The organism is Cognatiluteimonas sedimenti (assembly GCF_022808325.1).
GTDB classification, from domain to species: domain Bacteria; phylum Pseudomonadota; class Gammaproteobacteria; order Xanthomonadales; family Xanthomonadaceae; genus Cognatiluteimonas; species Cognatiluteimonas sedimenti.
The window spans coordinates 1001816-1058680 of the sequence record NZ_JALGCL010000001.1 but is presented as its reverse complement, the minus strand read 5'-3'; the positions used below and the strand labels follow the sequence as shown (position 1 = coordinate 1058680).

The following is a 56865-nucleotide window of genomic DNA, read 5'->3' as shown; positions in this document are numbered from 1 at the left end:
CGCCGCGCTGCGCGCCGCGAAGCTGGTGCCGTCGACCGCGAAGCAGGCCAAGGTCGTCAAGAAGGGCGAGATCAGCAAGAAGTTCGTGCTCAAGGGCCTGATGGCCACGGCCGGCGCCAAGGCCGCGATCGAGGCCGCCGGCGGCCAGGTCGGGGAGTAACGACGGCATGGCGCGAAGCGCTAACGCACTGTCCGGGATCGCCGGCGCCGGCAAGTTCACCGAGCTGCGCCAGCGCCTGCTGTTCGTGCTCGGCGCGCTGCTGGTGTATCGCATCGGCTGCTACATCCCGGTGCCCGGGGTCAACCCGGAGGCGATGCTGCAGCTGATGGAGTCGCAGGAAGGCACCATCGTCGACATGTTCAACATGTTCTCCGGTGGCGCCCTGGCGCGTTTCAGCCTGTTCGCGCTGAACGTGATCCCGTACATCTCCGCGTCGATCGTGATGCAGTTGATGGTGCAGATCCTGCCCAGCCTGAAGGCGCTGCAGAAGGAAGGCGAATCCGGGCGCCGCAAGATCACCCAGTGGTCGCGCCTGGGCGCGATCCCGCTGGCGATCTTCCAGTCGGCCGGAATCGCGATCGCATTGCAGAGCTCGGGCGCCAGCAACGGCATCCCGGTGGTCTATGCCCCGGGCATGGGCTTCGTGCTGACGGCGGTGGTGGCGCTGACCGCGGGCACCATGTTCCTGATGTGGGTCGGCGAGCAGGTGACCGAACGCGGCGTCGGCAACGGCGTCTCGCTGATCATCTTCGCGGGCATCGTCGCCGGCCTGCCCGGCGCGGTGGTGGGCACGCTGGAACAGGCCCGCAACGGCGATATCAGCGCGCTGGCGGTGATCGCGATCGCGATCCTGGTGCTGGGTTTCACCTGGTTCGTGGTGTTCGTCGAAAGCGGGCAGCGCCGGATCACGGTCAACTACGCGCGTCGCCAGGGCGGACGCAGCGCGTACATGAACCAGTCCTCGTTCCTGCCGCTGAAGCTCAACATGTCGGGCGTGATCCCGCCGATCTTCGCCTCGTCGATCATCATGTTCCCGGCCACCGCCTCGACCTGGTTCGGCCAGGCCGGCTCGGCGACATGGCTGCAGAAGGCCAGCCAGGCGCTGTCGCCGGGCGAGCCGCTGCACATCATCCTGTACGGCGCGCTGATCGCGGGTTTCACCTTCTTCTATACGGCGCTGGTGTTCAACTCGCAGGAAACCGCCGACAACCTGAAGAAGTCGGGCGCGCTGATCCCGGGCATCCGCCCCGGCAAGGCGACCGCCGACTACGTCGATGGCGTGCTGACGCGGCTGACCGCGGTCGGCGCGGCCTACCTGGTCGCGGTCTGCCTGTTGCCCGACTTCATGCGCATGAAGCTCGGTACCTCGTTCTATTTCGGCGGCACCTCGCTGCTGATTGTCGTGGTGGTGGTGATGGACTTCATCGCGCAGATCCAGGCGCACCTGATGTCGCACCAGTACGAGAGCCTGCTGAAGAAGGCCAACCTCAAGGGACGGGGCGGCGCGCGCTAGCGCGGCCTTGCCCGAAGCCCGGCCAGGATCGCCGGGAAGGCTTCCCAGGAAGCCTGCCAGGGTCGCCCGGGATGGCGGCCGGAGAACAAACCGCCGGAACCGACGAACAGCGCGGATCCGGCAAATGGGCGACCCGTGCGGCGGTCTCGAGCATGGGTGGTCCGGGGCCGTTCCGCGCGCCAGAGTAGCGCGCGGGGCCGGGCAGGGCGGTTCGCCGCCTCGACCAGCCAGCCCCGGGCCGTCGCCGGAGCATGGGCACACTCCCCATGCCGGGTCGCGGAAGCCTCGGCTTCCGAGGCTTCCTGTAGACCCGAGACCCTGTTAGAATTTCCGATTCACTCCGCCGGGTGGACCCCATCCGGCCGCCAACAGTTTGGAGATCGCGTCATGGCGCGTATTGCCGGCGTCAACCTGCCTGCCCAGAAGCACGTCTGGGTCGGGCTGCAAAGCATCTACGGCATCGGCCGTACCCGTTCAAAGAAAGTCTGCGAATCCGCCGGCGTCACGCCGTCGACCAAGATCCGCGACCTCTCCGAGCCCGAAGTCGAGCGCCTGCGCGCCGAGATCGGCAAGTTCGCCGTCGAAGGCGACCTGCGCCGCGAGGTCGGCGTCGCGATCAAGCGGCTGATGGACCTGGCCTGCTATCGCGGCCTGCGCCACCGCCGCGGCCTGCCGTTGCGCGGCCAGCGCACCCGGACCAACGCACGTACCCGCAAGGGTCCGCGCAAGGCCATCAAGAAGTAAGGAACCCACATGGCCAAGCCTGCTGCTGCGAAAGTCAAGAAGAAGATCAAGCGCGTCGTCACCGACGGCATCGCCCACGTCCACGCTTCGTTCAACAACACGATCATCACGATCACCGACCGCCAGGGCAACGCGCTGTCGTGGGCGACCTCGGGCGGCGCGGGTTTCCGCGGTTCCCGCAAGTCGACCCCGTTCGCGGCGCAGGTTGCCGCCGAGAAGGCCGGCAAGGTCGCGCTCGACTACGGCGTGAAGTCGCTGGAAGTGCGGATCAAGGGCCCCGGCCCGGGTCGCGAATCGGCCGTGCGTTCGCTCAACAACGTCGGCTACAAGATCACCAACATCATCGACGTGACGCCGATCCCGCACAACGGGTGCCGTCCGCCGAAGAAGCGTCGCGTCTAAGGGGGCGATAGAAAATGGCTCGTTACATCGGTCCCACCTGCAAGCTCGCCCGTCGCGAAGGCGCCGACCTCGGCCTGAAGTCGCCGGCGCGCGCGCTCGATTCCAAGTGCAAGCTGGAGCAGAAGCCCGGCCAGCACGGCGCCGGCACCGGCGCCCGCCGCAGCAAGCTGTCCGACTACGCCACCCAGCTGCGCGAGAAGCAGAAGGTCAAGCGCATTTACGGCCTGCTCGAGCGCCAGTTCCGCAATTACTACAAGAAGGCCTCGACCAAGAAGGGCAACACCGGCGAGAACCTGCTGCAGTTGCTGGAAACCCGCCTGGACAACGTCGTCTACCGCATGGGCTTCGCGATCACCCGCCCGGCCGCGCGCCAGCTGGTCAGCCACCGCGGCGTCACCGTCAACGGCAAGCCGGTCAACCTTCCTTCCTACGCGGTCAAGGCCGGCGACGCGATCGCCCTGTCCGAGAAGGCGCAGAAGCAGCTCCGCGTGCAGGAGTCGCTGACCGTGTCCGGCCAGATGGACCTGTCGCCGTCCTGGATCGAAGTCGACGCCAAGGCATTCGCCGGCGTGTTCAAGGCGGTGCCCGATCGCGCCGACCTGCCGGCCGACATCAACGAAGCGCTGATCGTCGAGTTGTATTCCAAGTAACTGATGTCGGCGAACCGGGGCCATGGCTCCCGGCTCGCCTCGAAACCTGGCCGGCCCGCGTCGCGTGCCGGCCGCTCCCCCGATCCGGGGGGGCTCCAAAAGCTGCAAGCCGGTGCCCACCCCAAGCCCCGGAATATTTGGAGACGCTGCAAACATGACGGTTACCGCCAACCAAGTCCTGCGTCCGCGCGGCCCCCAGATCGAACGCCTCGCCGGCAACCGCGCGAAGGTCGTGATCGAACCGCTGGAGCGCGGCTACGGCCATACCCTGGGCAACGCGCTGCGCCGCGTGTTGCTGTCCTCGATCCCCGGTTTCGCGATCACCGAAGTCGAGATCGACGGCGTGCTGCACGAGTACACCACGGTCGAGGGCCTGCAGGAAGACGTGCTCGAGGTGCTGCTGAACCTCAAGGACATCGCCATCCGCATGGGCACCGGCGACAGTTCCACCCTGAGCCTGAGCAAGCAGGGGCCGGGCGTGGTCATCGCGGGCGACATCAAGACCGACCACAACGTCGAGATCCTCAACCCCGAGCACGTGGTCGCGCACCTGACCAAGGACACGGCGCTGAACATGCGGCTCAAGATCGAGCGCGGCTTCGGCTACCAGCCGGCCGCCGCCCGCCGCAAGCCGGACGAGGAAACCCGCACGATCGGCCGGCTGATGCTGGACGCGTCGTTCTCGCCGGTGCGCCGCGTCGCCTACGCGGTGGAAGCCGCGCGCGTCGAGCAGCGCACCGACCTCGACAAGCTGGTGCTCGACATCGAGACCAACGGCACGATCGACGCCGAGGAAGCCGTGCGCACCGCCGCCGACATCCTCAGCGACCAGCTCAGCGTGTTCGGCGACTTCACCCACCGCGACCGCGGCGCGGCGAAGCCGGCCACGACCGGCGTCGACCCGGTGCTGCTGCGCCCGATCGACGACCTGGAACTGACGGTGCGTTCGGCCAACTGCCTCAAGGCCGAGAGCATCTACTACATCGGCGACCTGATCCAGAAGACCGAAGTCGAGCTGCTCAAGACCCCGAACCTGGGCAAGAAGTCGCTCACCGAGATCAAGGAAGTGCTGGCGCAGCGCGGCCTGTCGCTGGGCATGAAGCTCGAGAACTGGCCGCCGGCCGGGATCGCCTCGCACGGCATGATGGGGTAAGCAAGGGGCGCTGGCGCGGCACTGACGCGCGCCCCTTGCGAACGCCCGGCGCGCTGCGCCGGGCCGGGGCACCAAGCTTCGACTACGACGCAGTAGCCGAAGCGACGGATCCCAGGCTGTTGCCAATGATCCGGATGTAGTCGAGCAACACCAGGCCGACGTACTGAAAGTACGCGGCGCGCCGCCCACGGAGGGTCGGCAAGGACCAGCGCAGTCCGAAGCTCCAACGCCACGATGGCGACAGTGAAGTCCAGCATCTTCAACATTCACCAGGAAACCAAGCCATGCGCCACCAGAAATCCGGACGCAAGTTCAACCGCACCAGCGCCCATCGCCAGGCTATGTTCGAGAACATGGCCGCGTCGCTGATCAAGCATGAACTGATCAAGACCACGCTGCCCAAGGCCAAGGAACTGCGCCGCGTCGCCGAGCCGCTGATCACGCTGGCCAAGACCGACAGCGTCGCCAACCGCCGCCTCGCGTTCTCGCGCCTGCGTGACAAGGAAGCCGTCGGCACCCTGTTCACCGTGCACGGCCCGCGCTACGCCAGCCGCCCGGGCGGCTACCTGCGCATCCTCAAGTGCGGCTTCCGTGCCGGCGACAATGCGCCGATGGCGTACGTCGAGCTGGTCGACCGCCCGCAGGCGGCGGCCGAGTAAGCCGAGCCACCTGCGTGACCACCAACCCCGGCCGCGGCCGGGGTTTTCGTTTCCAGGGACGGTACCCACGCTCGGTCCGGTGCCCCGGGGAGCCGATTTCCGGACGAGGCGGCGCCTCGCCGGCTCTCCCGCGCCTGGGGCGCGGCGCGACTTCCCAAGCCGCGTTGCTGCCACTATCGTGCGCAACATGACGATGAATCCGCTCCGCTGGTCCTTCCGCGGCCAATGCCTGGCCGGTTTTGCCGCGTGCGCGGCGCTGGTCGGCTTCGCCATGTACGCGCAGTTGCACGACGGGCTGCAGCCTTGCCCGTTGTGCATCTTCCAGCGCGTCGCGTTCGCCTCGCTCGGGCTGGTCTTGCTGGTTGCCGGCTTGCATGCGCCTCGCGGCACGCGGGGACGGCGCGGCTATGGCGTGCTGGCGTTGCTCGCCGCGATCACCGGTGCCGCGATCGCCGGCCGCCATGTCTGGTTGCAGCACCTGCCGGCCGACCAGGTGCCGATGTGTGGCCCGGGCCTGAACTACCTGCTGGACGCGATGCCGGTCGCCGGCGTGATCCGCACGGTGCTGACCGGGTCGGGCGAATGCGCCAAGGTGGACTGGACCCTGCTGGGCCTGTCGATGCCGGAGTGGAGCCTGCTGTGGTTCGTGCTGTTGGCGGTGTGGGTCGTACTGACGATGTTCCGCGCGCAGCGCTGAGGTTCGCATCGCGGGTGCCGCCCGCGGTTGCGGCATCCCGGCGCCGGGGCGATGATGCCGCAGCGCAGCAACACGATGGAAGCCCGATGTCCGGCAGCGACCGCAACCTGCAATCCGTGAACGCCGATCCCGACTGGTCGCCGGCGTCGTGGCGCCTGCGGCCATCCCGGCAATTGCCGACCTATCCCGATGCACAGGCATTGCAGGATGCGTTGTCGGAACTGCATGCGTTGCCTCCGCTGGTGACATCCTGGGAGATCCTCGCGCTCAAGCAACGCCTGGCCGAAGCCCAGGACGGCAGGCGCTTCCTGCTGCAGGGCGGCGACTGCGCCGAGAACTTCGGCGAATGCAGCTCGGCGGTGATCTCCAACCGGCTCAAGGTCATGCTGCAGATGAGCCTGGTGCTGGTGCACGGGCTGCGCCTGCCTGTGGTGCGCGTGGGTCGTTTCGCCGGGCAGTACGCCAAGCCGCGATCGGCCGACACCGAAACCATCGATGGCATCACCTTGCCAAGTTACCGAGGCGACATCGTCAATGCGCCGGAGTTCACCGCGCAGGCGCGTGCCCCCGACCCGCGCCGCATGATCAAGGCGCATGCGCGGTCGGCGATGACGATGAACTTCGTGCGCGCGTTGATCGACGGCGGTTTCGCCGACCTCCACCACCCCGAGTACTGGGACCTGGGCTGGGTCGGGCATTCGCCGCTTGCCGACGAATACCGGCGCATGGTCGCCGGTATCGGCGATGCGGTGCGGTTCATGGAGACGCTGTCGGGCAGCGAGGTGCACAACCTCAACCGGGTCGATTTCTACACGTCGCATGAAGCGCTGCTGCTGCCCTACGAGCAGGCGCAGACGCGGCAGGTGCCGCGGCAGTGGGGCTGGTTCAACCTCAGCACGCACTTCCCGTGGGTCGGGATGCGCACCGCTGCGCCCGATGGCGCCCACGTCGAATATTTCCGCGGCATCCGCAATCCGATCGCGGTCAAGGTCGGGCCGTCGGTGACGCCGGAGCAGCTGCTGCGCCTGGTCGACGTGCTCAATCCCGCGGACGAGCCCGGGCGACTGACCCTGGTGCACCGCATGGGCGTGACCCAGGTCGCGGCCAGGCTGCCGCCGCTGCTCGATGCACTGCGGCGCGACGGGCGCCGGGTGCTCTGGATCTGCGATCCCATGCACGGCAACACCGAAACCACCGCCAACGGCTACAAGACCCGGCGCTTCGGCAACATCCGCAGCGAACTGGAGCAGGCGTTCGAGCTGCATGCCGCCGCCGGCACGCGCCTGGGCGGCGTGCACCTGGAACTGACCGGCGAGGACGTCACCGAGTGCACCGGCGGCGCCCGCGACCTGACCGACGCCGACCTTGCCCGCGCCTATCGGTCCACTGTCGACCCGCGCCTGAACTACGAACAGGCGCTGGAAGTGGCGATGCTGGTGGTGCGCAAGCAGGCGCAACTGGCGGCGCCGCGGCGATGAGGCGCGCGATCGCGTTGTTCGCCGCGTTGCTGGCGGCCGGCTGCGCCGGCGGCGGGCCGCCGCATGCGGCAACGGCCGCGACGGCCGCTACGCCGCCGGTGGCCGCGGAAGCGATGGCGCCTGCCACGATCACCGTGCAGGACTCCGGCGTCGCCGTGCGGCTGCGCGGCATCTCCGCCGTCGACGCACGCGTCGCCTGGGCCAGCGGTCGCGAGGGCACGGTGCTGCGCACGCTGGATGGCGGCGCGCACTGGCAGGCGTTGCATGTTCCGGGAGCGGAGGCGCTGGACTTCCGCGATATCGAGGGTTTCTCCGCGGATCGGGCCGTGGTGCTGTCCATCGGCCCCGGCGCGGACTCGCGCATCTACCGCACCGAAGACGGCGGGCGCAGCTGGCAACTCGCGCTCCAGAACGCCGATCCGCGCGCGTTCTTCGATTGCATGGCTTTCCGGGGCGAGCGCGGCTGGATGCTGGGCGATCCGGTTGATGGCGCGTTCCAGCTCCACGCGACCAACGACGGCGGCCGCACGTGGGTGCTGCAACCGGGCGCGATGCCGACCGCGCGGAAGGACGAGGCGGCCTTCGCCGCGAGCGGCACCTGCATCGCGACCACGCCGTGGGGCGGGCGGATGATCGTGGGCGGGGGTGGTGCCGCACGCGCCTATGTCGATGCCGCCGACGCCGCGGAGCCGGGCACGGCCGGCGATGCCAACCTCGACGCGTCGTGGTCGGCGTACGCGACGCCGATGCCGGCACGGGTGCCCGCCGCCGGCATCTTCTCCGCCGCCCCCGCGGGCGGGGACATGCTGCTGGTCGGCGGCGACTTCGAGCATGAGGCCGCCCCGGGCAGCGCGGCGCTCGCGCAACGGCGGGAGGACGGCAGCCTGGTGGTTTCGGGATTGCCCGATCCACGCGGTTACCGCTCCGGCGTGGCCTGCGCCGGCGACGTCCAGCCGCGCTGCATTGCGGTCGGTCCGAGCGGCGTCGACGTGCTCATCGACGGCCGCTGGCAGGCGCTGTCGGACACCGGTTACGACGCGATCGACGTCGCCGGCAATGTCGGCTGGGCGAGCGGCGACAAGGGCCGCGTCGCCCGCATCGAAATCGGGGCTAAGGCCCCAGCGTCGGAATGAACGTGGGTGGGCGGCGCGCCCGTGCGGCCTGCTCGAAACCGTAGGCGATTTCGATCAGGCGCGGTTCGCTCCACGCCGCGCCCATGAACACGATCCCGACCGGCAACTCGTGCGCGAAGCCCGCCGGCACCGTGATCGACGGATAACCCGCAACCGAGGTGACCTGCGAGACCCCACCCACGGTCGGGTCGCCGCTGACGACGTGGTCGCCGAGCACCAGATCGGTCGGGAACGCCGGACCCCAGGATGGCGCCAGCAGCGCGTCGAGGCTGTTCGCCTGCAATGCCGCGTCGATGCCTTCCGGGCCGGCGCGGCGCTTCGCGCGTGCCAGCGCGTCGCGGTAGCTGCGCTCGGTCAGCGGCCCCTTCGCCTGCGCCTGCTCGAACAGTTCCTGCCCGAACCACGGCATCTCCTGCGCCGCATGCGCGGTGTTGAAGGCGATCAGGTCGGCCAGCGTCTTCGGCGCGACGCCGGCACCGGCGAGGTAGGCGGCGATGTCGTGCTTGAACTCGTACAGCAGGATCGTGAACTCGTCGTCACCGAGCGTGTCGATGTTGGGCACGTCCACGGGGTCGACGATGGTCGCTCCCTGCGCGCGCAACAGGGCGATCGCCTGCTCGAGCACGCGGTCGGCGTTGGGTTCCATGCCGGCCAGCTTGCGCACGACGCCGATGCGCTTGCCGGCGAGGCCGTCGCGCTTGAGGAAGGCCGAGTAGTCGGTGGCGTGCCGTGCGGATGGCGCCGTCGCGTCGTCGCTCGCATCGCTGCCTGCCATGGCGGTGAGCAGCAGCGCCGCGTCGGCGACGCTGCGCGTCATCGGACCCGCGGTGTCCTGCGAATGCGCCAGCGGGATGATGCCGGCGCGGCTGACCAGCCCGAGCGTCGGCTTGATGCCGACGAGACCGGTCATCGCCGCCGGGCAGATCACGCTGCCATCGGTTTCGGTGCCGACGCCGACCGCGGCGAGGTTGGCCGCGATCGCGCTGCCGGTGCCCGCACTGGAACCGCAGGGATTGCGGTCCAGCACGTAGGGGTTGCGCGTCTGGCCGCCGCGGCCACTCCAGCCGGAACTGGCGTGGCTGGAGCGGAAGTTGGCCCACTCGCTGAGGTTGGTTTTGCCCAGGATCACGGCCCCGGCGTCGCGCAGGCGCTGCACCAGGAACGCGTCGGTCCTGGGCCTGTGCCCAGCCAGCGCCAGTGAGCCGGCGGAGTTGACCATCGGCTTGGCGTCGATGTTGTCCTTGAGCAGCACCGGGATGCCGTGCAGCGGGCCGCGCAGCTTGCCGGCCTTGCGTTCGGCATCGCGTGCGTCGGCTTCGGCGAGTGCTTCGGGATTGAGCTCGATCACCGCGTTGAGCATCGGCCCGGCATCGTCGATGGCCGCGATGCGGTCGAGGTAGGCCTGGACGAGGGCATGGCTGTCGAGCGTGCCTGCGCGCATCTGTTGGTGCAGGTCGCTGATGTCCGCTTCGGCGTAGCGGAAAGCCGCGGCGTCCTGCGGCGCAGGGATCGCCCCGGAACCGGCCTGCGATTGCGCGCGCAGCGGAAGCGGATGTGCGGCGACGGCGATCGTCGCCAACAGCAGGAGCATGCAGCGCATGGCGTTCCCCGGTGCACGGCCCGGCGGCCGCGGAGCCGACAGCATCCCGCGGCGGATCGGAGCGGGCAAGCCTCTGCGAGTCAGTAGCGCCGGCGGAGCAGGTCGCGCGCCAGCACCCACACCACCAGCAGGTTGATCCCCAGCACCGCGAGCGCCGGCCAGCCCGGGTGGCGCCAGAGCGCATACAGGTCCAGCGGCAGGTACAGCGACGCGGCGACGCAGCCCAGCCACGAGGCCCAGGCCTTGGCACGCCACAGGCCCCAGGCCTCGAGCAGGTGCAACAGTCCGTAGGCCATCACCGCGGCCGCGGCCCAGTGCACGGCGCCGGGGCTGATCTGGCGCGCGAACAGCGCCAGCGCGCCGGATTGCGGATCGAGCTGGAAACGGGCGATCAGTTCGCGCACCCAGCGTTGCAGCGGCGCGGGTCCGAGCAGTTCCAGGCCACTGGCCGCGAGCACCGCCAGCAGGCCCTTGACCCCTTCGACCAGGGCGATCGCGTGCAGGCCCGGATGCGCATGCGGGTCCGGGTTGTAGTGCGGATGCCGCGGGTCGGTCAGCGGATAGTCGTGCGGGCTCATGGGGCGCGCAGGCTGGCCGGTCCGCCGCGCTCGCCGGACGTCACGCCGCGCGCGAGGCGCGCTTGCGGTCGGTCTCGGTCAGGAACTTCTTGCGCAGGCGGATTTCCTTCGGCGTGACTTCCACCAGCTCGTCGTCCTCGATGAAGTCCAGCGCCTGTTCCAGGGTGTACTTGATCGCCGGGGTGAGCTGGATCGCGTCGTCCTTGCCCGAGGCGCGCATGTTGGTCAGCGGCTTGGGCTTGATGACGTTGACGGTGAGGTCGTTGTCCTTCGAATGGATGCCCACCAGCTGGCCCTCGTACACGTTGTCGCCTTCCGCGGCGAACAGGCGGCCGCGTTCCTGCAGCGGTCCGAGCGAGTACGCCGGCGTGGTGCCGGGCGCGTTGGCGATCATCACGCCGTTGATGCGCTTGGCGATCGCGCCGGTTTCCTTGGGGCCGTAATGGTCGAACACGTGGAACAGCAGGCCCGAGCCCTGGGTGAGGGTACGGAACTCGTTCTGGAACCCGATCAGGCCGCGCGCCGGGATCATGTAGTCCAGGCGCACGCGTCCCTTGCCGTCGGACTCCATGTTCTTGAGCTGCGCCTTGCGCGTGCCCAGCTTCTCCATCACGCCGCCCTGGTGCACTTCCTCGACGTCGACCACCAGCTGCTCGATCGGCTCCATCAGCTGGCCGTCGATTTCCTTGATGATCACTTCCGGGCGCGACACCGCCAGTTCGAAGCCTTCGCGGCGCATGGTCTCGATCAGCACCGACAGGTGCAGCTCGCCGCGGCCGGAAACCAGGAACTTGTCAGGGTCCGAGCCTTCCTCGACCTTGAGCGCGACGTTGTGCAGGGTTTCGCGCTCCAGCCGCTCGCGCAACTGGCGGCTGGTGATGAACTTGCCGCCGCTGCGGTCCTTGTTGCCGGCGAACGGCGAGTTGTTGACCTGGAAGGTCATGCTGATGGTCGGCTCGTCCACGGTCAGCGCCGGCAGGGCCTCGGGCGCATCGAGCGCGCAGATCGTGTCGGAGATGCTGAGGTCGGCGACGCCGGAGATGGCGACGATGTCGCCGGCTTCGGCCTCCTCGACCTCGACCCGCTCCAGGCCCATGAAGCCGAGCACCTGCAGCACCTTGCCCTGGCGCTTCTTGCCGTGGCGGTCGACCACGCTGACCGGCATGTTGGTGCGCACCTTGCCGCGCTGGATGCGGCCGACGCCGATCAGGCCGACGAAGTTGTTGTAGTCCAGCTGGCTGACGCGCATCTGGAACGGGCCTTCCGCGTCGACGGTCGGCGGCGGCACGTGCTTCATGATCGCTTCGTACAGCGGGGTCATGTCGCCGTCGCGCGCGCTGTCGTCGAGGCTGGCATAGCCGTGCAGCGCCGACGCGTACACGATCGGGAAGTCGAGCTGCTCGTTGGTGGCGCCGAGCTTGTCGAACAGGTCGAACACCTGGTCGATCACCCAGTCCGGGCGCGCGCCCGGGCGGTCGATCTTGTTGACCACGACGATGGGCTTGAAGCCCATCGCGAACGCCTTCTGGGTGACGAAGCGGGTCTGCGGCATCGGCCCGTCCATGGCGTCGACCAGGATCAGGACGGAGTCCACCATCGACAGCACGCGCTCGACCTCGCCGCCGAAGTCGGCGTGCCCGGGCGTGTCGACGATGTTGATGCGGTTGCCCTGCCAGGTGATGGCGGTGTTCTTGGACAGGATGGTGATGCCGCGTTCCTTTTCCTGGTCGTTGCTGTCCATCACGCGCTCGGCGAGCACGGTGCGTTCGGAGAACGTCCCGGACTGCTTCAGCAGGCAGTCGACGAGCGTGGTCTTGCCATGGTCGACGTGGGCGACGATGGCGATGTTGCGGAGGCGTTCGATGGACATCGGGAAGGCGCGCCGGGGCACGGCGGGGCAGCAGAAAGGGAGCCGGACATTATACGGGCATGACCTGACTCCACGCAGGCTGCGTTAAACTCCGCGCCCCCGAGGCCCGCCTGCCCGCGACGTCCCGGCCCCCACCCGCAGGAGCCCGCCCCATGTCCCTCATTGCCACCTTCGACACCGACCGCGGCCCGATCAAGGTCGAGCTGTACCCCGACAAGGCCCCGCTGACGGTCGCCAGCTTCGTCAACCTGGCCCGGCGCGGCTTCTACGACGGGCTCGGCTTCCACCGCGTGATCCCCGATTTCATGATCCAGGGCGGCTGCCCGGAGGGTTCCGGCCGCGGCGGCCCGGGCTACAAGTTCGAGGACGAGGCCAACAACGGCCTCGGCCACGAGCGCGGCGTGCTGTCGATGGCCAACGCCGGCCCCAACACCAACGGCAGCCAGTTCTTCATCACCCACGTCGCCACCCCCTGGCTGGACGGCAAGCACACCGTGTTCGGCAAGGTGCTCGAGGGGCTGGACGCGGTCGACAAGGTGCAGCAGGGCGACCACATCCGCTCGGTGCGGATCGAGGGCGACGCCGATGCGGTGCTGGCGGCCAAGGCCGACCGCGTCGCCGAATGGAACCGCATCCTGGGCGCGTAAGCAGCCGCGCAGCACGCGCTTCCGGCGCAGCGGCACCCCCGGTCGCGGGGTGTCGCTGTGCTAAAATTTCGGGTCTGCAAGACATTTCCCCCGAGGTTTCCGCGATGCCCCAGTTCGCCAGCCGCATCGGCCGCGCCAAGCCCAGCGCGATCATGGAGATCGCCGAAAAAGCCAAGCGGCTGAAGGCCGAAGGCCGCGACATCATCAGCTTCTCGATCGGCGTTCCGAATTTCCTCCCGGGCGACCACGTCTACGCAGCCGCGCGCGACGCGCTGGCGCACGACTCCGGCCAGTACGGCAGCAACCGTGGCAGCGATGCGTTGCTGGACGCTTTCCTCGGGCACATCGCGCAGATCGGCCTGGATGGCTACACCCGCGCCAACTGCGCCATCGGCATCGGTGCCAAGCATGTCATCTACAACCTCGCCGAGGCGCTGCTGGAGGAGGGCGACACGATCGCGTTCCCGGTGCCGTACTGGACCAGCTACCTCGACATCGCCGAGATCGTCAACGCCCGGGTCGACCTGCTGCCGTGCCCGGCCTCCCAGGACTACAAGCTCACCCCGGCGCAGCTCGACGCCGCCCTGGCGAACAAGCCACGGGTGTTCCTGTTCAACAATCCGTCCAACCCGACCGGCATGGTCTATTCGAAGGACGAGATCTCGGCGCTGGCCGACGTGCTGGTGAAGCACCCGGATACCTGGATCATCACCGACGACATCTACAACCGCATGGTGTTCGACGGCGTCGGCTACCACAATTTCGTGCATGCGCGCCCGGAACTGCGCGACCGCGTGGTCTTCATCGATTCGCTGTCCAAGACCTACGGCATGCCGGGCTGGCGCGTCGGCTTCATGGCCGGGCCGGAGTCGGTGGCCAGGGCCGTGGTGACGATGAACTCCAACCACATCACCAACCTGCCGGAAGTGACCACGGCCGCCGCGATCGCCGCGCTGTCGGGCCCGCAGGACATCCCGCAGGCCAAGTGCGCCGAGTTCCAGGCCAAGCGCGACCAGGTGATGGCGATGTTCGCCACGATCCCGGGCGTGGTCTGCCCGCGGCCGCAGGGTGCGTTCTACGTGTTCCCGGACATCAGCGTCGCGTTCGGCAAGACCCACCAGCCCTCCGGCCTGGCGATCGGCAACGACGTGGATTTCTGCGCCGCGCTGCTGCAGGCCAAGGGCGTGGCCTGCGTGCCTGGCTCGGCTTTCGGTGAACCGCGCGCGCTGCGCATCAGCTACACCTGCCCGACGCCGCAGCTGGCGCCCGGCCTGGAACGCATCCGCGAGTTCTTCGCCGAACTCGCCTGACACCAAACCGCCACCCCGGGCGCAGCGAAAGGCCCGCTTTTTCGTGAAGCGGATCGGGCGCTGCGTCGGCACCGGCAATCCGGAATTTCGAGGAGTTCGACCATGAAAGCCCCCGTTCGTGTCGCAGTCACCGGCGCCGCCGGCCAGATCGGCTACGCCCTGCTGTTCCGCATCGCCTCGGGCGAGATGCTGGGCAAGGACCAGCCGGTGATCCTGCAGATGCTCGAGCTGCCGATGGACAAGGCCCAGGCCGCGCTGCGTGGCGTGATGATGGAACTGGAGGACTGTGCGTTCCCGCTGCTCGCGGGGATGGTCGGCACCGACGATCCGATGGTCGCGTTCAAGGACGCCGACTACGCCCTGCTGGTAGGCGCGATGCCGCGCGGCCCCGGCATGGAACGCAAGGATCTGCTGCTCAAGAACGCCGAGATCTTCACCGTGCAGGGCAAGGCCCTCGACGCGGTCGCCTCGCGCGACGTCAAGGTGCTGGTGGTGGGCAACCCGGCCAACACCAACGCCTACATCGCCATGAAGTCGGCGCCCAACCTGCCGGCCGGGAATTTCACCGCGATGCTGCGCCTGGACCACAACCGCGCGCTGTCGCAGCTGGCAGGGAAGGCCGGCGTCGCGGTGGGCGACATCGAGAAGTTCGTCGTCTGGGGCAACCACAGCTCGACGATGTACCCGGATTACCGCTTCGCCACCTCGGGCGGGAAGTCGCTGCAGGAGGCCATCAACGACGCCGACTGGAACGCCAACATCTTCATCCCGACCGTCGCCAAGCGCGGCGCCGCGATCATCGAGGCGCGTGGCCTGTCGTCGGCGGCCTCGGCCGCCAATGCCGCCATCGGCCACATGCGCGACTGGGCGCTGGGCACCGGCGGCAAGTGGGTGACCATGGGCGTGCCGTCGGACGGCAGCTACGGCATCCCCGAGGGCATCATATACGGCATGCCGGTGACCACCGCCAACGGCGCTTACACCCGCGTCGAAGGCCTGCCGATCGACGAGTTCAGCCGCGCCGCGATGGACAAGACGCTGGCCGAGCTCGAGGAAGAGCGCGCGGGCGTCGCGCACCTGCTCTGATCCACACCGGGGCGGCCACAGGGTCGCCCCGTGCCATGGGAAGCACGATGACCGAACTCCGTTCCGCAGGCGCACGATTCCGCACTGCGATTGCCGAAGAATCCCCGTTGCAGGTGATGGGCGCGATCACCGCCTATGCCGGGCTGATGGCCAGGCGCGTCGGCTACAAGGCGCTGTACCTGTCCGGCGGCGGCGTCGCGGCCAACTCGCTGGGAATGCCCGACCTGGGCATCTCGACGATGGAGGACGTGCTCACCGACGCACGCCGGATCGTGGATGCCACCGGGATGCCGTTGCTCGTGGACATCGATACCGGCTGGGGCGGGGCATTCAACATCGGCCGCACGATCCGCAACTTCGAGCGCATCGGCGTCGCTGCCGTGCACATGGAAGACCAGGTCGGCCAGAAGCGCTGCGGCCACCGCCCGGGCAAGGAAGTGGTGCCGAAGGACGAGATGGTGGACCGGATCAAGGCCGCGGTCGACGCGCGCGGCGACGAGGCGTTCGTGATCATGGCCCGCACCGACGCAGCCGCGGTCGAGGGCATCGATGCGGCGATCGAGCGCGCGGTGGCCTACGTCGAGGCCGGCGCCGACATGGTCTTTCCCGAGGCGATGAAGTCGCTCGACGACTATCGCCGGTTCAAGGCCGCGGTGAGGGTGCCGATCCTGGCCAACCTGACCGAGTTCGGTTCGACCCCGTTCTTCACCACCGACGAGCTGCGCGAAGCCGGCGTCGACATCGCGCTGTACTGCTGCGGCGCCTATCGCGCGATGAACAAGGCCGCGCTCGGCTTCTACGAAACCGTGCGCCGCGAAGGCACGCAGAAGCACATCATCGACCGCTTGCAGACCCGCGACGAGCTGTACGACTTCCTGGGTTACCACGCCTACGAGGACAAGCTCGACGCATTGTTCAAGAAGGAATCCGAATGACCGAGCAGACCCTCCCCAAGCCGAAGAAGTCCGTCGCCCTCAGCGGCACGCCGGCCGGCAACACTGCCCTGTGCACCGTAGGCCGCAGCGGCAACGACCTGCATTACCGCGGCTACGACATCCACGACCTGGCCACCCGGTCCTCCTTCGAGGAAGTCGCGCACCTGCTGGTCCACGGCGCGCTGCCGACCACTTCCCAGCTCAAGGCCTACAAGGGCAAGCTCAAGCGCCTGCGCGGGCTGCCGGCGATCGTCAGCGAGGCGCTGGAGCTGGTACCGGCCAACGCCCACCCGATGGACGTGCTGCGCACCGGCTGCTCGGTGCTCGGCACCGTGCTGCCCGAGCGCGATGGCCACCCCGCGGCCGAGGCGCGCGACATCGCCGACCGGCTGATGGCGAGCTTCGGTTCGATGCTGCTGTACTGGTGGCACTTCACCCGCAACGGCCGCCGCATCGACTGCGAGACCGACGACGACTCGATCGCCGCGCACTTCCTGCACCTGCTGCACGGCGGGGAGCCGAGCGCGCTGCACGCCGATTCGCTGGACAAGTCGCTGGTGCTGTACGCCGAGCACGAGTTCAACGCCTCGACCTTCACCGCGCGCGTCATCGCCGGGACCGGCAGCGACATGCATTCGTGCATCACCGGCGCGATCGGCGCGCTGCGCGGCCCCAAGCACGGCGGCGCCAACGAGGTGGCGATGGAGATCATCAGCCGTTACTCCACGCCCGGCGAGGCGGAAGCCGACATCCGTGAGCGCATGGAACGCAAGGAGATCGTGATCGGGTTCGGCCACCCGGTCTATACCGTCGGCGACCCGCGCAACCCGATCATCAAGGAAATCTCGCGCAAGCTGTGCGCCGATGGCGGCAACCAGGCGCTGTTCGACATCAGCGAGAGGATCGAAAGCCTGATGATGGACACCAAGAAGATGTTCCCGAACCTGGACTGGTACAGCGCCAGTGCCTACCACATGATGGGCATCCCGACGCCGATGTTCACCCCGCTGTTCGTGATCGCGCGCACCTCGGGCTGGGGCGCGCACGTCATCGAGCAACGCGAGGACGGCAAGATCATCCGCCCCAGCGCCAATTACGTGGGGCCGGAAGACCGCGCCTACGTGCCGATCGACAAGCGCTGAGCAGTCGCATCAACCACGAAAAAAGCCGCGCAATGCGCGGCTTTTTCGTGGTTGCAATCCGATGGCGATCAGGCAAGGCCTTCCTGTTCCAGCGCACGCCGCACGCCCGGATCGGCCAGCATTGCGTCGAAGAAGCGCTCCAGGTGGTCGAGGCCGGTGAGGTCGACACCATGCGCCTTCGCCCAGCGCGTGACCACGAACAGGTAGGGGTCGGCGATCGAACGCGTGCCGGCGATCCAGTCGTGGCCGGCGAGTTGCGCGTCCGCGCGCTCGAACAGTCCGCGCAGCCTGGCGCGCGCGGCGTCCTTGCTCTTCTCGATCAGCGCCGCATCCTCGAGGTAGGCGGTCGAGCCGAACATCGGCTGGAACGCCGGATGGATGTCGGAGTTGGCGAACGCCAGCCACTTGTTGACTTCGGCGCGCGCCCTCGGCGTGCCATCGCCGCCGAGCCCGGCCTGGGGGAAGCTGTCGGCCAGGTAGTTGAGGATCGCCGCGTTCTGCGTCAGTACCCATCCGTCCTGTTCCAGCGCGGGGACCGCACCGGCCGGGTTGATCCTGAGGTAGGCGGGCCGCTTGCGCTCTTCGCGCGACATGCGCACCGCTTCATAAGGCAGCCCGATCCATTCGAGCGCGATGTGGTCGGCCAGCGAACAGGCTCCGGGCGAGTAATACAGCTTCATGGGGAAGGCTCCGGCGAAGAAAACGGCCATGATGCCGGTTCCGCCGCCGCCGCCGGATGACGTGCCTGCAACGCTGTGTTGCCTCGCGCCGGGATGGACGCAAGCCCGGCCGCCGCGGGCGTCAGGACTTGCGCGGCTTGAGTGATTGCACCTTGAAGAAGGTGTGGTCGCCGATGGTCGCGACCTGGTAGGCGCTGCGCCAGCTCGGCGAGGCGATCGCGGTGGCGGCGAAATGGCTGGCCCCCGGCACGATCTCCTTGCGCTGGCCGGCCGGCAAGGCCCAGTTGCGCTCCGACTCCAACGCGACGGTGACCGCTTCGGCCCAGGCCTGGGTATTGCCCAGGCGGGTGTTGGGCGAAACCAGGCTCGGCGCGAACTGCTTGCGCGCGGTGACCACGGCGCACAGGTTGTCGCCCCAGAGGCCGCTGTCGCGGCGGCGCAGGGCGACCTCGGCCACGGCCTGCTGGCCGCGCGCGGACTGGTCGCGGGCTTCCAGGTAGACGGTGGTGCTCAGGCACAGCGAATCGGCGGCCGGCTGCGGCAGGAACTGCGACAGCCAGAGGATCCAGACCAGCTTCATGGCGACTCCTTGCTCCGTTGCGCCGGCCCGCGGATGCTGCTCCCGCCTTTGTTAAGTCGGGATCGGCACCGGGAACCGGCCTGGCGTACTGGGGAGGGCGGCGGCTCTGCGGCGCGCCTTTGCCCGGGCGCGAACGACCGCGGGATTGCGGTCTGGCGCCGGTGCCCGCTCACGAGGCGGCGGGCAAAAAAGTTGGCGCACGGTAACGGCACAAAACCAAACGCCAGCTGAACAGGAATTCCGGGCTGAATCGGGAAATGATTGATTTGGCAGGATTCGGATGCGCGCGAATGCTGCGCTGCAGCGCGATCCGCGCGGGCAGACCAAGCTCAGAAGTCCGCCGCCAGGCGGCTGCCCTGGTCGATCGCGCGCCGGGCATCCAGCTCCACGGCGCGGTCCGCGCCGCCGATGACATGCACCTTGCAGCCGCTGGCCTGCAACCCGGCCAACAGCTCCCGGCGGGGTTCCTGGCCGGCGCAGACCACGACATGGTCGACCGCCAGCAACTGTTCGACGCCGTCGCTGCGGATATGCAGGCCGGCGTCGTCGACCCCGAGGTATTCGACCCCTCCCAGCATCCGCACGCCCTTGCCCTTGAGCGTGGCGCGATGGATCCAGCCGGTGGTCTTGCCCAACCGCGCGCCAGGCCTGCCCGGACTGCGCTGCAGCAGCCACAGTTGCCGCGCCGCGGGCTCGGGTCGCGCCGGCGCCAGCCCGCCACGGCTGTCGAAGCCGGGATCCACGCCCCATTCGGCCATCCAGCGGCCGGCATCCAGGCTTGGCGAGGGGCCGGCCTGGGCCAGGAACTCGGCCACGTCGAAGCCGATGCCGCCGGCGCCGATGATCGCCACCCTGGGGCCGCATTGCACCCTGGCCTCGAGCACGTCGAGGTACCCCACGACCTTGGCGTGGCCGGCGCCCGGGAAATCCACGCTGCGCGGCGTAACCCCGGTGGCGAGCACGACATCGTCGAATCCCGCCAGCATCCCGGCGTCGGCTCGAGTGGACAGGCGCAGCTGCACGCCGGTCTCCTCGATGCGGTGGCGGAAATACCGCAGCGTCTCGTGGAATTCCTCCTTGCCCGGGATCCGCTTGGCGAGGTTGAACTGGCCTCCGATTTCCGCGGCGGCGTCGAACAGGGTGACAAGGTGCCCGCGCTGTGCCGCGACCGTGGCGCAGGCCAGGCCCGCCGGACCGGCGCCGACCACGGCGATGCGCATGGGTCGTTGCGTGGGCAGGTACTCGAGGACGGTTTCCGCGCACGCGCGCGGGTTGACCAGGCAGCTCGCCTTGCGGTTCTCGAACACCTGGTCAAGGCAGGCCTGGTTGCAGGCTATGCAGGTGTTGATCGCCTGCGCGCGGCCGGCCCGCGCCTTGTTCGCCCAATCCGGGTCCGCCAACAGCGGCCGCGCCATGGACACGAGGTCGGCGCCGCCGCCGGCGAGGATACGTTCGGCGACGTCGGGCATGTTGATGCGGTTGGTCGCGACCAGCGGCAAAGCCACGTGCGGACGCAGCTTGGCGGTGACGCCGGCGAAGGCGGCACGCGGCACCGAGGTGGCGATGGTCGGGACCCGCGCTTCGTGCCAGCCGATGCCGGTATTGAGGATGGTCGCGCCGGCGGCCTCGACCGCGCGCGCCTGTTGCACGATCTCGTCCCAGTCCGAGCCGCCCTCGACCAGGTCCAGCAGCGACAGGCGATAGACCAGGATGAAGTCCGGGCCGCAGGCTTCGCGCACCCGGCGCACGATCTCGACCGCGAAGCGCATGCGCCTGGCCGCGTCTCCGCCCCAGCCGTCGTCGCGCCGGTTGGTCCGCGGCGCGGTGAACTCGTTGATCAGGTAGCCCTCCGAGCCCATCAGCTCGACGCCGTCGTAACCGGCATCGCGCGCGAGCTTCGCGGCGGTGGCGTAGGCGGCGAGCTGGCGCTCGATGCCGCGCGCCGACAACGCGCGCGGGGTGAACGGATTGATCGGCGCCTTCAGCCGCGATGGCGCCACCGACAGCGGCTGGTAGGCGTAACGCCCGGCGTGCAGCAGTTGCAGGCAGATCTTCGCGTCGTGCGCATGCACAGCCGTGGTGACAAGGCGGTGCCGGCGCACATGCCAGGGCCAGGACAGGCGCCCGGCGAACGGCTTCAACCAGCCTTCGATGTTGGGCGCGAAGCCGCCGGTGACGATCAGCCCGACGCCGCCGGCCGCGCGCTCGGAGAAATACGCGGCAAGCTGCGGAAAGTCGCGTGCCCGGTCCTCGAGCCCGGTATGCATCGATCCCATGAGCACCCGGTTGCGCAGGGTGGTGAAACCCAGGTCGAGCGGGGTGAACAGGTACGGGTAGGGAGTGGCCTGCGTGGCTGGCGTCATGCGCGCATACGCTTGCGTACGGAAAGCGGCACCTTGCCGGGATTCGGCGCCGTACTCAAGCGCCGCCATCGTTGCCTTGCGTGCAAGCCCTGGCCGGGAACCGGCGGAGACGTGGCGCGCGTGATGGCCCGTTTGGCGCGACAGGCAAAGTTCGCCATGCGTGCCGCGGCACGGCAAAATAGCCGGCTCCCAGACGCAAAGCCCGGATGAGTCCGCACCCATGAGCCATTTCGACGTCCGTTCCGCGATCCGCCCGCAGCCCGACCAGCCGATGGTCGACATCGCCGACTACGTGGTCGATTACACGATCGACTCGCGCGAGGCCTACGACACCGCGCGCTACATGCTGCTGGATTCGCTGGCCTGCGCGATGCTGGCGATGAAGTTCGAGGGCTGCGTGAAGCACCTCGGGCCGATCGTCCCGGGCGCGATCCTGCCCGGCGGCGCCATCGTGCCGGGCACCAATTTCGAGCTCGACCCGGTGCAGGCCGCCTTCAACATCGGCACCCAGGTCCGTTGGCTGGACTTCAACGACACCTGGCTGGCGGCCGAGTGGGGCCATCCCTCCGACAACCTCGGTGCGATCCTGGCCGTGGCCGATTACCTCAGCCGCAAGGAGCTGCGCGATGGCGGCCAGCCGCTGACGATCCGCGACGTGCTCACCGCCGCGATCAAGGCGCACGAGATCCAGGGCTGCTACGCGCTGAAGAACTCTTTCAACCGGGTCGGCCTGGACCACGTGATCCTGGTGCGCCTGGCGTCGACCGCCGTCACCACCGCGATGCTCGGCGGCGGCAAGGACGAGATCGTGACCGCGGTCTCGCACAGCTGGATCGACAACGGGGTGCTGCGCACCTACCGGCACGCGCCCAACACGGGGCCGCGCAAGAGCTGGGCCGCCGGCGATGCCTGCCGCCGGGCCGTCACCCACGCCCTGAATGCGGTGGAAAAACAGGTCGTCGGCTACCCGAGCGCGCTGAGCGCGCCCACGTGGGGGTTCTACGACATCGCCTTCGGTGGCAAGCCGTTCGAGTTCGAGCGCCCGTTCGGCAGCTACGTGATGGAAAACGTCCTGTTCAAGATCAGTTTCCCGGCCGAATTCCACGCCCAGACGGCGGTCGAATGCGCGATGCAGCTGCATCCGCTGGTCAAGGACCGGCTCGACGAGATCGAGCGGATCGAGATCCAGACCCAGGAAGCCGGCGTCCGCATCATCGACAAGACCGGGCCGCTGGCCAATTACGCCGACCGCGACCACTGCATCCAGTACATGGTCGCCGTGCCGCTGATTTTCGGCCGACTGACGGCCAACGACTACAACGACGACGTCGCCGCGGACCCGCGCATCGACGCCCTGCGCGCGAAGATGGCCGTCAGCGAGAATCCCCGGTTCACCCAGGACTACTTCGACCCGGACAAGCGCTACATCGGCAACTCGGTCCAGGTGTTCTTCAAGGACGGCAGCAGCACGGACCGGGTCTCGATCGATTTCCCGATCGGCCATCGCAAGCGCCGCGGGGAGGGCATCCCGGTGTTGATGGCCAAGTGCGAGGCGGCCCTGCGGGCGCACCTGCCGGCCACGCAGGTCGACCGGATCATGGCCCTGGCGGCCGATCCGGCCAGGCTCGACGCCCTGCCGGTGGATCAGTTCATGAACCTGTATCGGGTGTAAGATCCGCGCCGGCAAGCCCGCTTGGCGCGGTTTCAACTGTTATGGTAGTGTTAACAAGGCCTTCACGGGGCCGGCATTAATCTGAGCGGGATGGCGTGCGGAACGGCCGTCTCATACGAACCACGCTTTACGCATTTCTTTATCTGATCAAGGAGCTTGAAGATGAATAAGAAACTCCTCTGCGCCGCCCTGCTGGCTGGGCTGGGCGTGGCACAGGCCGCTTCCGCGCAGGACTTCGACGACCGCTGGTACGTCGCCGGTTCGGTTGGCGTGAACTTCCAGGACAACGACCGTGGTACCCAGGACGCGCCTTTCGTGACCCTGGGCATGGGCAAGTTCCTGAACCCGAACTGGTCGGTGGATGTCGAACTGAACTACCAGAACCCGGACAAGAACACCGATTTCGGCCTGCCCAGTAACGGCCTGTGGTGGAGCCAGTACGGCATTTCCGCCGACGCCCGCTACCACTTCCGCAACGTCGACTCCAAGTGGTGGCCGTACCTCCGCATGGGCCTGGGTTGGCAGCGCCACGAGGAAGAAGGCGTTCGCGATCCGATCTACGGCGTGCCGGATGGTGGCTGGCCCGCGCAGCATGAAGACAACAACGCCGCGCTCAACCTCGGCGCCGGCCTGCAGTTCGATTTCGGCCGCGTCGACCTGCGCACGGAAGTGGGCACCCGCGTCGACTTCGACAGCGAGCAGTTCCGCCCGGCCGATCAGCAGGAAGACTACTTCACCGACCTGCTGGCTTCGGTCGGCATGACCGTGGCCCTCGGGCCGGAGCCGATGGCCCCGGTTGCCCCGGCCCCGGTTGCGCCGAACTGCGCCGACATGGACGACGACGGCGACGGCGTCAACAACTGCGACGACAAGTGCCCGGGTTCGGAAGCTGGCCAGACCATCGGTCCGGACGGCTGCCCGGTGCCGGTGTCGATCGACCTGAAGGGCGTCAACTTCGACTTCGACAAGTCGACGCTTCGTCCGGACGCGGTTGCGATCCTGAACGAGGCCATCGAGATCCTGAAGCGTTATCCGGATCTGAAGGTCGAGGTTGCCGGCCACACCGACTCCGTCGGTACCGACGCCTACAACCAGGGCCTGTCCGAGCGTCGCGCCCGCGCCGTGTACGACTACCTGACCAGCAACGGCATCGACGCCTCGCGCCTGGTGGGCCCGAACGGCTACGGCGAGAGCCGTCCGATCGCGCCGAACACCAACCCGGATGGTTCCGACAATCCGGAAGGCCGTGCGCAGAACCGCCGCACCGAGCTGAACGTCCAGAACTAAGGGACGCCAGCGATTCTTCCGCAAGGAAGAAGCAGCATCCGAAGCCCGGCCTCGTGCCGGGCTTCGTGTTTCTGGGTGGCGCGAACGCAAGTGCCGGAAGGGCGCGGCGGGGCGTCCGGCCAGGATGCGGTTGCCTGAACCCGGCGATGCGCTGTGCGCTGTGCGCCGCCGTGCCAAGGTTGTGGCACGCGCCATCGCCACCTACACTCGCAGCCACTTGGTGCAATCCAGCGGTGACGAAAATGCGCGCGACGATGATCCTGCTGATGGTCCTGATGGCGCCCGGCCTGGCGCAGGCGATGGACTGTGCGGCCACGCGCGTGCAGCAGCCGCTGCAGCCGACCGTGATCGCGCCTGTTGCCAGCGAACTCGCGATGGCCTCGAGCCAGCTGGGAGCACCGGGCGGCGTGCTGTCGCAGGCCTTCGATGAATCGCAATCGCTGGACCAGGTGCTGTTGCGGATCCGGATCGAAAGCTGCCAGAACGTCGCCACCACGACGCCGGCGCCGAGCGTGGTCAGTCCGGACGACCCGGCGGCGTACAAGCCGCGCACCGAATTCGACAACACGCCGTGGCGCTTCAACATGAGCCAGAACGGCAAGAACATGACCGCGGACGAGTTCAGCGCATGGATGAAGTCGCGCGGCGTGCGCGTGGCGCGTGGTGCGGCGCCGGCCGCCGCGCCCGCGACGGACGCGCAACCGGCGATGCCGGGCACCGCCGCGCCCGTCGCGGCACCGGCCGGTTCGCCGCCGGGAACGCTTTCGCAGCCCGTTTCCGCACCCGCGGCCGCGCCGGCTGGCGGCGCGTCGGCACCGGCGGATGCCACCGCGCCAGCCGCAACGCCGGCGGCGACCAAGCCCCACTGAGTCGCGTCGGCGGCGGAGACCTCGGCCACCGTTCACGCGATGGCGACTGGCCGACGGCCGTCCGTGCGATGACTGCCAGGTGCATTGTCGCTGCCGCGGGTTCACGGCAAGCTGTCGGCATGCCGCAACGCCCCCGCGACGCCACCATCCGCCATGGCCTTGCTCGGGTGCTCTCCAAGCGCGGCATCTGCTCGCGCAGCGAAGCGGCGCGCTGGATCGTCGCCGGCCGGGTCTCGGTTGCGGGCCGGATCGTGCGCGATCCCGAGTTTCCGACATCGGCGAGGGCCGATGTCGGGCTCGATGGCCGGCCACTGCCCCAGGTCGCGCCCGTTTGCCTGATGCTCAACAAGCCGCGCGGGCTGGTGACCAGCGCAAGCGACGAACGCGGCCGCGACACGGTCTACCGTTGCTTCGATGGAGCGGGGCTGCCCTGGATTTCCCCGGTTGGTCGCCTCGACCAGGCCAGCGAAGGGCTGTTGTTGTTCAGCAACGATCCGCAATGGGCGGCACGGGTCACCGATCCCGGCAGCGGCCCGGACAAGACCTACCACGTGCAGGTGGACACCATTCCCGACGCCGGGCTGCTCGCCGCGCTGGTCGCGGGCCTCGACGACGATGGCGAACTCCTGCATGCGAAATCGGTGCGGCTGCTACGGGCTGGCACCAGGAACGCGTGGCTGGAAATCGTGCTGGACGAAGGCCGCAACCGGCAGATCAGGCGCTTGCTGGCGGCGTTCGACGTCGGCGTGCTGCGCCTGCTGCGCGTCGCCATCGGTGGGCTGGCGCTCGGCACGCTGCCGAAGGGCCATTGGCGCCTGTTGGCCGATCCGGAGATTGCGTCGCTGGCGCGCCCGTCGCGCCGGTGACGCGGGCTACCCCTTCAGCACCCCGAGTTCGCGTCCGATGCGGGCGAAGGCGTCGATCGCGCGATCCAGGTGCGCGCGCGTATGCGCGGCCGAGATCTGGGTGCGGATCCGCGCCTGTCCCTGCGGCACCACCGGGAAGAAGAAGCCGATCGCGTAGATGCCTTCCTCCAGCAGCCGCCGCGCGAATTCCTGCGCAAGCGGGGCGTCGTACAGCATGACCGGGCAGATCGGATGCACGCCGGGCTTGATGTCGAAGCCGGCAGCGGTCATGCGCTCGCGGAAGTACGCGGTATTGGCCGCGAGCCGATCGCGCAGGTCGCCCGCGGACGACAGCATCCCGAAGGCCTTGATGCCGGCGGCCACCACGTGCGGCGGCAGCGAGTTGGAGAACAGGTAGGGGCGCGAGCGTTGGCGCAGCAGTTCGACCACTTCGCGCCTGGCGGTGGTGAAGCCGCCCAGTGCGCCACCCATCGCCTTGCCCAGCGTGCCGGTGAAGATATCGATCCGGTCCATCACCCCCTTGACCTCCGCCGAGCCACGCCCGGTGGCGCCCAGGAAGCCGGTCGCATGGCATTCGTCGATATGCACCAGGGCGTCGTACTGCCGGGCCAGGGCGGTGATCTCGTCGAGCGGGGCGATGAACCCGTCCATCGAGAACACGCCATCGCTGGTGATCAGGATCGTCCCGGCACCGTCGGCGCGCGCCTGCTGCAGCTGCTTCTCCAGGTCGGCCATGTCGCAGTTGGCGTAGCGATAGCGCCTGGCCTTGCACAGGCGCACGCCGTCGATGATCGAGGCATGGTTGAGCGCATCGGAGATGACGGCGTCGTTTTCGCCGAGCAGCGGCTCGAACAGGCCGCCGTTGGCGTCGAAGCAGGCGGCGTAGAGGATCGTGTCCTGGGTGCCGAAGAACGCGGAGATGGTCTGTTCCAGCTGCTTGTGCAGGTCCTGGGTACCGCAGATGAAGCGCACCGAGGCCATGCCGAAGCCATGGGTGTCGAGCGCCTCCTTCGCGGCCCCGATCACGTCCGGGTGGTCGGCAAGCCCGAGATAGTTGTTGGCGCAGAAATTCAGCACCGTGCGCCCGTCCTCGAGCACGATCTCGGCCGACTGCGGCGAAGTGATCACGCGCTCGGACTTGAACAGGCCGGCGTCGCGGATCTCGTCGAGGGTTTCGGCGTAGCGGGTGGTCAGGGACATGGGGATCGGCTTCTTGTAGGAGCGGCTTCAGCCGCGACGGATGTGGATGGAAGCCGCGGAAGCCGCCAGTCGTATCGCGGACATCCATGGCGGAGCTGCAGTGGCTTCGGATCGCCCGGCCCGGCCATCCTTGGCCGGGCGTTCGCAGACGCGGCAGATGCCGATAGGGCATCTGCCAAACGCGTCAGCTCACCCAGTTCAGCACGACCTTGCCGGCCTTGCCGGTCTCCATCAGGTCGAATCCTTGCTGGAACTCGTCGATCGGCAACTGGTGGGTCAGCACCTTGCCCAGCGGAAAGCCGCCCAGCACCAGCTGGGTCATCTTGTACCAAGTCTCGTACATCCGCCGGCCGTAGATCCCGTGCAGGGTCAGGCCCTTGAAGATGATCTTGTCCCAGTCCGCGCCCGCGCCCTTGGGCATGATCCCGAGCATGGCGATCTTGCCGCCGTTGTACATGCAGTCGAGCATGTCGTTGAACGCGCGCGGGTTGCCGCTCATCTCCAGGCCGACGTCGAAGCCTTCCATGTGCAGCTCGCCCATCACGTCCTTGAGCGAAGAGTTGCTGACGTTGACCACCCGGGTGGCGCCCATGTCGGCGGCCAGCTTGAGGCGGTAGTCGTTGACGTCGGTGACGACCACGTTGCGCGCGCCGATGTGCTTGCAGATGCCGGCGGCGATGATGCCGATGGGGCCGGCGCCGGTGATCAGCACGTCCTCGCCGACCACGTCGAATTCCAGGGCGCAGTGCGCGGCGTTGCCGTAAGGGTCGAAGAAGGCGGCCAGTTCCGACGGGACCTGGTCCGGGATCGGCCACAGGTTGCTGGCGGGCATCGCGATGAACTCGGCGAAAGCGCCGTCGCGGTTGACGCCGATGCCGACCGTGTTCGGGCACAGGTGCTGGCGGCCGCCGCGGCAGTTGCGGCAGTGGCCGCAGACGATGTGGCCTTCCGCCGAGACGCGTTGCCCGACCTTGTAGCCGGTCACGCTGGCCCCGAGTTCGACGATCCGGCCGACGAATTCGTGGCCGATCACCAGCCCCGGCTTGATCGTGCGCTGGCTCCACTCGTCCCACAGGTAGATGTGCAGGTCGGTACCGCAGATCGCGGTTTTTTCCAGCTTGATCAGGACTTCGTTGGCGCCGGGCGCCGGCACCGCCACGTCCTCCATCCAGATGCCCTTGCCGGGTTCGCGCTTCACCAGCGCCTTCATCGTCTGCGACATCGGATCTCCAGCTCTGGCGGCCACCGCGCGGAAGGAGCGGGCGGGGCGATCGGGCCCTGAATTATACGCCGCCGCGGATGCCGGCCATGGGGCGCCGCCGCCGTCGCAGCCCGCGCCTGGCGGCCCGTGCGGCCGCGCGCGCTAGACTTCGTCGAAGCCAACCAGGAGAAGCCGCATGCGCCATACCGTTCTTGCCGCCGCGCTCGTGCTCGCCACCGGCAGCGCCGCTGCCGGCGAAGGCATGTGGGTGCCGCAACAGCTGCCGCAGATCGCCGGCGCGCTGCAGAAGGCCGGGCTGGAACTCCCGCCACGGCAACTGGCCGACCTGACCGGGGACCCGATGGGCGCGGTGGTGTCGCTGGGCGGCTGCACGGCCAGCTTCGTCTCGCCGCAAGGCCTGGTGGTGACCAACCACCACTGCGCCTACGGCGGCCTGCAGCTCAATTCCACGCCGCAGGAGAACCTGATCGAAACCGGCTTCAACGCCGCGACCCGCGCCGACGAATTGTCCGCCGGGCCCAACGCGCGCATCTACGTGCTCGATTCGATCCAGGACGTCACCGGCCAGGTGCAGGCGGCGATCGCCGCCGCGGCCGACGCCGCCGGACGCACCGCCGCGCTGGAAGCGATCGAGAAGCAACTGGTCGCCGGCTGCGAAGCCGACGCCGGCTACCGCTGCCGCTTCTACAGCTTTTCCGGCGGCAACACCTACCGCCTGTTCAAGAACCTCGAGATCAAGGACGTGCGCCTGGTGTATTCGCCGCCACGCAGCATCGGCAACTACGGCGGCGAGATCGACAACTGGATGTGGCCGCGGCATACCGGCGATTTTTCCTTCATCCGCGCCTACGTCGGCAAGGACGGCAAGCCCTCGCCGTACGCGCAGGACAACGTGCCGTTCCAGCCGCGGCACTGGCTGAAGATGGCGAGCCAGCCGCTGGAGATCGGCGACTTCGTCATGGTCGCCGGCTACCCGGGCTATACCGCGCGCTATGCGCTGGCCGACGAGTTTGACGAAACCGCGCAGTGGACCTATCCGGCCATCAAGCGCCACTACGAGCAGATGACCGCGCTGGTCGAGGCCGCTGGTGCCCGGGACGAGGACATCAAGGTCAAGTACGCCAGCACCGTCAAGGGCTGGCAGAACGTGCTCAAGAACTACGACGGCCAACTCACCGGTTTCCAGCGCATCGACGCCAGCAGGACCAAGCACGAAGAGGAAGCGAAGGTGCTGGCCTGGCTGCGTGCGCAGGGCGAGGGCGGCAAGGCCGCGCTCGCCGCGCACGACCGGCTGCTGGCGCTGGACAAGGCCGAAAGCGCCACCCGCGAGCGCGACCTGGTATTCGGCCAGCTGCGCCGCACCGGCGTGATCGGCGCGGCCACCGGCCTGTACCGGTTGGCGCTCGAAGGCCGGAAGCCGGACGCGCAGCGCGAACCGGGGTACCAGGCGCGGGACCTGCCCGGGTTCGAAGGCGCGATGCGGCAGATGGACAAGCGCTACGTGCCAGCCATGGATCGGCAGCTGCAGGAATACTGGCTGCGGCAGTACGTGAAGCTTCCGGCCGACCAGCATGTCGCCGCCCTCGACGCCTGGCTCGGCGGCAACGACGAGGCCGCGATCCAGGCTGCGCTCGACAAGCTGGCCAGGACCGGCCTCGGCGACCTGGATACGCGGCTGGCACTGCTCAAGGCCGACCCTGCCGCCTTCGAGGCCAGCACCGACCCGGCGGTCCAGTTCGCCGTCGCGGTGACGCCGACCATCCTCGCGATGGAGGCGCAGGACAAGGCGCGCCAGGGCGATGCCTTGCTGGCGCGGCCGCTGTACCTGCAGGCGGTGGCCGACTACAAGGCCAGCCAGGGGGAATCGGTGTATCCGGACGCCAACTCCTCGCTGCGGATCACCTTCGGCAACGTGCAGGGCTACACCAAGCTCGACGGCAGCCGGCAGCCAGCGTTCACCACCCTGGAGCAGGTCGCGGCGAAGGCCACCGGCAAGGAGCCGTTCGATGCGCCCAAGCCGCTGCTCGACGCCATCGCGGCGCAGCGTTATGGCGGCCTGGCCAGCAAGGCGCTGGGCACGGTGCCGGTGAACTTCCTCTCCGACCTGGACATCACCGGCGGCAATTCCGGTTCGCCGGTGATGGATGCGCGCGGCGAACTGGTCGGGCTGGCGTTCGACATGAACTGGGAAGCGGTGGTCTCCAACTGGGTGTTCGACCCGGAAATGACCCGCATGATCTCGCTGGATGCGCGCTACATGCGCTGGATCATGCAGGAGGTGATCCCGGCGCCGCAGGTACTGGAGGAACTGGGCGTGCCCGCGCTCGACTGAGCGCACGCCCGATGCCGACGCCGGCCGGAAACGGCCGGCGTTCGCGCGCGTGCGGCCCGCCGCGCGGAAGTCAATGGGAACTCCGGCATTTGCCCGTGGAACCCGCGGTGGCTAAGGTTCCCGTCCTGATCCAGTCCCCCGGGGAATCGCCATGCGTATCCGTCTCCTGGCCGCGGTCGTCGTCGCGACCGTGTCCGCCACCGCCGCCCATGCCGACGAAGGCATGTGGCAGCCCAGCCAGATGCCGCAACTGGCCGCGCAGCTGAAGGCGCGCGGGCTGCAGATGGATCCGGCGGCGCTGTCCAACCTCGCCGGCAAGCCGCTGGACGCGGTGATCAGCCTCGGCGGCTGCACGGCGAGTTTCGTTTCGCCGCAGGGCCTGGTGGTGACCAACCACCACTGCGGCTACGGCGCGATCCAGTACAACTCCACGCCCGAGCGCGACCTGCTCGCCAACGGCTTCGTGGCGAAGGACTTCGCGGACGAGTTGCCGTCCGACCCCAACGCCCGCGTCTATGTCACCCAGGACATCAGCGACGTCACCGCCAGGATCAACGCAGGCCTGGACGCCGGCATGGACGGCAAGGCCCGCTTCGACGCGATCGACGCGCGCAGCAAGGCGCTGGTCGCCGAATGCGAACAGCCCGGCGGCCTGCGCTGCAATGTCTACAACTTCAACGGCGGCCTGCAGTTCTCGCTGATCCGCCAGCTGGAGATCAAGGACGTGCGCCTGGTGTACGCGCCGCCGGAAGCGATCGGCAAGTTCGGTGGCGACGTCGACAACTTCGAATGGCCGCGCCACACCGGCGACTGGAGCTTCCTGCGCGCCTATGTCGGCAAGGACGGCAAGCCGGCCGCGTATTCGAAGGACAACGTGCCGTACCAGCCCAAGAGCTGGCTGACCGTATCGCAGGAACCGCTCCACGCCGGGGACTACGTGATGGTCACCGGCTACCCGGGGTCCACCAGCCGCTATCGCCTCGCCGATGAAGTCCAGGACGCGATCCAGTGGCGCTATCCGACCCTGGTGCGGTACTTCAAGGATTACCTCGCCACCATCGAGCGCACCACCGCCGGCGACAAGGCCGCCGAACTCAAGTACGCCTCGACCGTGGCCGGCATCAACAACGCCCTCAAGCTCTACCAGGGCCAGCTCGACGGCTTCGCCAAGATGCAGGACCCGGTGGGCATGAAGCGCGCGCAGGAAGCCGCGTTGAAGGCCTGGCTGGGCAAGCGTGGGGCGGAGGGTGCCGCGCAGACCCGCGCGCTGGCTGCGCTGGAGCAGGAGCTGGCGGCCGACAACCAGACCCGCGAGCGCGACCAGTGGTTCGGCAGCGCGGTCGGCGGCGGCCTGACGGGCACCGCGGTGCGCCTGTACCGCAATGCGATCGAACGGGCCAAGCCCGACGCCGAGCGCGAATCCGGTTACCAGGACCGCGACGCGCCGCGGATCGAGGGCGGCCTGCGCGCGCTCGACAAGCGCTACGACCCGCGCGTCGACAAGGCGCTGATGGCATTGCGCCTGCAGCGCTACGTTGCGCAGGTACCCGCCGGCCAGCGCGTGCCGGAACTGGACGCCTGGCTCGGCATCGACGCCGGCGACAAGGCGATCGCGGGGCTGGATGCGAAGCTCGACGCCCTGTATGCGGGTTCGCGGCTCGGCAACGTCGATGAGCGGCTGCAGTGGCTCAAGGCCGACCAGGCCGCGATCGAGGCTTCGAGCGACCCGGCGCTGCAGTTCGCGGTCAAGGTGATGCCGGCGCTGTTGCGCTTCGAGCAGGAAGACAAGGCCCGCGCCGGCCGCATCTCCGCGCTGCGCCCGCGGTACATGCAGGCGATGATCGATTTCAACCAGTCGCAGGGCAAGCCGGTGTATCCGGACGCCAACAGTTCGCTGCGCATCACCTTCGGCACGGTGCGCGGCTACTCGCCGCGCGACGGCGTCGAGATGAAGCCTTTCACCACGCTGGCGGGGATCGTCGCCAAGACCACCGGCGAGGAGCCGTTCATTTCGCCCAGGGCCGAGCTCGACGCGATCGCGCAGGGCAAGGGCAAGCAGTACCGGATGGCCGGGCTGGACGACGTGCCGGTCAATTTCCTCAGCGACGTCGACACCACCGGGGGCAACTCCGGATCGCCGACGCTCAACGCGAAGGGAGAACTCGTCGGGCTGCTGTTCGACGGCAACTACGAGAGCCTCAGCGCCGACTGGATCTTCAATCCCGCGCTGACCCGCTCGATCCACGTCGACGCCCGCTACATGCGCTGGGTGATGGACGAAGTCGACCACGCCGAGCGCCTGCTCGAGGAAATGGGGTTGTCGCATGACTGAGCAGAAGACGTTGTCGAAAGCCCTTGGCGTGGCCGTGCTCGCGGCCGCCGCCGGCAGCGGCTTCCCGGCGCAGGCCGACGAGGGCATGTGGATGCCGTCGCAGTTGCCGGGCATCGCCGCGCAACTCAAACAGGCTGGTTTCCAGGGCGACCCGGCGAGCCTGGCCGACCTCACCCGGCCGCCGATGAGCGCGGTGGTGTCCCTGGGCGGCTGCACCGCGAGCTTCGTCTCCCCCCAGGGCCTGGTGGTGACCAACCACCATTGCGCGATGGGCGCGATCCAGCTCAATTCCACCCCGCAGGACAACCTGATCGCCAACGGGTTCAATGCCGCCACCCGGGCGCAGGAAGTGTCGGCAGGGCCGGCGGCGCGGGTGTACGTCACCACTGCCTTCGACCGAATCACCGACCGCATCCTCGCCGATGCCCGCGGCAAGACCGGGCGTGCCTACTACGATGCGGTGGACGCGGCCAGCAAGGCCGCGGTCGCCGAGTGCGAACAGGACGCCGGCCATCGCTGCAGCGTCGCCAACATGTACTACGGCACCGATTTCTACCTGGTCAAGCAACTGGAGCTGCAGGACATCCGGCTTGTGTACGCGCCGCCGGAGGCGATCGGCAACTACGGCGACGAGATCGACAACTTCATGTGGCCGCGGCACAGCGGCGATTTCGCCTTCTACCGCGCCTACGTCGGCAAGGACGGCAAGCCCGCCGCCTTCTCGGCCGACAACGTGCCGTACCAGCCGCCGGCGTACCTGGCGGTGTCCACCGATCCGGTCGCGGAAGGCGATTTCGCCATGCTCGCCGGCTATCCGGGCACCACCTACCGGCACCGCATGGCGCTGGAATTCGCCGAGCAGGTGCAGGACACGCTGCCATCGCGCGTGGACATCTATGGCGCGCTGGTCGAGACGATCGAAAAAGCCGTCGACGGCGATGCCGAAGCGCAGGTGCTGTACGCCGCGCAGATGGCTTCCCTTGAGAACGGGCTCAAGCGTGCGCAGGGCGAGCTCGACGGCCTGCGCCGCAGTGATGCGGTCGACAAGCGCGCCGCCGACGAAGCCGCGATGCTGGCCTGGTTCGGCAGGCAACCCGGTGCAAAGGCCGCGCTGGCCGACGTCAAGGCCGCGCAGGCGCTGGTGGCCGCGTCGCATGCCACCAGCGACCGCGACACGCTGTTCGGGCTGATGCGTTCCCAGACCCAGCTGCTGGGCAGCGCCTACCGGCTGCAGCGCCTGGCGATGGAACGCGGCAAGCCCGATGCCCAGCGCGAGAACGGCTACCAGCAGCGCGACGAAGTGCGGATCGAAGCCGGGCTCAAGCAGGTCCAGCGCCGCTACGACGCCGGGGTCGAGAAGGCGATCATGGCCGAGCTGCTGCGCCGCTATCGCGCACTGCCGGCCGACCAGCGCATTGCCGAACTCGACGCCGTGTTCGGCAACGATGCCGCCGCGGCCACCGCCGCGCTAGACCGCATCTACGCCGGGACGAAGCTGGGCGATGCCGACGTGCGCCTGGGCCTGCTCGCAGCCGAGCCGGCCGCGGTGCTGGCCAGCGACGACGCGCTGATGCAGGTGGCGGCGAAACTGATGCCCGCGGTGCTGCGCGAGGAAGAAGTCGACAAGCAGCGTGCCGGCGAACTGCTGCGCCTGCGTCCGCCGTACATGCGCGGCTGGGCCGGTTACAGCGCGGCCAACGGCAAGCCCTTGTACCCGGACGCAAACTCGACCCTGCGCGTGAGCTACGGCAAGGTCAGCTCGCTGGATCCGCGCGACGGCGTGCACTACACCCCGCTGACCACGGTGGCCGGGATCATGCAGAAGCACACCGGCCAGGCGCCGTTCGACGCGCCGCAGCCGCTGCGCGAGGCGATTGCGAAGGGCGATTTCGGCAGCACCGCCGACCCGGTGCTGAAGACGCAGACGGTCGACTTCATGACCAACCTGGATACCACCGGCGGCAACTCCGGTTCGCCGGTGCTGGACGCGAAGGGGCGGCTGATCGGCCTCAACTTCGACAGCAACTGGGAAGCGGTCAGCGCCAGCTGGATGTACGACCCGCGCTACAAGCGTGCGATCCACGTCGACGCCCGCTACCTGCGCTGGCTGCTGGCCAAGGTCTACCCGGCGCCGAACCTGTTGCGGGAGATGAACCTGCCGGCGGAGTAGATGTCGTAGTCCGGAAAAGAAGCGAACGCCGGCCGCAGCGATGCGGCCGGCTTGTTTTCACCGCGTTGCCTGGGCGCCGGGATCAGCCGGCGTCGCGAAATCCGTAGTCGAACGTGTAGTAGTGCCTGCCGTCGACGATGTCGATGGCCATGCGCCCGCACAGGCCGGCCCAGCCATCGCTGCCGGAGTCGGGCACGACCGCCAGCGACAGGGTCGGCACGCCGCGGTCCATCACCCCGTTGTGCTGCAGGAAGCAGCTGCCGCTGCGGCCCTCCAGGGTGCCGGCCAGGCGTTCGATTGCGACATACCCGGCAGAGCCCTCCACCGGCGTGCCCACCGCCAGCATGTGCACCACGCTGGTGCCCCGCAGTGGCCCGCTGAACTGCTTGTCGAAGCGGAAATGGCCGGCCTCGACGCCGTCGCCCATGTCGCAGCCGGGCTCCAGGCTGCGCCTGACCTCGAACTCGCCCTTTGCCTGTGGCATGCCGCGCTCCCGGGCCGGTGGTGGGCGCCGATGATGGCGCAGGCGGCCGCCGCCGGCCACCCGGCTTGCGCGCGCAGCGCGGTCTGCTAGGCTGGCGCCATCGCGGATTCCCATGCCTGCCGGCCCCGTTTCCCGATGCGACCTGCGCGCCACGCCTCCGTGGCGCGCGCTTCCCGTCCGCCGGCGGCATGCGTGTCCGTGGTCCCCACACCACAGGAGCATGCGATGAAAGTGCTGGCTTGCGATGGCATCCACGAGGACGGCCTGGCGATGTTCCGGGACGCCGGCTGGGACGTCGCGGTTTCCGAACCTATCAAGGATCCCGGGGCACTGGCGCGTGCGCTCGATGGCGTCGATGCCTTGCTGGTGCGCTCGGCGACCGCAATCGGCGCCGACGCGCTGGCGCAGGCCACGGCGTTGCGGGTGATCGGCCGCGCCGGCGCCGGCGTGGACACCATCGACGTCGATGCCGCCACCGCGCGCGGCATCGCGGTGATGAACGCGCCCGACGGCAACACCCTGGCCGCAGCCGAGCACGCGCTGTCGCTGCTGTTCGCGCTGGCGCGGCACGTGCCGCGCGCCGACGCCGGCATGAAGGCGGGGCAGTGGCCCAAGGCCGGCCTCACCGGCTTCGAACTGGAAGGCAAGAAGCTCGGCGTGGTCGGGCTCGGGCGCATCGGCGGCACGGTCGCGCGCAAGGCGCGTGCGCTGGGCATGGACGTGGCTGCGTACGACCCCTTCCTGCCGCCATCCGCCGCGGCGCACGGCAGCGTGCCGCTGAAGCCGCTGGAGGAACTGCTGGCCTGGGCCGACGTGGTCACCCTGCATGTGCCGCGCACCAAGGAGACGACGCACCTGCTCAACGCGAGCACGCTGGCGCTGATGAAGCGCGGCGCCTACCTGGTCAATGCCGCGCGCGGCGGCCTGGTCGATGAGGCGGCGCTGCTCGATGCGCTGGATTCCGGGCAACTGGCCGGCGCCGCGCTCGATACCTTCGCCACCGAGCCGCTCCCGGCCGACTCGGCGCTGCGCGCGCACCCGCAGCTGGTGCTGACGCCGCACCTGGGCGCGTCCACCGGCGAGGCGCAGCAGGCGGTGAGCACGATCCTGGCGCGGCAGGTGCTGGACTACTTCGCCACCGGCGCGGTCGCCGGCTGCGTCAACCTGCCGCCGCTGACCGCCGAGGCCGCGCGCGAGGTCGGCCCATGGATGCCGCTGATGTCGGCGCTGGGCAAGCTCGCCGCGCGGCTGCTGCCTGCGCCGGTGCGGCTGCACATCACCTACGCCGGGCGCAGCGAGTCGCTGGACCCGCGCCCGCTGACCCGGTTGCTGGTGGCATCGCTGCTCGGCGGCGTTTCCACGCGCGTCACGCCGGTGAACGCATTGCAGGAAGCCGCGGCGCGCGGCCTGGTGGTGGCCGAGACCGTGGGCGGCGACGGCGACGGCTTCGATCGCCTGCTCAAGCTGCGGATCGAGGACGAGCAGGGCGCCGTGCGCGAACTCGAGGCGACGCTGCACCGCGGCCCGCGCGTGGTGCGCCTGGACGGCGTGGAGATCGAGTTCGACCCGCAATCGCACCTGCTGCTGATGCGCAATGCCGACCGCCCCGGGATCATCGGCCTGGTCGGCTCGCACCTGGGCGCCGCGGGCATCAACATCGTCAACTTCTCGCTGGGCGCGAAAGGCGATGGCGAGGCGCTGGCGGCGATCACCGTCGATCGCGCGGTGCCGGACGCGCAACTGGTCGCGTTGCGCGGCATCGCCGGGGTGCTGTCGCTGGAGGCGCTGTGATGCGCATCCTGCTCGCCCGCCATGGCGAAACCCCGTGGAACGCCGAAGGCCGCTACCAGGGCCAGGAGGACATCCCGCTGTCGCCGACCGGCGAGGCGCAGGCGCGCGCGCTCGGGCAGCGCCTGCGCGAGGTGCGCATCGACCGCGCCGTCGCCTCGCCCCTGGCCCGCGCGCGACGCACCGCGGAACTGGCGTTGGGCGAAGCGCGCGCGGCGATGCTGGGCAGCGACGACGGCTTCATGGAAATCGCGCACGGCGACTGGGAAGGCCTGCTCGCCGGCGAGATCCACGAACGCGACCCCGAGCGTGCACTTGCCTGGCGCCACGCGCCGCACGAGGTGCTGATGCCGCGCGGCGAATCGTTGCAGCACGTGCTCGACCGCGCCTGGCCGGCGCTGCAGCGCGCCTGCGACGGACTTGGCGACGGCGATACCCTGCTGGTGGTCGCCCACGACGCCGTCAACCGCGTGCTGCTGTGCCGGATCCTGGGCCTGCCGCTGGCGCACTTGTGGCGCTTCCGCCAGGCGCCGACCACGCTCAACCTGCTCGAAGGTGCGGACGTCGACCATCTGGATGTCGTCCGCCTCAACGACTGCAGCCACCACACCGCGCTGTTCGGCGAAGCGGTGCACCGCGCCCTATGACCGCGCCGCATGTCGGGTCGAAATCCCTCGCGCAATGGCTGGCCTACATCGAGCGCCAGCACCCGCGCTCGATCGCGCTCGGCCTGGAGCGGGTACGCGCGGTCGCGCAACGCATGCAACTCGGGCGCCCGGCCAGGAAGGTCATCACGGTCGCCGGCACCAACGGCAAGGGTTCGACGGTTGCCTTCATCGAGGCGATCGCGCGCGCGGCCGGCTGGCGCGTCGGCGCCTACACCTCGCCGCACCTGCTGGCGTACAACGAGCGCGTGCGGATCGACGGCAGCGATGCCGACGATGCGGCGCTGGTGGCGGGGTTCGAAGCGGTCGAGGCGGCGCGCGCCCTTCGACAAGCTCAGGATGATCGGGATGTGGCGCTGACCTATTTCGAATACGGCACGCTGGCCGCGCTGTGGTTGTTCCAGCGCGCGCGGCTCGACCTGGCGGTGCTGGAAGTAGGGCTCGGCGGGCGACTGGACGCGGTCAACCTGGTCGATGCCGACGTTGCCGTGGTCACCACGGTCGACATCGACCACGTCGACTGGCTCGGCAACGACCGCGAGGCGATCGGCTTGGAGAAGGCCGGCATCGCGCGCGCCTGGAAACCGCTGGTGCTGGGCGAGGACGATCCGCCGTCGAGCGTGCTCGGCCACGCGTATGCGCTCGGTGCGTCGGCGATCCGCGCCAACTGCGACTTCTTCTTCGAAGCGCTCGACGCGCACGCCTGGCGCTGGCGCGAGGTCGGCTATCGGCTGGAACTGCCGATGCCGCGGCTGGCGGCCCCCGCGCAACTGCGCAACGCGGCGACGGCGATCGCGGCGCTGCGGGCGCTGGGCGCACCATTGCCGAAATCCGCGATCGTGGAGGGTGTGGCCGCCGCGCGATTGCCCGGGCGGCTGCAACGGTTCCGGCACGACGGCGTCGAGATCCTGGTCGACGTCGGCCACAACCCGCAGGCCGCGCGCGAACTGGCGGCCTGGTTGCGGCAGGCGCCGGCCACGGGACGAACGTTTGCGGTGTTTGCCGCGCTCGGCGACAAGGACGCGGCGGGCGTCGTGGCGGCGCTGGACGACGACATCGATCACTGGCTGCTGGCGGGGCTGGTCGAAGCCGGGCCACGCGGGCTTGCGGTGGATGCGTTCGCGCAGCGGCTCCAGGGGAGCGCGGCCGGCGACGGCGAACGGCATGCGGATGTGCCTGCGGCACTGGCGGCCGCGCTGGCACGGGCACGGGCGGGCGACCGGGTGCTGGTGTTCGGGTCGTTCCATACGGCGGCGGCAGCGCTCAGGGTGCTGCGGAGCGAAGCGGGACTGGATCCGCCTCGAGCGTAGGGCGCGCTGTTTCCGGCAAGCGCGTTCAGCAGCGCGTGGCGACGCGTTGGAGATCAGCACCGGGCGGGTTCAGTCCCTGCGCGCCTGCAACCGCGTTCAGTACGTGGCGACCGGTTGGGGATTCTTTTGAGCGGTGTAGTCCGGGTGCTGAATCGCCCCAACGGCCCGCAAGCGCGTCTAGCAGCGCGTGGCGACGCGTTGGGGTTCCGTCTTGGGCGAGTTCAGACCTGGCGCGGTTATAATCCGCGCGCCTTCCGCAGCCTGCCGAGCGCCGATGGATCCCGGACTGAAACAGCGCCTCGTCGGCGCCGCCGTACTGGTCGCGCTGGCGGTGATCTTCCTGCCGATGCTGGTGCAGGGGCCGGCGCCCGACAGTGGCGTGTCCGACGTGCCGTTGACCATGCCCGACGCCCCGCAGGGCGATTACCAGACCCGCGACCTGCCGCTGGTCACGCCCGGCGTCACGCCCGATGGCGGCGCAGTCGGGATGGAGGCCGCGCTACCTGCGGCGTCGGCCAGCCAGGCGGTGCCGTTGGAAAGCGATGCCGGCGGCGCCAGCACCGCGGAGCCGCTGGATGCCGCTACGCCCCCCGCTGGCACGCCGCTGCCAGCCGATCGCGACGCAGCCGCCGGCAACCACGAGATGTTCCCGGCCCCCACGGCTGGCGGCGACTACGCCGTGAGCTTCGGCAGTTTCACCACGAGCGCAGCGGCCGATGCAGTGGTCGCCTCGCTCCGCGCCTCGCAGCTGCCCGGTTTCCGCGAAGCCGCGCAGGTCGATGGCAAGGCGGTGCAGCGGGTGCGGATCGGGCCCTATGCGACCCGCGCCGAAGCCGAGGCCGCGCGCCTGCGCGCGGCGCACGTCCGTGACGACGTCGACGCGCGCGTAGTGGTGCTCGATGTCGAAGTGGTCGCGCCGCCACCGGCGCCCGTTGCGCCCGCCAAGCCGGTTCCCGCCGCGCCGAAGCCGGCCGCTCCCGCGCCCACGCCGCCGCCGGCCGCCGCCACCGGCACCGGCTTCGCCGTGCAGCTGGCCGCATTCAGCAAGCCGGCAGACGCGACCACACTGCGCGACAAGGCGCGAGCCGCCGGCTTCAGCGCCTTCACCGAGTCCGTCGCGACCGACAAGGGCACGCTGACGCGGGTGCGGATCGGCCCGGTCGCCAGTCGTGCCGAAGCCGAGCAGTTGCGGGCGCAGGTGCAGGCGAAACTCGGCGTCGCCGGGATCGTCCGCCCGCATCCCTGACCAGGCGCCCGTGCCGATGACGCCATGACCGCCACCGACCTGCTGCTGCTGGCAGTGATCGGTGCATCGACCCTGCTGGGGTTGGTGCGCGGCTTCATTGGCGTGCTCGCTTCGCTGTTGGCGTGGGTACTGGCGGGCTGGGCGGCGTTCCGCTTCGGCGCCCGGGTGGCGCTGGCGCTGTCCGGCGGCGCGGAACCGGGCGCCGGCCAGCTGCTGGCCGGCTACGGCCTGAGTTTCCTCGGCGTGCTGCTGTTCGTCGGCGTGGTCGGCTGGATGGTGCGCAAGCTGGTGCATTCGGTCGGGCTGTCGGGCATGGACCGCGCGCTCGGCTTCGCGCTGGGCCTGGTTCGCGGCGGCTTCGTCGCCTGCCTGCTGGTGCTGCTGATGGGCTTCACCACCCTGCCGCGCGAGCCCGGCTGGCACCAGTCGCAGGTGGTGCCGGTGCTGCTGCCGGGTGCGCAATGGTTGCGCGGCTGGCTGCCCGGCTGGGCCGCGGCGCGGGTTGATTTCGGCGGTTCGCAACCGCATTCCACCGACACCGGCGACGCCCTGGCGTTGCCGCAACCGGGCGCCTGACGCCCTGGAGTTCCGGATATGTGCGGCATCGTAGGCATCGTGGCGACGCAGGACGTCGCGGCCCAGTTGTACGACGGCCTGACCGTGCTGCAGCACCGCGGCCAGGACGCGGCCGGCATCGCCACCGCCGACGGCACCCACCTGCGCGTGCACAAGGGCAACGGGCTGGTGCGCGACGTGTTCGACGCCCGCTCGATGCGCCTGCTCGAAGGCCGCGTCGGCATCGCCCACTGCCGCTACCCGACCGCGGGCTCGGAGGGGCTGGACGAGGCACAGCCGTTCTACGTCAACTCCCCGTACGGGATCGCGCTGGCGCACAACGGCAACCTGATCAACACCGACGCGCTGCGCCGCGAGGTGTTCGAGCAGGACCGCCGCAACGTCAACACCGAGTCCGACTCGGAAGTGCTGCTGAACGTGTTCGCGCACGAACTCGACACCCAGAAGGCACTGACGCCGGACTCGGTGTTCCGCGCGGTCGAAGGCGTCAACCGCCGCGCACGGGGCGGCTATGCCGTGGTCTGCACGGTGCTCGGCCTGGGCCTGGTCGCGTTCCGCGACCCGCACGGCATCCGTCCGCTGGTGCTGGGCAAGCGCGCCACCCCCGGCGGCGAGGACGAATACATCGTCGCCTCGGAGTCGGTCGCGCTCGACATCCTCGGCTTCGAACGGCTGCGCGACGTCGCCCCGGGCGAAGCCGTGGTGGTCACCCCGCGCGGGGAACTGTTCACCCGCCAGTGCGCGCCGCCGCAGCAGCATGCGCCGTGCATCTTCGAGTACGTGTATTTCGCGCGCCCGGACTCGATGATGGACGACATCTCGGTGCACAAGGCGCGCATGCGCATGGGCGTCAAGCTCGGCGAGAAGATCCAGCGCCTGCGCCCGGACCACGACATCGACGTGGTGATCCCGATCCCCGACACCTCGCGCGATGCCGCGCTGGAAATCGCCAATGTGCTCGGGGTGAAGTACCGCGAGGGCTTCATCAAGAACCGCTACGTCGGCCGCACCTTCATCATGCCGGGGCAGGGCGAGCGCGCGAAGTCGGTCAAGCGCAAGCTCAATCCGATCCCACTGGAATTCAAGGGCCGCGTGGTGCTGCTGGTCGACGATTCGATCGTGCGCGGCACCACCTCCAGGCAAATCGTGCAAATGGCGCGCGACGCCGGCGCCAAGAAGGTGTACCTGGCCTCCGCCGCGCCACCGGTGCGGTACCCCAACATCTACGGCATCGACATGCCGTCGGTCGAGGAGCTGGTCGCGCACGGCCGCAGCGAAGAGGAAATCCAGCAGCTGCTGGGCTGCGACTGGCTGGTCTACCAGGACCTCGCCGACCTCGAGGAGGCGGTGTCCGGGCCCAAGCAGCGGATCGAGCACTTCGATTCGTCGTGCTTCAACGGCAGCTACGTGACCGGCATCGAACCCGGGTACTTCGAGCGGATCGAGCAACTGCGCTCGGACGAGGCGAAGAAGTCGCGGCGCGCGTCCTGACGGCGCGCCTGCGCGCGGTGGACAGCCTGCTCGAAGCTGCGCGCGCCTGCCTGGCCGCGGCGACGCCGGACGCCAAGGTGGCGATGACGGCCGCCACCGCCGCGGCATTCGCGCGCGGCGAGCTGGGGCTCCCGGCCGACGCGCCGCCGCCGTCCCCGATCGGCATGCCGGGCCGCCCGGAACGGCCGCGGCTGGTGCCCGCGCGCGCATTGCCGCAGCGCGGGTTCGGTACGCCGGAAGGCCGCGCCGGCTTCGTGCACGCGATCGCGCACATCGAATTCAACGCCATCGACCTGGCATGGGACGCCGTCTATCGCTTCCGTGGCCTGCCCGACGCGTATTACGCCGACTGGGTGGCGGTTGCCGCCGACGAAGCGCGGCATTTCACGCTGCTGCGGTCACGCCTGCAGCGGATCGGCCACGACTACGGCGACTTCGACGCCCACAACGGACTGTGGGAAATGGCGGAACGCACCGCGCACGACGGCCTTGCGCGCATGGCGCTGGTGCCGCGGGTGCTGGAGGCGCGGGGCCTCGACGTGACGCCGGGCATGATCGTGAAGCTGCGCCAGCTTGGCGATGACGCCACCGCCGACATCCTCGAACTGATCCTGCGCGAGGAAGTGGCGCATGTCGCCGCTGGTTCGCGCTGGTTCCGCTGGCATTGCGAGCGCGCTGGCGTGGACCCCGGTACCCGGTTTCGCGAACTGCTGGCAGAACACGCGCGTGGCAGCCTGCGCGGCCCGTTCAACCGCGAAGCGCGCACCGCCGCGGGATTCGACGACGCCGAACTTGCGGCGCTGGAGCAGTTGCAGCCCTGAAGAGCCCTTTTTGTTTGTGGGAGCGGCTTCAGCCGCGAGCTCATTTTCCCGGCGGGCAATCGTTCAATCGGCAAAAAGCTCGCGGCTGAAGCCGCTCCCACAGAAGCCGCTCCTACAACGACGACAACTTCGCGCCGCCGGCATCCACCCGCAACACCGAGCCTTGTTCATACCAATCCCCAAGCACGATGCGCCTGCCGGCTGTCTCGTCGTGCATCGCCGGCCGGTGCGTATGGCCATGGATCAGCATGTCGATGCCGTAGCGCCGCAATGCGGCCTCGACGCTGGCAGGGGCGACGTCCGTGATCACTTCCATCGTGCCCCGCGACTGCAATCCGGACTGATGCGCACGGCTGGCCGCGCGCGCCTGCTGCGCGAACGCGATCCGCGCCGGCAGCGGTTGCGCCAGGAATCGTGCCTGCCAGGCCGGATCCCGGGTCTGCGCCCGGAACTGCTGGTAGGCGCCGTCGTCGGTGCACAGCAGGTCTCCGTGCATCAGCAGCACCGGCTTGCCATGCAGCATCACCACCGCCGGGTCGGGCAGGATCGCCATGCCGGCGCGCCGCGCGAAATCGTCGCCGAGCAGGAAGTCGCGGTTGCCGCGGATGAAACGCACCGGCACGCCGGCGTCGCCCAGGGCGCGCAGCTTTCCGGCGACGAAGGCGCCGGTGGGCGAGGGATCGTCGTCGCCGACCCAGGCCTCGAACAGGTCGCCAAGGATGTACAACGCGTCCGCGCCACGCGCCTCGCCGTCGATGAAACGGCCGAACAGCTCGGTGATCGCCGGACGTTCGGCGTCCAGGTGGAGATCGGAGATGAAAAGGGTCGTCATCGCCGCCCAGGCCAGGGTGCGCGAACAGGTCGTCGCGCGCTGCGGCGCGTTGTGCCAGCGAAGCGTCGGCATGTCGCCGCGGCGCGGTCGGAACTGAAGAGCGTGGCCATTGCCGATATTGTAAGGCGCATGAGCGAGGGATGCCGTTGGCATGCGGATGGCATCGCGCGCGGCGGCGCGTTGCGGCCACGGCGCAGGCGGGTCCGCCCGCGGCGCGGTAAAATCGCCGCATCCATCCGCTTTCCGGCCGCCGAATGACCTGCCGCACCCGTTTCGCCCCCAGTCCCACCGGTTACCTGCACATCGGCGGCGCGCGCACCGCCCTGTATTGCTGGCTGGAAGCGCGTCGTCGCGGCGGCCAGTTCATCCTGCGGATCGAGGACACCGACCGCGAGCGCAGCACCCAGGCCGCGATCGACGCGATCCTGCAGGCGATGGACTGGCTCGGCCTGGATTACGACGAGGGCCCGGTCTACCAGACCCATCGCCTCGACCGTTACCGCGAAGTCGCCGAGCAACTGGTCGCGTCCGGGCATGCGTACTACGCCTACGAGACGAAGGAAGAACTCGAGGCGATGCGCGAGAGGGCGATGGCGGCGCAGGAGAAGCCGCGCTACAACGGCGCCTATCGCGAGCAGGACGCAGGCTGGCGCGATGATCCCAACCGCGTGATCCGCTTCCGCAATCCGCTCGAGGGCACGGTTGCCTGGGACGACAAGGTCAAGGGCAGGATCGAGATCGCCAACGCCGAGCTCGACGACCTCGTCATCTTCCGCTCCGACGGCTACGCCACCTACAACTTCGCGGTGGTGGTGGACGACATCGACATGCGGATCACCGACGTGGTGCGCGGCGACGACCACGTCAACAACACGCCGCGCCAGATCAACATCTACCGGGCGCTCGGCGCGGCGGTGCCTTCGTTCGCGCACCTGCCGATGATCCTGGATCCCGAGGGCGCCAAGCTGTCCAAGCGCACCGGCGCGGCCGACGTGATGCAGTACCGCGATGCCGGCTACCTGCCGCACGCGCTGCTCAACTACCTGGTGCGGCTGGGCTGGTCGCACGGCGACCAGGAAGTGTTCTCGATCGCCGAAATGCAGTCGCTGTTCGACCTCAAGGACGTCAATGCCAAGGCGGCGCGGCTGGACATGGCCAAGCTCGGCTGGCTCAACCAGCAGTACCTGAAGAACGACGACCCGGCCGCCGTCGGCCGGCACCTGGAATGGCAGCTGCGCCACGCCGGTTACGACCTCGACCACGGTCCGGCGCCCGCGGACGTGGTGGTCGCGCTGCGCGACCGCGTGCAGACGCTCAAGGAAATGGCCGAACGCGCCGCGGTCTGGTACCAGCCGCTCACGCAGTACGACGCCGCCGCGGTCGCCAAGCACCTCACCGCCGCCGCGCATGCGCCGCTGGCCGATGCGCGCGGGCGCCTGGCGGCGCTTGCCGCGTGGAGCGCGGAAAACGTCGGTGCCGCGCTGCATGCGACCGCCGAAGCGCTGGGCCTGGGCATGGGCAAGGTCGCGCAGCCGCTGCGGGTGGCGATCACCGGCACCCAGGTCAGCCCCGACATCGCCCATACCGTCTACCTGGCCGGGCAGGACGAGGCGCTGCGGCGGATCGACGCGGCGCTCGCGCGGATCGGCTGAATGGTTGCCCTGCTCCTGTAGGAGCGGCTTCAGCCGCGACCTATCCGGATCGCAGCGACCGTCGGCACGTCGCGGCTGAAGCCGCTCGTGCGATGGGCTGCGGGCTTGAGTCCGGTCGCCCACGCCACCATCATCCGGCCATGGCCCACAAGCACGCCTGCATCGATCCCAAGCACCACGTCGACGACGCGCATGCGTTCGTGGCCGCGGTCGAATCGGCCTGCCAGCAGCGCGGGTTGCGGCTGACGCCGATCCGGGCGCGCGTGCTGGGCCTGGTCGCCGAAGCCGGCAGGCCGGTCAAGGCCTACGACCTGCTCGAGCTGGTGCGCGAAGGTGAGGGGGCCGGCGCCGCCGCGCCACCGACGGTCTATCGCGCGCTCGATTTCCTGCTCGCCAACGGCTTCATCCACAAGCTCGAGTCGGTCAACGCCTTCGTTGCCTGCCACCATCCGAGCACCGCGCAACATTCGGTGCCGTTCCTGATCTGCGATCGCTGCCATTCCGCTGTCGAGCTCGAGGACGAGCAGGTGGTCGCCGCGCTCGACGAGCGTGCCCGTGCCCTGGGCTTCGTGCCGCAGGCGCAGACCCTGGAAGTGCACGGGCTCTGCGCGCGCTGCAACGGCTGAGCCGCGACCTCCGCTCCTGATCCGCTGCGCGGATCCGTTCGACCCGCGCGAATGGGGCGAAGCCAGTCGGCGGCGCGACCATTGCGGCAGGCCCGGCCAGGTCGAAGGTCATGTTGACCGGGGGGTGGATGCGAAGTGTTATGTTATAACTTCCTGTAGTTTCCCCGAGCGGTCAGCCATGAGGAAGTCGCTTCCCGGCGCGTGCGTGCTGGTCGCGCTGTCGACACCTGCCTTTGCCGGCGCGTCGCCCCTGGCCCATGCCCAGGCAGAAGCCCAGGCCCAGGCAGAGGCCGGGCACCAGGCAGAGGCCGGGCACCAGGCAGAGGCCGGGCACCAGGCAGCCGCGCAGGACGAGACACAGCGCATCGCCGCGCTCGAGGCTCGCATCCAGGCGTTGGAAACCGAATTGCGGCAGATCAGGCTGGCGCAGCAGGCCATGCTGCCGGCTTCCGTTGCGACGGACGCGCAGGCACAGGCGCCCACTGCGACCGACGCGTTCGAAGCGCTGGCCGCCAACCCGGGCGACGACACCGACGCACTGGCGGCCACGCCCGGCGAAACGGCATCGGCCCCAGCCCAGGCCGACGACACCGCCGGATTGGCGGCTCCCGCGGATAGTGGCGGCGCCGGAGGCGCCAACGCCTTCAACCCGGCGATCAGCATCATCCTCAATGGCAGCTACTCGCATCATTCGCTGGATCCCGACGCCTACGCGCGCAGCGGATTCCCGCTCGCCGGCGAGGCGGGCCCGGGCGCCAACGGTTTCTCGCTCGGCGAAAGCGAGGTCTCGTTCGCGGCCAACATCGACGACAAGTTCTACGGCCAGGTGACCATGGCCCTGGAGAGCGAGGACGGCGAGGACCACCTCGGCATCGAAGAGGCCTACATCGACACCACCGCGCTGCCGGGCGGCCTCAGCCTGCGCGCCGGCCGCTTCTTCTCCAACATCGGCTACCTCAACAGCCACCACGCGCACACCGACAATTTCTTCGACCGGCCGCTTGCCTACCAGGCCTTCCTCGGCAGCCAGTACGGCGACGACGGCGTGCAGTTGCGCTGGGTCGCGCCGACATCGCTGTTCCTGGAACTCGGGGGCGAAGTGTTCCGCGGCCAGGCCTTCCCCAGCGGCGGCGCCCAGCACGGCGGCCTCGGCACGCGCACGCTGTTCGCGCACGTCGGCGGCGACGTCGGCAGCGAGAACGAATGGCTGGCCGGGGTCTCGATGCTGAAGTCGAAAACCGACGCTGGCGAAGACGGCTTCAGCGGCAACGCCACCGTCTATGTCGCCGACGGTACCTGGAAGTGGGCGCCGCAAGGCAACTTCAAGGACGGCGGCCTCACCCTGCGCGGCGAGTACTTCCTCGACGACCGCGACGGCACGTTCGCCGATCCGGCCGATCCGGCAATCGCTGCGCCGTGGAATGGTCAGCGCCGTGGCGCCTACCTCGAGGGCGTGTACCGCCTCAACCGCACCTGGGACGTGGGCTATCGCTACGACAAGCTGTGGGCCGACGACGGCGGCCCCTTCGCCAGCGCCTTCGACCCCTGGCGGCACAGCGCGCAGCTGACGTGGCGCAACAGCGAGTTCAGCTTGCTGCGGCTGCAACTCAGCCGCGACAAGCCGAATGCGGACGAGTCCGACAACGCCGTCACCCTGCAATACCAGACCAGCCTCGGCGCGCATGGCGCGCACAAGTTCTGAAGCTTCGGCTGGCCGGGAAACCAGCGGCCACCCATCGAGGGAAACGACACATGAAACTGTTTGCGATTCCAGCCCTGTTGCTCGCCGCCGGCCTCGCCGCCGCACCGGGACCGGCGCAGGCGAAACTGAAGGTGTTCGCCTGCGAGCCGGAATGGGGCGCCCTGGTGCGCGAGCTTGCCGGCGACAAGGTGGATCTCGACGTCGCCACCACCGCGCTGCAGGACGTGCACGTGATCGAGGCCAAGCCGAGCCTGATCGCCAAGGTGCGCAGCGCCGACCTGGCCGTGTGCACCGGCGCGCAGCTTGAGATCGGCTGGCTGCCGCAATTGATCCGGCAATCGGGGAACACCAGGATCGCGTCGGGCGCCGGCTCGTTCATGGCCGCAATGCAGGTCAAGACGCTGGGCAAGCCGACCACGCTCGACCGCGCCAACGGCGACGTGCACCCGGACGGCAACCCGCACATCCAGATGGACCCGCGCCGCGTGCTGATCGTCGCGCGCCGGCTCGCTGACCGCCTCGCCGGGCTCGACCCCGCCAACGCCGCGACCTACAACGCGCGCGGCGCCGATTTCGAGCAGCGCTGGCTCGCCGCGATGGTGAAGTGGAAGGCGCAGGCCGCGCCGCTCAAGGGCCGCAAGGTCGTGGTCCACCACATCAGCTGGGTGTACCTGTGGGATTGGCTCGGCCTGCAGGAGATCGGCGCGCTCGAACCCCGGCCCGGGGTGCCGCCGACCGCGGCGCACCTGTCGGCGCTGGTCGCGACGACGAAGAGCGCGGACACGCTGGCCATCGTCCGCGCCGCCTACCAGGATCCCAAGCCGGCGGACTGGCTGAGCCAGCGCACCGGGGTACCGGCAGTGACGTTGCCGTTCAGCGTCGGTGGCGACGCGCAGTCGAAGGACCTGTTCGGCCTGTTCGACTCGACCATCGCCAAGTTGCTGGGAGCGGCGAAGTGACCTTCCACTGGCAGGGCCTGGACATCGCGATCCTCGGGCCGGCCTGCGTCGCCGGCCTGATCGTGCTGTCCACGCACGTGCCGTTGGGCAAGCAGGTGCTGTCGCGCGGGATCATCTTCATCGACCTGGCGATCGCGCAGATCGCCGGGCTCGGGGTGATCCTCGCGCAGTACCTGGGCATCGACGAGCATGGCTTCGGCGTGCAGGTCGCGGCCGCGATCGCGGCGCTGGCCGGCGCCGGGCTGCTGTCGTGGACCGATCGCCGCTGGCCCGAATACCAGGAGCCGCTGATCGGTACCCTGTTCGTGCTGGCCGCGACCGGTGGCCTGCTGCTGCTGGCCAACAACCCGCAGGGCGGCGAGCACCTCAAGGACCTGCTGGTCGGGCAGATCCTGTGGGTCGGCTATCCGCAGTTGTTGCTGCCGGCATTGCTGTCGGCGGCGTTGCTGGGCGTGCTGTGGTGGCGACGCGGGCGCCTGGCCGGGGTCTGGTTCTACGGCCTGTTCGCGCTGGCGATCACCGTCTCGGTGCAGTTGGTCGGCGTCTACCTGGTGTTCGCCAGCCTGATCGTGCCGGCCCTGGCGACGGCCGGCATGCGCGGCCGTGGCCGCCTCGGGGCCGCCTATGCGATCGGCATCCTGGGGTATGTCGCCGGGCTGGCGCTGTCGGCGGTGCTGGACCTGCCGAGCGGGGCGATGATCGTCTGGACGCTGGCCGGCGTCGCGCTGCTGGCGCAGGCGCTGCCGGCGGTCAGGCGCTCGCACCCGGCGCACGCAGCGCCCGGCGGCGTGTTCGAGCTGGGCGATGGCGCGCGCTGATGGCGGCGTTCACACGGGGCCCGACATTGCGACTGTTACAATGTAACGCAATGAAGGACACCGTCCGCCCCTTGCCCAGGCTCCGCCACCCGACGCCGCTGCTCGATCGCCTCGGCGCGACCGGCTCGCTGCTGTGCGCGATCCACTGCGCGCTGCTGCCGATCGTGATCGCGCTGCTGCCGTCGCTCGGGATCGCGACCTGGCTGGGCGAGAGCTTCGAGGAAGGCTTCGTGGTGTTCGCGAGCCTGCTGGGCGTGTTCACCCTGGCCTGGGGCTACCGCCGCCATCGCGCGGTGCGCGCGTTGTGGATGCTGCTGCCCGGTCTGGCGGCCCTGTGGATCGGCGTGGCCTACGCGCCGCTGCACCACTCGCTGCTGCCGCACGCAATCGTGATGACCTTCGGCGGCACGATGGTCGGCCTGGCGCACCTGGCCAACCTCCGGCTCACCCGCGTCCACGTGCATAACGCCAGTTGCGTGCATTGAAAAAGCACCCGGCGTCCCGCTTGCAGTCGGAGCGGACTCTTCGAAGACAGGATCCCTGATCTCGCCCGTGTCGCCGGCCGGCGGGCTGGGGGTGCGGAGAGCAGGCCATGGATGGCCTGCGACCCGACTTAGAGACAGGATGTCGTCAGGAGGGCGCAGCACCCCCAGCCCGTCGGCCGGCGGCACCCGCCGGAGCCGGGCGCTGTTGCGGCAGGCGGATCCAGCCTTCCCCCTTGCTTCCAGCACGCTGCGGCAACGGGGCCGGCAGGTCTGCGTGATAGAATCCCGGCCCTCGCGCGCGTCGCGATCCATTTTCCAAGACACGATTTCCAGGAGCACGACATGGGCAAGGGCGACAGCAAGACCGCCAAGGGCAAGCGCAGCAAATCCAGCTACGGTAATGCGCGTTCCCACAGCGTGGCCAAGGCGACCGGCGCGCCGTCCGCCCCGGTGGTGAAGAAGACCGCGACCAAGTCGGTGGCCAAGGCCCCGGCGAAGAAGGCCGTGGCCAAGAAGACCACCGCCAAGTAATCCGACCGGCGCGGGATACCGCGCAGCGTTGAACGAAGCCCCGCATTGCGGGGCTTCGTCGTTCCGGGCACGCGGCAAGCCGGGGTCAGGCGATCCGCTGGCCGCCTGCGAACACCGCCGTGGCCAGGTCTCCTCCGAGCCAGTAGCACAGTTCGGCTGGCTGGCGGACGCGCCAGTGCACGAAATCGGCGCGCATCCCCACGCGCAGCATGCCGCGATCGGCAAGACCCAGCGCGCGCGCGCCATGCACCGTCGCGCCGCGCAGCGCTTCCGCGGGCGTCAGCCGGAAATGCGTGCACGCCAGCTGCATCGCCTGGCGCAGCGACAACAGCGGCGACGTGCCGGGGTTGCAGTCGGTCGCCACCGCCATCGGCACGCCATGCGCGCGCAGCGACTCCAGCGGCGGCAACCTAGTTTCGCGCAGCACGTGGAAGGCGCCCGGCAGCAGCACCGCGACCGTGCCCGCGGCGGCCATCGCGCGCACCCCGGCTTCGCTGGCGTGTTCGATGTGGTCGGCCGAGAGGCCGCGGTACTCCGCCACCAGCCCGGCACCGCCGAGATCGCTGAGCTGGTCGGCGTGCAGCTTCACCGGCAGCTTGAGTGCGGATGCAGCCTCGAACATCCGCCGCGTCTGCGCCGGCGTGAAGCCGATGCCCTCGCAGAACGCGTCCACCGCGTCGACCAGCCCTTCCGCCTGCAGGGCCACCAGCCATTCCACCGCCGCGGCGATGTAGCCGTTGGCGTCGCCCGCCTGCTCCGAGCCGGCCTGCCCCGAGCCGGTATATTCCGGCGGCAGCGCGTGCGCGCCGAGGTAGGTCGTGCGCACCGTGATCCCGAGTTCGTCGCCGATGCGGCGCGCGACCCGCAACATCTTGCGCTCGTTGCGCAGGTCCAGGCCGTAGCCGGACTTGATCTCCAGCGTGGTGGCGCCGTCGCGCAGCAGCGCGCGCGCGCGCGGCAGCGACTGCGCCAGCAACTCGTCCTCGCTGGCGGCGCGCACCGCGCGCACGGTCGAAAGGATGCCGCCGCCGGCGCGTGCGACCTCCTCGTAGCTGGCGCCCTGCAAGCGCAGCTCGAATTCGCCGGCACGGTCGCCGGCGAACACCGCGTGGGTATGGCAATCGACCAGCCCCGGGGTGATCCAGCCACCGTCGAGCGCGACCACCTCGCCGGCCAACGTCGCCGGGTCGCCCCGCAGCCCGGTGCGCGCGCCGACATAGGCCAGCAGGCCGTCGCGCCAGCCCAGTGCGCCGTCCTCGATCGCGCCGTAGCCGCCGTCGCCGTCCAGCGTCGCCAGGCTCGCGCCGATCGCGATTGCGTCGTAGGCCCGGGTCATCGCGCCGCCTGTCCGGGCGCGGGATCGGTCGCGCCCGGCAGCAATCGCAACGCCAGTGCCCGGTAGACCGGTTGCCGGCACAGCAGCGCCGATGCGCCACGCGCAATCAGCACCGTCGCCAGGATCGGCAGCAGCATTTCGTTGTTGTCGGTCATCTCCATCGTGATCACCGCCGAAGTCAGTGGCGCCTGGGTGACGCCTGCGAGGTAGCCGCACATGCCCAGCAACACGATCGCGGACGGATCGGCTGCGGGCAACAGGGCGGCGATGTTGTGGCCGAGGCCGGCGCCGACCGCCAGCGCGGGCGAGAACAGCCCGCCCGGGATGCCGGCGGCATACGACACCAGGTTCGCGGCGAGCTTGACCAGCCCGAACTCGTGGCCGACGCCGGCATGCCCCTGCAGCAGGCCGCGCGCCTGTTCGTAGCCGGTTCCGAAGGCGCCGGCACCGAACACTACCCCGAGCCCGGCCAGGACCAGGCCGCAGGCCATTGCCATCACCACCGGATGGCGCTTGCGCAGCAGCCCCAGTGCGCGTGGCTTGCCGTCGACGATCTCCAGCAGCAGTCGGCTGAATCCGCCGCCGGCCAGGCCGCACAGCGCGCCGCAGGCCAGCACCGCGAGCCAGCCCTGGCCCAGCGGCAAGGCGGCATCCATGCTGCCGAAATAGGTATAGCTGCCCAGCACGCCGAGCGAGACCACGCCACCGACGATCACCGCCGTGAGCAGCGTGCCCGAGAACCGGTGCTCGAAGGTGCCGCTGAGTTCCTCGATCGCGAACACGACGCCGGCCAGGGGCGTGTTGAAGGCCGCGGCGATGCCGGCCGCGCCGCCGGCCAGCAGGAAACGCGACGTCTGGCGGGGATCGGCGAAGCCGAAGCGGCGCCCGATGGCCCGCATGATCGCGGCGCCGACGTGCACGGTGGGGCCTTCGCGCCCGATCGAAGCGCCGCCGAGCAGTCCGAAAATGGTCAATGCCATCTTCGCCGCGGCCACCCGCAGCGACAGGTGGCGTTCGCCCCAGTCCGGCGGCATTTCCAGCGATGCGATCACCTGCGGGATGCCGCTGCCGCGAGTGGCCTGCAGCCCGCGCGTGGTCGCCCAGGCGAGGCCGCCGAACACGGCCGGGGTCAACAGCAGCGACCACAGCGGTGAATATGCGAGCACCATGCGGAACACGGAGAAGGCGGCATCGCTGGCCTTGGCGAACACGATGGCGGCCAGGGCCACGGCCGCGCCGCCGCCCCACAGCGCGGCGCGGCGCTTCCAGTTCTCGCCGGACAGCAGGTCCAGTCCGGCTTCGGGTGTTTCGCGCACTCCCATGGCGCCATTGTCGCATGCGGGTCCGGCATGACTGGGGCAGAATGCCGGCATGCAGACCATCGACGCCGCGATGTTGTGGACCCCCGCGGGCTGGCGCGGCGACGCCGGCTTCGACATCGACGCCAATGGCCGCATCGGCGCGGGCGAGCGGGCCGAACCGACCGCCAGCGGCAGCTGGATCGTCCCCGGCATCCCCAACCTGCATTCGCACGCATTCCAGCGCGCCATGGCGGGGCTGGCGGAACGGCGCACGCTCGACGGCGCCGCCGGCGCCGCGCCGCGCGACGCGCACGATTCGTTCTGGACCTGGCGCGAAACCATGTACCGGATGGCCGCGCGCTTCGATCCCGATTCGCTGCATGCCGTCGCCGAGCAGCTGTACGTCGAGATGCTGGAAGCCGGCTACACCACGGTCTGCGAATTCCATTACCTGCACCATGCGGCCGACGGCAGCCGCTACGCCGACCCGGCGGCGATGTCGCGCGCCTTGATCCGCGCCGCGCGCGACACTGGCATCCGCCTGACCCTTCTGCCGGTGCTGTACATGAGCGGCGGTTTCGACGGCCGCCCGCTGGGCGAGCGGCAGCGCCGCTTCGGCCACGGCGTCGACGAATTCCTTGCCTTGATCGACAACCTGTGCGCCGACGAAGGCGACGCCCTGCGCATCGGCTGCGCATTGCACAGCCTGCGCGCGGTGCCGCCCGAGGCATTGCGCGAAGTCGTGGCCGCGGTGCCACGCGACATGCCGCTGCACATCCACATCGCCGAACAGGTCGGCGAGGTGCAGGACTGCCTCGCGTTGCGCGGCGCGCGCCCGGTGGAATGGCTGCTGGCCAACGCCGAGGTCGATGCGCGCTGGACGCTGGTGCATGCCACCCACCTGGACGCCGTCGAAGTGCAGGGGCTTGCGCACAGCGGCGCCACGGTCGCGCTCTGCCCGACCACCGAGGCCAACCTCGGCGACGGCCTGTTCCCGCTGCGCGACTACCTCGAAGCCGGCGGCGCGTTCGGCATCGGCTCGGACTCGCAGATCTCGGTGTCCCCGGTGGAGGAACTGCGCTGGCTCGAATACGGCCAGCGCCTGGCCACCCGCCACCGCAACGTCGCCGTCGACGGCGATTCGCACAGCGTCGGCGAGACCCTGCTGCGCGGCACCCTGGCCAGCGCCGGCGCCGCGACCTGGCAGGCCATCGGCAAGCTCGAGGCCGGCCATTGCGCCGACTGGATCGTGCTCGACACCGATGCGCCGCAGTTCGCCGGCGTGGGCGGCGGCGACGCGGTCGATCGCTGGATCTTCAGCGGCAACCGCAACCTGGTGCGCGAGGTGCATGTCGGCGGCAAGCGCGTGGTCGCCGAAGGCCGGCACGTGGACCGCGACGCCACCGCCGCGCGCTACCGCGATGCGATGCAGCGGCTGCTGGGCTGAGCGACCGCGTTCCGCGGCGCAGCCTGGCATCCGGCAGGCGTCTCCAAGCCACGCTGGACCTGCGGAAACGGATTGGGCCGCGACCTTTCGCGCGGTGATCGCGATGGCAGGGGCACGTTCGCGACCGACGGCGCTGCCGCCGGGAGCATCAGGGCCGGTCTTCGAGCACCGCGTCGAACGTGTGCGGATTGCCGTCGTTGGGTTGCGCCGGAATTCCGAGCAGGCGCATCAGCAGCGGATACACGTCCACGTTGTCGAACGCGCGCATGCCCACGCCGTCGGCGAAACCCGGCCCGTCGGCGATGAACACCGCGCGCATGTCGGGCGCCTCCGGCGCGAACCCGTGCGCGCCGCCCGTGGTGTTGCGCTGATGGCTGGCGCGGGCCGTCAGGTCCCAGCCGACGTCGGCCTGGCACACGACCGGCGGCACGCGCGGATGGGTGCCGTAATGCCAACGGGCGGGAACATCCCGCTTGCGCCAGCACTGCGCATGCGGATGGCGCCCCACCAGTGCCTGCTCGACCGCGGTTTCCGTGCCGGCGCGCGGCGCGATCCCGACACTGGTGCCGCGGCTGACCACGTCGATCGCATCGATGCCCAGGCCGCCAGCGCGCAGGTAATCGTCGAGGTAGTCGCGCTGTCCCGGCGGCATCGTCGCCATGCCGTGGTCGGACACCAGCAACAGGTCCACCTGGTCGCGGAGTCCGCGCGCCTCCAGTCCGGCAAGCAGCCGCGCAAGCGCTGCATCCACCCGTGACATCGCCTCGCGTGCCTGCGGCGAACCCGGGCCGTACGCATGCCCTTCGTGGTCCACCTGGTCGAAATACAGGGTCAGCAGCCGCGGACGTTGCGGCAGCGGGCGTTCGAGCCACTCCAGCACCGTATCCACGCGCTCGGCCGGGGTGGTCGTGGCATCGAAGCGCCGCCAGTCGCGCGGATGCATGCCGCCGATCGGCGCTTCCGAGCCTGGCCAGAACATCGTCGCCGCGCGGCCTCCGTGCTTCTGCAGCGTCACCCAGGCCGGTTCACCGCCCCACCAGCCCGGATCCTCGACCGCGGCGCGGTCCTTGAGCGAGAACCTGCCCAGCACCGCGTCGCGCATGGTGTTGTTGACGATGCCGTGGTGGTCCGGCCGCAGGCCGGTCACCAGCGTGTAGTGGTTGGGGAAGGTCAGCGACGGGTACGAGGGGTTCATCCAGTCCGCGTGCACGCCGGCGGCGGCGATGCCATCGAGCGTCGGCATCGCGCCGCTGCCGACGGCGTCGGCGCGCAGGCCGTCGATCGACACCAGCAGGACCGGGTGGACGGCCGCAGTGGGCGGCGGCAGGGACTGGCAACTGCAGAGCAGGGCCGCCAGCAGCCACGACAGGAAGCGGAGGGATGGATGCATCGGTCGATCATAGGGCGCGACCATGACGACTGCTGGCGAACTGCGGCGGCTCCCCGGTCCCCAGCTTCCAGCACGGTCGCAGGGTTGCGAACCGGTGGCATGCTGGCGTCCCTCCGGGAGTGCGCCATGGCCTTGCCGCGTTCGTTGCTGTTGTTGTCGCTGCTGTGCGCCGCGCAGGTTGCCGGCGCCGTCGAACCGGTGCCGCCGCAGGCCGGCACGGACGACGCGCGATGC

General features: G+C 69.5%; 50 protein-coding genes and 1 pseudogene (2 of these 51 only partly in view). 38 read left to right on the top strand and 13 right to left on the bottom strand.

The genetic code is table 11. From position 1 onward, the window contains the following. The 10 genes from rplO to MQC88_RS04975 form a co-directional block, all read left to right on the top strand. A protein-coding gene (gene rplO, locus MQC88_RS05020; protein WP_243319594.1) for a 50S ribosomal protein L15 crosses the window boundary here: on the top strand, positions 1 to 160 show its end. 278 nt of this gene lie to the left of the window's left edge; the window shows 160 of its 438 coding nt (coding positions 279-438); its start codon lies beyond the left edge, outside the window; its stop codon occupies positions 158 to 160. A gap of 7 nt (positions 161 to 167) precedes the next feature. Further along, positions 168 to 1514 carry a preprotein translocase subunit SecY gene (secY, locus tag MQC88_RS05015; protein ID WP_243319592.1) on the top strand — a complete coding sequence of 449 codons (1347 nt, stop codon included), beginning with the start codon at positions 168 to 170 and terminating at the stop codon, positions 1512 to 1514. Positions 1515 to 1901: 387 nt separating this feature from the next. Then, on the top strand, positions 1902 to 2258 hold the full coding sequence (gene rpsM, locus MQC88_RS05010; protein WP_243319589.1) for a 30S ribosomal protein S13: 357 nt from the start codon (positions 1902 to 1904) through the stop codon (positions 2256 to 2258). A gap of 9 nt (positions 2259 to 2267) precedes the next feature. Beyond that, a complete protein-coding gene (gene rpsK / locus MQC88_RS05005) occupies positions 2268 to 2660 on the top strand; it encodes a 30S ribosomal protein S11 (protein WP_166208975.1) in 393 nt (130 codons plus the stop codon). Positions 2661 to 2674: 14 nt separating this feature from the next. Continuing rightward, positions 2675 to 3310, top strand: a complete 636-nt coding sequence (gene rpsD, locus MQC88_RS05000) for a 30S ribosomal protein S4 (RefSeq protein ID WP_243319587.1) — start codon at positions 2675 to 2677, stop codon at positions 3308 to 3310. A 154-nt stretch (positions 3311 to 3464) separates the two neighbouring features. After that, entirely contained in the window at positions 3465 to 4463 is a 999-nt protein-coding gene (locus MQC88_RS04995; RefSeq protein ID WP_243319585.1) for a DNA-directed RNA polymerase subunit alpha, read from the top strand. Positions 4464 to 4747: 284 nt separating this feature from the next. After that, positions 4748 to 5122: a 50S ribosomal protein L17 gene (gene rplQ / locus MQC88_RS04990; protein WP_243319583.1), complete on the top strand. Its 375-nt coding sequence runs from the start codon at positions 4748 to 4750 to the stop codon at positions 5120 to 5122. A 193-nt stretch (positions 5123 to 5315) separates the two neighbouring features. Beyond that, a complete protein-coding gene (locus tag MQC88_RS04985) occupies positions 5316 to 5819 on the top strand; it encodes a disulfide bond formation protein B (RefSeq protein WP_243319580.1) in 504 nt (167 codons plus the stop codon). Positions 5820 to 5905: 86 nt separating this feature from the next. Then, positions 5906 to 7297: a class II 3-deoxy-7-phosphoheptulonate synthase gene (locus MQC88_RS04980; protein WP_243319579.1), complete on the top strand. Its 1392-nt coding sequence runs from the start codon at positions 5906 to 5908 to the stop codon at positions 7295 to 7297. Between the two features lie 221 nt (positions 7298 to 7518). Beyond that, positions 7519 to 8430 carry a WD40/YVTN/BNR-like repeat-containing protein gene (locus MQC88_RS04975; protein WP_243319576.1) on the top strand — a complete coding sequence of 304 codons (912 nt, stop codon included), beginning with the start codon at positions 7519 to 7521 and terminating at the stop codon, positions 8428 to 8430. Here MQC88_RS04975 and MQC88_RS04970 read toward each other — a convergent pair. From MQC88_RS04970 to typA, 3 genes are all read right to left on the bottom strand, one after another. Beyond that, positions 8408 to 10021 carry an amidase gene (locus MQC88_RS04970; protein WP_243319574.1) on the bottom strand — a complete coding sequence of 538 codons (1614 nt, stop codon included), beginning with the start codon at positions 10019 to 10021 and terminating at the stop codon, positions 8408 to 8410. The genes MQC88_RS04975 and MQC88_RS04970 overlap by 23 nt on opposite strands. Positions 10022 to 10110: 89 nt before the next feature. Beyond that, on the bottom strand, positions 10111 to 10608 hold the full coding sequence (locus tag MQC88_RS04965; RefSeq protein WP_243319572.1) for a DUF2127 domain-containing protein: 498 nt from the start codon (positions 10606 to 10608) through the stop codon (positions 10111 to 10113). 40 nt (positions 10609 to 10648) lie between these two features. Then, the gene (gene typA, locus MQC88_RS04960; RefSeq protein ID WP_243319570.1) at positions 10649 to 12478 is read right to left on the bottom strand and encodes a translational GTPase TypA; all 1830 of its coding nucleotides are present in this window, start codon (positions 12476 to 12478) and stop codon (positions 10649 to 10651) included. A 152-nt stretch (positions 12479 to 12630) separates the two neighbouring features. On the opposite strand from typA, the gene MQC88_RS04955 reads away from it, so the two are divergent. The 5 genes from MQC88_RS04955 (at position 12631) to prpC (ending at position 17598) form a co-directional block, all read left to right on the top strand. Further along, entirely contained in the window at positions 12631 to 13125 is a 495-nt protein-coding gene (locus MQC88_RS04955) for a peptidylprolyl isomerase (protein ID WP_243319568.1), read from the top strand. A gap of 104 nt (positions 13126 to 13229) precedes the next feature. Then, entirely contained in the window at positions 13230 to 14435 is a 1206-nt protein-coding gene (locus tag MQC88_RS04950) for a pyridoxal phosphate-dependent aminotransferase (protein ID WP_243319566.1), read from the top strand. A 102-nt stretch (positions 14436 to 14537) separates the two neighbouring features. After that, positions 14538 to 15521: a malate dehydrogenase gene (locus MQC88_RS04945; RefSeq protein ID WP_243319564.1), complete on the top strand. Its 984-nt coding sequence runs from the start codon at positions 14538 to 14540 to the stop codon at positions 15519 to 15521. 47 nt (positions 15522 to 15568) lie between these two features. Continuing rightward, the gene (prpB, locus tag MQC88_RS04940; RefSeq protein WP_243319562.1) at positions 15569 to 16456 is read left to right on the top strand and encodes a methylisocitrate lyase; all 888 of its coding nucleotides are present in this window, start codon (positions 15569 to 15571) and stop codon (positions 16454 to 16456) included. Then, positions 16453 to 17598 carry a bifunctional 2-methylcitrate synthase/citrate synthase gene (gene prpC, locus MQC88_RS04935; RefSeq protein ID WP_243319561.1) on the top strand — a complete coding sequence of 382 codons (1146 nt, stop codon included), beginning with the start codon at positions 16453 to 16455 and terminating at the stop codon, positions 17596 to 17598. Before prpB ends, prpC begins: the two co-directional genes overlap by 4 nt. A gap of 68 nt (positions 17599 to 17666) precedes the next feature. Here the strand turns inward: prpC and MQC88_RS04930 are convergent, their stop codons facing one another. The 3 genes from MQC88_RS04930 to MQC88_RS04920 all read right to left on the bottom strand — a co-directional run bounded on the left by MQC88_RS04930 (position 17667) and on the right by MQC88_RS04920 (position 21221). Beyond that, complete coding sequence (locus MQC88_RS04930; protein ID WP_243320292.1) at positions 17667 to 18278, bottom strand: glutathione S-transferase family protein; 612 nt, start codon at positions 18276 to 18278, stop codon at positions 17667 to 17669. Positions 18279 to 18399: 121 nt separating this feature from the next. Next, a complete protein-coding gene (locus MQC88_RS04925; RefSeq protein ID WP_243319559.1) occupies positions 18400 to 18858 on the bottom strand; it encodes a cell wall hydrolase in 459 nt (152 codons plus the stop codon). Positions 18859 to 19187: 329 nt separating this feature from the next. Beyond that, positions 19188 to 21221, bottom strand: coding sequence for an NADPH-dependent 2,4-dienoyl-CoA reductase (locus tag MQC88_RS04920; RefSeq protein ID WP_243319557.1), 2034 nt, complete (start codon positions 21219 to 21221; stop codon positions 19188 to 19190). A gap of 220 nt (positions 21222 to 21441) precedes the next feature. Here MQC88_RS04920 and MQC88_RS04915 point away from each other — a divergent pair, with 220 nt between their 5' ends. From MQC88_RS04915 to MQC88_RS04900, 4 genes and pseudogenes are all read left to right on the top strand, one after another. Further along, the gene (locus MQC88_RS04915) at positions 21442 to 22893 is read left to right on the top strand and encodes a bifunctional 2-methylcitrate dehydratase/aconitate hydratase (RefSeq protein WP_243319554.1); all 1452 of its coding nucleotides are present in this window, start codon (positions 21442 to 21444) and stop codon (positions 22891 to 22893) included. A 162-nt stretch (positions 22894 to 23055) separates the two neighbouring features. Then, positions 23056 to 24180, top strand: a complete 1125-nt coding sequence (locus MQC88_RS04910) for an OmpA family protein (protein WP_243319552.1) — start codon at positions 23056 to 23058, stop codon at positions 24178 to 24180. A 242-nt stretch (positions 24181 to 24422) separates the two neighbouring features. Beyond that, a pseudogene (locus tag MQC88_RS04905) lies at positions 24423 to 24914 on the top strand (hypothetical protein); the annotation flags it as partial. Positions 24915 to 25168: 254 nt separating this feature from the next. Next, positions 25169 to 25915 carry a pseudouridine synthase gene (locus MQC88_RS04900; protein ID WP_243319550.1) on the top strand — a complete coding sequence of 249 codons (747 nt, stop codon included), beginning with the start codon at positions 25169 to 25171 and terminating at the stop codon, positions 25913 to 25915. Positions 25916 to 25921: 6 nt separating this feature from the next. On the opposite strand, the gene kbl is transcribed toward MQC88_RS04900, so the two are convergent. Beyond that, positions 25922 to 27115 carry a glycine C-acetyltransferase gene (gene kbl, locus MQC88_RS04895; protein ID WP_243319548.1) on the bottom strand — a complete coding sequence of 398 codons (1194 nt, stop codon included), beginning with the start codon at positions 27113 to 27115 and terminating at the stop codon, positions 25922 to 25924. A 184-nt stretch (positions 27116 to 27299) separates the two neighbouring features. Then, a complete protein-coding gene (tdh, locus tag MQC88_RS04890) occupies positions 27300 to 28337 on the bottom strand; it encodes an L-threonine 3-dehydrogenase (protein WP_243319546.1) in 1038 nt (345 codons plus the stop codon). Between the two features lie 241 nt (positions 28338 to 28578). On the opposite strand from tdh, the gene MQC88_RS04885 reads away from it, so the two are divergent. From MQC88_RS04885 to MQC88_RS04875, 3 genes are all read left to right on the top strand, one after another. Continuing rightward, complete coding sequence (locus MQC88_RS04885) at positions 28579 to 30669, top strand: S46 family peptidase (RefSeq protein ID WP_243320290.1); 2091 nt, start codon at positions 28579 to 28581, stop codon at positions 30667 to 30669. Positions 30670 to 30820: 151 nt separating this feature from the next. Beyond that, entirely contained in the window at positions 30821 to 33001 is a 2181-nt protein-coding gene (locus MQC88_RS04880; RefSeq protein WP_243319544.1) for a S46 family peptidase, read from the top strand. Beyond that, positions 32994 to 35171, top strand: coding sequence for a S46 family peptidase (locus MQC88_RS04875; protein ID WP_243319541.1), 2178 nt, complete (start codon positions 32994 to 32996; stop codon positions 35169 to 35171). The genes MQC88_RS04880 and MQC88_RS04875 overlap by 8 nt, the downstream gene beginning before the upstream one ends. Positions 35172 to 35253: 82 nt before the next feature. Here the strand turns inward: MQC88_RS04875 and MQC88_RS04870 are convergent, their stop codons facing one another. Beyond that, complete coding sequence (locus tag MQC88_RS04870) at positions 35254 to 35655, bottom strand: DUF3224 domain-containing protein (protein ID WP_243319540.1); 402 nt, start codon at positions 35653 to 35655, stop codon at positions 35254 to 35256. Positions 35656 to 35880: 225 nt separating this feature from the next. Between MQC88_RS04870 and serA the strand changes: the two genes are divergently transcribed. From serA to MQC88_RS04835, 7 genes are all read left to right on the top strand, one after another. Then, positions 35881 to 37446 carry a phosphoglycerate dehydrogenase gene (gene serA / locus MQC88_RS04865; protein WP_243319537.1) on the top strand — a complete coding sequence of 522 codons (1566 nt, stop codon included), beginning with the start codon at positions 35881 to 35883 and terminating at the stop codon, positions 37444 to 37446. Then, complete coding sequence (locus MQC88_RS04860; RefSeq protein ID WP_243319536.1) at positions 37446 to 38090, top strand: histidine phosphatase family protein; 645 nt, start codon at positions 37446 to 37448, stop codon at positions 38088 to 38090. Before serA ends, MQC88_RS04860 begins: the two co-directional genes overlap by 1 nt. Continuing rightward, complete coding sequence (gene folC, locus MQC88_RS04855) at positions 38087 to 39418, top strand: bifunctional tetrahydrofolate synthase/dihydrofolate synthase (protein ID WP_243319534.1); 1332 nt, start codon at positions 38087 to 38089, stop codon at positions 39416 to 39418. The genes MQC88_RS04860 and folC overlap by 4 nt, the downstream gene beginning before the upstream one ends. 274 nt (positions 39419 to 39692) lie before the next feature. After that, on the top strand, positions 39693 to 40664 hold the full coding sequence (locus MQC88_RS04850; protein ID WP_243319532.1) for an SPOR domain-containing protein: 972 nt from the start codon (positions 39693 to 39695) through the stop codon (positions 40662 to 40664). A 24-nt stretch (positions 40665 to 40688) separates the two neighbouring features. Further along, entirely contained in the window at positions 40689 to 41240 is a 552-nt protein-coding gene (locus tag MQC88_RS04845) for a CvpA family protein (RefSeq protein WP_243319531.1), read from the top strand. A gap of 18 nt (positions 41241 to 41258) precedes the next feature. Then, on the top strand, positions 41259 to 42731 hold the full coding sequence (purF, locus tag MQC88_RS04840) for an amidophosphoribosyltransferase (RefSeq protein ID WP_243319529.1): 1473 nt from the start codon (positions 41259 to 41261) through the stop codon (positions 42729 to 42731). 17 nt (positions 42732 to 42748) lie between these two features. Further along, entirely contained in the window at positions 42749 to 43552 is an 804-nt protein-coding gene (locus MQC88_RS04835) for a ferritin-like domain-containing protein (RefSeq protein WP_243319527.1), read from the top strand. Positions 43553 to 43664: 112 nt separating this feature from the next. Here the strand turns inward: MQC88_RS04835 and lpxH are convergent, their stop codons facing one another. Further along, a complete protein-coding gene (lpxH, locus tag MQC88_RS04830) occupies positions 43665 to 44384 on the bottom strand; it encodes a UDP-2,3-diacylglucosamine diphosphatase (RefSeq protein WP_243320287.1) in 720 nt (239 codons plus the stop codon). 254 nt (positions 44385 to 44638) lie between these two features. Here lpxH and gltX point away from each other — a divergent pair, with 254 nt between their 5' ends. The 7 genes from gltX (at position 44639) to MQC88_RS04795 (ending at position 51157) form a co-directional block, all read left to right on the top strand. After that, positions 44639 to 46036: a glutamate--tRNA ligase gene (gene gltX, locus MQC88_RS04825; protein WP_243319525.1), complete on the top strand. Its 1398-nt coding sequence runs from the start codon at positions 44639 to 44641 to the stop codon at positions 46034 to 46036. A 140-nt stretch (positions 46037 to 46176) separates the two neighbouring features. Further along, positions 46177 to 46662 carry a transcriptional repressor gene (locus tag MQC88_RS04820; protein WP_243319523.1) on the top strand — a complete coding sequence of 162 codons (486 nt, stop codon included), beginning with the start codon at positions 46177 to 46179 and terminating at the stop codon, positions 46660 to 46662. Between the two features lie 178 nt (positions 46663 to 46840). Then, positions 46841 to 48364 carry a hypothetical protein gene (locus MQC88_RS04815; protein ID WP_243319522.1) on the top strand — a complete coding sequence of 508 codons (1524 nt, stop codon included), beginning with the start codon at positions 46841 to 46843 and terminating at the stop codon, positions 48362 to 48364. 50 nt (positions 48365 to 48414) lie between these two features. Then, positions 48415 to 49323, top strand: a complete 909-nt coding sequence (locus MQC88_RS04810) for a metal ABC transporter substrate-binding protein (protein ID WP_243319519.1) — start codon at positions 48415 to 48417, stop codon at positions 49321 to 49323. Further along, on the top strand, positions 49320 to 50141 hold the full coding sequence (locus MQC88_RS04805) for a metal ABC transporter permease (protein ID WP_243319518.1): 822 nt from the start codon (positions 49320 to 49322) through the stop codon (positions 50139 to 50141). The genes MQC88_RS04810 and MQC88_RS04805 overlap by 4 nt, the downstream gene beginning before the upstream one ends. Positions 50142 to 50191: 50 nt before the next feature. Next, positions 50192 to 50626, top strand: a complete 435-nt coding sequence (locus MQC88_RS04800) for a MerC domain-containing protein (protein ID WP_243319516.1) — start codon at positions 50192 to 50194, stop codon at positions 50624 to 50626. A 342-nt stretch (positions 50627 to 50968) separates the two neighbouring features. Beyond that, positions 50969 to 51157, top strand: coding sequence for a 30S ribosomal protein THX (locus MQC88_RS04795; RefSeq protein WP_243319514.1), 189 nt, complete (start codon positions 50969 to 50971; stop codon positions 51155 to 51157). A gap of 85 nt (positions 51158 to 51242) precedes the next feature. Here MQC88_RS04795 and hutI read toward each other — a convergent pair whose 3' ends face one another. After that, the gene (gene hutI, locus MQC88_RS04790) at positions 51243 to 52493 is read right to left on the bottom strand and encodes an imidazolonepropionase (RefSeq protein ID WP_243319512.1); all 1251 of its coding nucleotides are present in this window, start codon (positions 52491 to 52493) and stop codon (positions 51243 to 51245) included. After that, the gene (locus tag MQC88_RS04785) at positions 52490 to 53815 is read right to left on the bottom strand and encodes a chloride channel protein (protein ID WP_243319510.1); all 1326 of its coding nucleotides are present in this window, start codon (positions 53813 to 53815) and stop codon (positions 52490 to 52492) included. Before MQC88_RS04785 ends, hutI begins: the two co-directional genes overlap by 4 nt. Positions 53816 to 53864: 49 nt before the next feature. Here MQC88_RS04785 and MQC88_RS04780 point away from each other — a divergent pair, with 49 nt between their 5' ends. After that, positions 53865 to 55241 carry a formimidoylglutamate deiminase gene (locus MQC88_RS04780; protein WP_243319508.1) on the top strand — a complete coding sequence of 459 codons (1377 nt, stop codon included), beginning with the start codon at positions 53865 to 53867 and terminating at the stop codon, positions 55239 to 55241. A gap of 148 nt (positions 55242 to 55389) precedes the next feature. Here the strand turns inward: MQC88_RS04780 and MQC88_RS04775 are convergent, their stop codons facing one another. Continuing rightward, positions 55390 to 56631 carry an alkaline phosphatase family protein gene (locus MQC88_RS04775; RefSeq protein WP_243319506.1) on the bottom strand — a complete coding sequence of 414 codons (1242 nt, stop codon included), beginning with the start codon at positions 56629 to 56631 and terminating at the stop codon, positions 55390 to 55392. 126 nt (positions 56632 to 56757) lie between these two features. On the opposite strand from MQC88_RS04775, the gene MQC88_RS04770 reads away from it, so the two are divergent. Next, positions 56758 to 56865: the beginning of a YybH family protein gene (locus MQC88_RS04770; RefSeq protein ID WP_243319503.1), read on the top strand. Its footprint extends 474 nt past the window's final position; 108 of the gene's 582 nt are visible here — the first part of the coding sequence; its start codon is at positions 56758 to 56760; the stop codon falls past the right edge of the window.

Coding starts and splice junctions, on each gene's coding strand:
- rpsM (WP_243319589.1), top strand. CDS start 1,902: ATGGCGCGTATTGCCGGCGTCAACCTGCCTGCCCAGAAGCACGTCTGG.
- MQC88_RS04915 (WP_243319554.1), top strand. CDS start 21,442: ATGAGCCATTTCGACGTCCGTTCCGCGATCCGCCCGCAGCCCGACCAG.
- hutI (WP_243319512.1), bottom strand. CDS start 52,493: ATGACCCGGGCCTACGACGCAATCGCGATCGGCGCGAGCCTGGCGACG.
- MQC88_RS04785 (WP_243319510.1), bottom strand. CDS start 53,815: ATGGGAGTGCGCGAAACACCCGAAGCCGGACTGGACCTGCTGTCCGGC.
- MQC88_RS04845 (WP_243319531.1), top strand. CDS start 40,689: ATGACCGCCACCGACCTGCTGCTGCTGGCAGTGATCGGTGCATCGACC.
- kbl (WP_243319548.1), bottom strand. CDS start 27,115: ATGTCCCTGACCACCCGCTACGCCGAAACCCTCGACGAGATCCGCGAC.
- MQC88_RS04885 (WP_243320290.1), top strand. CDS start 28,579: ATGTGGGTGCCGCAACAGCTGCCGCAGATCGCCGGCGCGCTGCAGAAG.
- MQC88_RS04910 (WP_243319552.1), top strand. CDS start 23,056: ATGAATAAGAAACTCCTCTGCGCCGCCCTGCTGGCTGGGCTGGGCGTG.
- gltX (WP_243319525.1), top strand. CDS start 44,639: ATGACCTGCCGCACCCGTTTCGCCCCCAGTCCCACCGGTTACCTGCAC.
- MQC88_RS04850 (WP_243319532.1), top strand. CDS start 39,693: ATGGATCCCGGACTGAAACAGCGCCTCGTCGGCGCCGCCGTACTGGTC.
- MQC88_RS04920 (WP_243319557.1), bottom strand. CDS start 21,221: ATGACGCCAGCCACGCAGGCCACTCCCTACCCGTACCTGTTCACCCCG.
- secY (WP_243319592.1), top strand. CDS start 168: ATGGCGCGAAGCGCTAACGCACTGTCCGGGATCGCCGGCGCCGGCAAG.
- MQC88_RS04820 (WP_243319523.1), top strand. CDS start 46,177: ATGGCCCACAAGCACGCCTGCATCGATCCCAAGCACCACGTCGACGAC.
- MQC88_RS04955 (WP_243319568.1), top strand. CDS start 12,631: ATGTCCCTCATTGCCACCTTCGACACCGACCGCGGCCCGATCAAGGTC.
- MQC88_RS04900 (WP_243319550.1), top strand. CDS start 25,169: ATGCCGCAACGCCCCCGCGACGCCACCATCCGCCATGGCCTTGCTCGG.
- MQC88_RS04880 (WP_243319544.1), top strand. CDS start 30,821: ATGCGTATCCGTCTCCTGGCCGCGGTCGTCGTCGCGACCGTGTCCGCC.
- MQC88_RS04810 (WP_243319519.1), top strand. CDS start 48,415: ATGAAACTGTTTGCGATTCCAGCCCTGTTGCTCGCCGCCGGCCTCGCC.
- typA (WP_243319570.1), bottom strand. CDS start 12,478: ATGTCCATCGAACGCCTCCGCAACATCGCCATCGTCGCCCACGTCGAC.
- rplQ (WP_243319583.1), top strand. CDS start 4,748: ATGCGCCACCAGAAATCCGGACGCAAGTTCAACCGCACCAGCGCCCAT.
- purF (WP_243319529.1), top strand. CDS start 41,259: ATGTGCGGCATCGTAGGCATCGTGGCGACGCAGGACGTCGCGGCCCAG.
- MQC88_RS04925 (WP_243319559.1), bottom strand. CDS start 18,858: ATGAAGCTGGTCTGGATCCTCTGGCTGTCGCAGTTCCTGCCGCAGCCG.
- MQC88_RS04950 (WP_243319566.1), top strand. CDS start 13,230: ATGCCCCAGTTCGCCAGCCGCATCGGCCGCGCCAAGCCCAGCGCGATC.
- lpxH (WP_243320287.1), bottom strand. CDS start 44,384: ATGACGACCCTTTTCATCTCCGATCTCCACCTGGACGCCGAACGTCCG.
- tdh (WP_243319546.1), bottom strand. CDS start 28,337: ATGTCGCAGACGATGAAGGCGCTGGTGAAGCGCGAACCCGGCAAGGGC.
- rpsD (WP_243319587.1), top strand. CDS start 2,675: ATGGCTCGTTACATCGGTCCCACCTGCAAGCTCGCCCGTCGCGAAGGC.
- MQC88_RS04775 (WP_243319506.1), bottom strand. CDS start 56,631: ATGCATCCATCCCTCCGCTTCCTGTCGTGGCTGCTGGCGGCCCTGCTC.
- MQC88_RS04980 (WP_243319579.1), top strand. CDS start 5,906: ATGTCCGGCAGCGACCGCAACCTGCAATCCGTGAACGCCGATCCCGAC.
- MQC88_RS04970 (WP_243319574.1), bottom strand. CDS start 10,021: ATGCTCCTGCTGTTGGCGACGATCGCCGTCGCCGCACATCCGCTTCCG.
- MQC88_RS04780 (WP_243319508.1), top strand. CDS start 53,865: ATGCAGACCATCGACGCCGCGATGTTGTGGACCCCCGCGGGCTGGCGC.
- MQC88_RS04870 (WP_243319540.1), bottom strand. CDS start 35,655: ATGCCACAGGCAAAGGGCGAGTTCGAGGTCAGGCGCAGCCTGGAGCCC.
- folC (WP_243319534.1), top strand. CDS start 38,087: ATGACCGCGCCGCATGTCGGGTCGAAATCCCTCGCGCAATGGCTGGCC.
- rpsK (WP_166208975.1), top strand. CDS start 2,268: ATGGCCAAGCCTGCTGCTGCGAAAGTCAAGAAGAAGATCAAGCGCGTC.
- MQC88_RS04985 (WP_243319580.1), top strand. CDS start 5,316: ATGAATCCGCTCCGCTGGTCCTTCCGCGGCCAATGCCTGGCCGGTTTT.
- MQC88_RS04945 (WP_243319564.1), top strand. CDS start 14,538: ATGAAAGCCCCCGTTCGTGTCGCAGTCACCGGCGCCGCCGGCCAGATC.
- prpC (WP_243319561.1), top strand. CDS start 16,453: ATGACCGAGCAGACCCTCCCCAAGCCGAAGAAGTCCGTCGCCCTCAGC.
- MQC88_RS04815 (WP_243319522.1), top strand. CDS start 46,841: ATGAGGAAGTCGCTTCCCGGCGCGTGCGTGCTGGTCGCGCTGTCGACA.
- MQC88_RS04800 (WP_243319516.1), top strand. CDS start 50,192: ATGAAGGACACCGTCCGCCCCTTGCCCAGGCTCCGCCACCCGACGCCG.
- MQC88_RS04875 (WP_243319541.1), top strand. CDS start 32,994: ATGACTGAGCAGAAGACGTTGTCGAAAGCCCTTGGCGTGGCCGTGCTC.
- MQC88_RS04930 (WP_243320292.1), bottom strand. CDS start 18,278: ATGAAGCTGTATTACTCGCCCGGAGCCTGTTCGCTGGCCGACCACATC.
- MQC88_RS04795 (WP_243319514.1), top strand. CDS start 50,969: ATGGGCAAGGGCGACAGCAAGACCGCCAAGGGCAAGCGCAGCAAATCC.
- MQC88_RS04860 (WP_243319536.1), top strand. CDS start 37,446: ATGCGCATCCTGCTCGCCCGCCATGGCGAAACCCCGTGGAACGCCGAA.
- serA (WP_243319537.1), top strand. CDS start 35,881: ATGAAAGTGCTGGCTTGCGATGGCATCCACGAGGACGGCCTGGCGATG.
- prpB (WP_243319562.1), top strand. CDS start 15,569: ATGACCGAACTCCGTTCCGCAGGCGCACGATTCCGCACTGCGATTGCC.
- MQC88_RS04965 (WP_243319572.1), bottom strand. CDS start 10,608: ATGAGCCCGCACGACTATCCGCTGACCGACCCGCGGCATCCGCACTAC.
- MQC88_RS04995 (WP_243319585.1), top strand. CDS start 3,465: ATGACGGTTACCGCCAACCAAGTCCTGCGTCCGCGCGGCCCCCAGATC.